This is a genomic window from Brevibacillus humidisoli (assembly GCF_020923435.1).
Taxonomy (GTDB): domain Bacteria; phylum Bacillota; class Bacilli; order Brevibacillales; family Brevibacillaceae; genus Brevibacillus_E; species Brevibacillus_E humidisoli.
In genome coordinates this window covers 919,304-976,974 of record NZ_CP087263.1, presented here as the reverse complement: position 1 = coordinate 976,974, position 57,671 = coordinate 919,304, and the positions used below count along the sequence as shown (strand labels likewise).

The following is a 57,671-nucleotide window of genomic DNA, read 5'->3' as shown; positions in this document are numbered from 1 at the left end:
ACAGAGGTCAATCAAGTCCTGATCAAGTACAGTAAAAAGATTTGAAACGCAAAGGAGATAGCCACTCATGTCGAAGCAAAAACCGAGAGAAGAAATGATCTACACAGTAGAACAGGCACCACCGGCAGGGTCTGTCGACAAGAACAAAGCCCATGCGGGAGAACCGGACGAGCAGTACCCCATCCCAGCCGCACGTCCAGTCCCATGGCGGGAATAGCAGGGATCATTCAGGCCGATTCTTTTCATCCCCTTGGTTGATCCGTTGAGCCGATTTCTCCAACTTTTCCATCCTTTTCAGCAGTTGGGGCAGTATTTGATTGCGCTCTCTGTCATTTCGGCTTTTTTCCCGCATAAAGCGAAGAATACTGATCAGAAAATAGGCCACGAACCCGTAGATCAGCAGCATCAAGGGGACCGTTCGTCCCTACACCGCTACACCAGCCGGTGAAGCTTTTGCTCCAATCGCTCCATTCGCTTCTGATACTGTTCCAGCTCGGCTCTTGACCTCTTCCGCAGCATACTCCCCCTCTTCTTCCATACTTCAAACGCCTTGTTTACATAAGCGAGGGCTTTTTCGTAATCCTTTAGCTGGTGCTCGCAGATCTTGGCCGACTCGATGTACACCTCTTCCGGGAGATAGACCGCTTCACTCATGCACTGCTCCCACATATGGATCGCTTGCTGCCACTTCTTTTGTTTCTTTAACAGGTGGCCCATCGCGATCCTTGCCCGGGCCCTGAGCGGGGAGTGATCCCCAGACGGCGCCCGCTCAATGATGCTTCGGTATCGTGTCATCGCTCTTTCCCACTCGCCCAATCCTTCGTACCAGCGGGCAATCTCATACAGCTCCTCCGGTGAGACCCTCAGCTGCTCTTGTTGCGACTCGTGAGCGAGCAAGAGTCTGGACAGGTGGATGTACAGCGTGATCAGCGAAAGCAGATCTGTTTCATTATGTAGAAGGACGCCGGAGATTGTCCGGGGGTCTCTGTCATTCAGATAATCAAAGTAAAGCAGCGGCGCCATCTGGCCTGGTACATCCTGCGTGCGGCATATATCCAACTTCTGTTGCTCGATCAGCGATAATCGACAGGATGGCAGATGGTTCCGCCACAAGCGTCTCGACCCATGCAGCAGATCAAGATGGCCAAACTGCGGCAGTTGGGGAACCTCGTCCCGGACCAGCGTGTGTCTCGTCTTCACCTGGGGCCAATCAAAAGCCTTGCCGTTAAATGTGACCAACGATTGGGAGTCATTCACTTGCTCGAGAAACGACTGATAGAGGGCAATCTCGGCATCGGGAGAAGGCAACAAGTGCTGACGGACCACCACCCGATCCCCCTCCAGTCGACTGTACCCCAGCAAAAAAATCGTATTGCCCACACCACCGTGCAGTCCAGTTGTTTCTGTATCAAAAAACAGCAGTGCGTCAGGTGTCAACCGTGCGGAAGAGAGTGGATGGTCGGTGTCTGACTGCTGCCACATCTCGATCACCTCATACAGTTCCTCAAACCGGTAGCGTCCATGCCGCTGTGACAGAGGGTAGCTGATCTCCCGGATCATGATGTATTGGCCATCTTGTATATACGGCTTGGCTTGCAGGTGATCCCATTGATCCAGAAACGGAATGTCGAGAGTTGGAATAGAGGGGTCTAATAGTTGCTTCTTTGTAGACACCTCGTTTGCCATCTCCCCTCGGTCCGCTGATGCTGTCCCCTGAGACCCTTCACGCGCCAAGTGACCTTTCATCCGCTGCAGTTTTTGCTTAAGAGACATAGAGGCCTCCTCCCTGGGCTACTCGCAGCAAATCGAGCGCCAATTCCTTGCTTCCCTCCTCGGAAGCACCCGTACAGGAGGGACAACCGGATGCACACGGACAGGAGCAGATCAATGCTTCGGCCTGGGTGAGAATCGCTTCCATCTCTTTGTAGACCTGTTCACTGAGACCGATCCCGCCTGGATACCGGTCATAGAGAAAAATGGATGGTGCTCCGGAATGAACAGCTTTTCCCTGCGGGATTACATGCAGATCGGTTGGGTCGCACATCACGAACAACGGAGCAACATGCTGCAGCACGTGCGCCAAACCTACCAGCCCTCTTTCTACCTCCTCTTTTCCCATTTTCTCCAATAATGTTTCTGAAAAGCTGATCCATGCCGCGTTGGTATGCAACTCTTCCTCAGGCAGGTGGATCGGCCCCGATCCGATATTCTCATGAGTTTCAAACTTGATTTTTTTAAAGATGGTCGCCATCGCGTGGACCGACACTTCCCCGTACGCATATCCGGCCTGTCCCCGGTCTCTGGCCTCATCTTCTTCCAACACCTTTAACTGGACGGCCAGATTGGCATCCGTGTAGTAATCCACCTGTACCTCTCGGACGTATGCCTTCTTCTCTTCATAATCCAGCTTCTCCACCTGATACTGGACACCCTGATGGAGGTAAATGGCTTCATCGTGCAGCAGTGTAAGGGAACTGAAACGATCCATTTCACCAATGACGCGTTCGCCTCCCCGCTCGCTGATGTCGATAATCACCACGTTTTCCTGCGAGGCAGAACGTAGGCTGATCTCGTGAGCGGGAAACGACTCGTTCATCCAATACCATTTTCCTCTGGCGAAATGCAAGATCTGCTCATCGGTCAAAAACTCCAGGATCTCCACGATCTCGGCGCGGCCGAACTGCTCTCCCTCGCGAAAGGGAAGTTCATATGCCGCACATTTGATATGGTCAACCAAAATAATCAGATTGTCGGGATTGATCCGGGCCGACTCCGGGCTTCGTCCAAAGAAGTACTCCGGATGCCGGATGATGTACTGATCCAGCGGCGATGAACTCCCTACCAGCACGACCACCGATTCGTCCTGACGTCTCCCGGCTCGTCCAGCCTGCTGCCATGTACTAGCCACGGAGCCCGGATAGCCGGTGATGACGCAGACCTGAAGCTGGCCGATGTCCACCCCCAACTCTAGCGCATTGGTACTGACCACACCCATAATCTCACCTTGCCGCAGCCCTCGCTCAATCGCCCGCCTCTGACTGGGCAGGTAGCCGCCGCGATATCCCTGTATCGACTTCGGCCCCAGTTTCTTTTTGATCAGCTCCTGCAGATAGCTGAGTAAAATCTCGACGCGTACTCGGCTGCGGGCGAACAAGATCGTCTGAATGCCATTGGCGAGGAACGATGCTGCAAGATCCCGTGCCTCCAAGGTGGCACTGCGGCGAATGTTCAGTTGACGGTTGACGATCGGCGGATTGTAGAACAAAAAGTGCTTCCTGCCCGACGGGGCACCGTTGTTGTCAACCAGTTCCACCGCCTCCTCTGTCAACTGCTCAGCCAGCTCTTGCGGATTGGCGATCGTTGCAGAGGTGCAGATGAATTGCGGGTGGCTGCCATAAAAGGCGCAAATCCGCTTTAGCCGGCGAATCACGTTGGCCACATGACTGCCAAACACGCCGCGATAGGTATGCAGTTCATCGATCACCACGTACTTGAGACGTTCAAAGAAAGAGACCCATTTGGTATGATGAGGAAGGATGGCGGAATGCAGCATATCCGGATTGGTGATCACGATGTTGCCTGCCTTGCGGACCATTTGCCGGATATGGGCAGGAGTATCCCCGTCATAGGTCTCCGACTTGATGGAGAGCCCCCCTTCGTCTATCAAATCGTGCAGTTCGCTTTTCTGATCCTGTGCCAGCGCTTTTGTCGGAAACAGATAGAGGGCGCGAACCTGTGGCTGCTCCGCCAATGCCTGCAGGATCGGCAGATGGTAGCACAGACTTTTTCCCGATGCGGTCGGCGTTACCGCCACGACGTGTCTCCCGGCCCGCACGTGTCGGTAGGAAGTCTCTTGATGTGTGTAGAGACTGGTGATACCTCGCTTGAGAAGTGTCTGTTTGATTCGCTGATCCAAATCGGTCGGAAAAGAAACGGTTTGAGCTGCCCGAGGCGGCAGTGTCTCCCAGTGTATGATCTGTCTGCTGAAACGCTCGTCTTTCTTTAGCTGCTCCAGCAATTCCCCTAACAGTCGTTTTCGGTTCATCGGTTATCACCTTCTTGCTTCTATTGTAAGAATATATGTTCGTGGTGTAAACGTTAAAAAAAAGCACCTTTCGGGTGCTTAGATTCGCACGTTACCAATCAAACCCTTTTGAAAGGATCGGTTCTTATGAAAATCAGCAAAATCAATGCAGAACATTACCAATGGGGCAGCAGTTGTGACGGTTGGCATCTGGTCAACCATTCGTCAGTAAGCGTGATTCATGAACGAATGCCGGCCGGTACCTCGGAAGAAAGACATGTCCATCATCAGGCACGCCAGTTTTTCTTCGTCTTGTCGGGAGTCTTGACGATTCATGTGGGTGATAACATCGTTGTTCTGCATCAGCATGAAGGATTGGAAATCCCGCCGTATACGGTACATCAAGTGATCAATGAGTCAGACACAGACGTGGAGTTTCTGGTAACTTCCCAACCTACTACGAGGGGGGATCGGGTTCGGGCGTAACCCTGCTTTCTTCTCCTGTTTGACCTCTGATTATCTATACTGAGGTTTTGACCGAACCATTTTGGGCTAAGCTTGTATATACCACGATCATGAAGGATAACGAGGAGTAGGCCCATGACAATCGAGTTTATTGTAACGATCACGTTGACTGCGATTAGTACAATCGGTTTGCTATTCATCCTCAGACATAACTGGAAGCGGTATGGTTTGCTGTTTCTCTTGAGCTGTCTCGTTGGGCATACATTGTGCTACATCTTTGTCAGCCTGGGGTTCTACTCTTTCCCTTATCGACTGTTCCCTTCCCTGTCATCGATGCCGATCATTCCGATTCTCACAATATTCCCCTTTTACGTGCTGCTCGGAGTCAGATATAGTCCCACGTCATGGGGATGGAAAATCCCTTTTTACTGGGTTTTGATTCATATTGGCATGTCAATGGAGACTTGGGCACAGAGCAGAACGCAGCTGATCCGTTATGAACAGTTTTGGGACCTCTGGGACTCCTATACCTGGTGGTGGCTTTACTTCTTGCTGTTCGAGTGGATCGGGGGATTGGTTGTTCCGAGCAGGGATCGAAAGCCGCTGTCTGTTGATCGATTGCGGTTTGGCACGATTGGCTGGTTTCTGCTCCATTTTGTCCTGATCACAACCATTTTTCTCGCCGGGTTCTATACAGCGAGAAGTATCGGATCGTAATGTAATCTAAATCATGATACAAAGGTACATACATCAGTTCCTCTATCCCCACGCATCATATCCTGCAAGCCAGGGACAGATCAAAGCCAAGTGATCGCAGGAAGTTGTACGAAATCGAAACAACTCACCTTCCGCTTCGTACACCATCATAACGATGCGAAACGGAGGGATATAGATTGAGCAAATCAGTTTTAACCGGAGTTGCCCTCGTTCTTCTTGCCGCGTTGGCCGCGTTTCTGGCGGGAGATATATCTCAAATGGTTCGATACACGGGGATTGCGGGATTTGCCTGCTGGGGGCTGGCAGCCATTTTCTCTGGTGCACTGGTCTCTGGTGACCGAATGAGAGCCAATTTTGCCACCGAAACCACACAAGACCGAAGGGACAGATTTCGATGGTCCATCAGGTTTTTCCTAATCGGGCTGCCTAATGTCGCTGCTGTACTCATCATACTGGCTATGCGTTAACTTCCTCTGCGCTCTGGTCCGGGATTATCGATCACCAAATGGCTAAAGAATGGTCAAAAAAATTACTTCCCACGACACACGACAAGAGTAAAGTGCGATCCTCCCGCTCATCGCGCAGGGCAACAAATAGCAACAGGCCGTTCTGTACAGAACGGCCTGTCCTCTCATTTGTTCACATCTTCCATGCTTGCGGATGATCGTCGCTTACATATTCAGCTGCCTTCGCATTAGCCACCACTTGCTTCTCGTCTTTACATCCTGGAATGACACAAGTGACCGCATCATGCTTGAGGCACCAAACCAGTGCCCAGGTAGCCATATCCATGCCCTCCGGTACCTCTTCCCGCTTGATCGCTTCCACCTGCTGCAATTTTTGCAAACGCTGTTCAGGATCGTGATTGTTGCGCACGTCATTTTCTGCGAAAACGGCATCCGGCTTGTACTTCCCGCTCAAATAACCGCTGGCCAGCGGTACCCGTGCCAGCACCCCGAGATCCTGTTCGATGCAAGATGGAAAGACGCGTTCTTCCGGTGTCTGGTCGAGGCGGTTGTAGACGACTTGAATCGTTTTGGCGTTCACCTTACTTGCTGCAGCGGTCTGATGCAGGTTGTCGTTTTTAGCGATTGAGATGCCCAGATGACGAACCTTGCCCGCTTCCACCTGTTTTTCCAACATCGTCCACAGATCGTCGTTGTCAAACATCTCGTCTGTTCCGGAGTGGAACTGATACAGGTCGATGTAATCCGTCTGCAGGGCGCGAAGCGAATCTTCCAACTGCTTAAGGACCTCTTGCGGCGACCAAAGCTGTGAGCGTTGGAAGTTCTCATGGAATTTGTGGCCAAACTTGGTAGCGATGATCCAGTCTTCCCGCCGATCTTTCTTGACGAATTCACCGATAAACGCTTCTGATACATGGTCGCCGTAACATTCGGCGGTGTCAATCAGGTTGATCCCAACTTCTTTCGCTTTGCTCAAGATCCGATCTACCTCATCTTGGCTGTAGGTCCTGCCCCACTCTCCCCCATACTGCCAGGTACCCACACCAACAACGGATACTTTCAGGTTGGTCCGGCCTAATCTGCGATACCTCATCATGTTTCCCTCCAGTCTTGGCTTACCTATGCCGCTCCCTTTTCTGTGGGATCGTCTCCCAAATATTCACTATATCCAAAACGGTAGCACAAAGTTTACCAAAGGGCAAACGATGCCCTTCATCAGATGACTTATGGATCGTTCCCTTTCGCCATCCCAGACAAATGGAGTCTGTGGCAGCCACTTTGGGACAAACTACAACAAAAAGGGAGGGATTCCAATGTCGCTCGATCACAACAGCCACACAAAACGAGAAATGGGTTATCATGGGAGCGGTATGCATGGCTATACCATGACCAGGAAAGCAGGAAAAATCGACAAATACGCCGAAGCGGAGTCGACAGAGCAGAACGAAAAAAAGCAGGCGAGACGCTTGAACGATAACAGCTCCCGCACCACCACCACTACTGACCCCGCCTCGCTACTCAAGGCGGGGTCTCTCTGTTACCTGCGCTCACAAGCCAATCCGTCGCGATCCCGGTCCAAGCGATGCGGATCTTTGTCTGGTCCTCCTGACGCTTCATAAAAAGCCTGGGCTTCTTCCTGAGAAGCAAAGTCGTCACAATTGCGGTTGACCGAACCGGCTCCATCCTTTTCCGGCCCGGTTAATTCGTCCTCCTCTTGTTCTGTGATTAACGGTGTATCCATGTTTTGTTGAATGTTTAACTGATTTACCTGTTGCTTTGCTGACCTGTCCATCATGTTCCCTCCTTGTCGGTGTTTATCTGATGCCTACGTATTCTTCAAGCGTACTCCCCCGAGCTGCAATCGTTGTTGCTGCTTCTTTGCCGACATAGCGCAAATGCCATGGTTCATATTGGTATCCTGTTATCGTTTCTTTTCCTTGGGGATAGCGGATGATAAAGCCAAACTCTGCTGCATGCTGCTGCAGCCATTTTCCTTCCTTCGTCTCACCAAAACCGGTCGTCAATCGGTATCCCGCCGCGGCTGAGGTTACGTCCATCGCCAGTCCTGTCTGGTGTTCGCTTTCTCCTGCGCGTGCACTGAATTGATTCGCGCTGTCTGCTCCCACTCGTTGCATATTGGCAGCGAAAATCGCCTCCTGACGCTCATAGGACCGGTATCCGGAAACCGCATAGAGCTGGATGTTTTCTTTTTCGGCCTGAGTGAACAACGCTGCCAGCGCCTCGGCTGCCTCCCGTCGCATCCATTTTTTCGGAGAATCTTCGGCAAACGAGAAACGGACGTCCGCGACGACGAGGTCTCGGGGAACGTAACCCGGCGGTAGGCGATTCTGCTTGTTCACCACCACAAGCTGATCATCCGGGTTGACCACCACACGTTTGCCCATCAGCAGCGTCTCGATCACATATCGAGTATGGGGACCATATATCCCGTCATTGGCCAAAGACAGATGGCCCTGCTGAAACTGCAGGACAGCCGCCCTGGTGCGAGGTCCGTAGATCCCGTCTTGGGCCAGGGAGAATCCGAGGTGATTCAACGACGTCTGAAGCGTTTTGACGCCATCCCCCCGAGCTCCCAAGGTGAGGATGCCGCCCGGTAGGGCTTGAACAAGAGATTGAGGCCCAGTCGCCGCTTCCACTGCAGCCACCGCATGCACCTCATCCTGCTGCCCTGCTCCAGTTAGCGAAAAGGTTGCGACCAGCACGGTTCCCACCATGATCTTCACCGTTTTGACTTTTAGATGAGGAAACCGTCTTCGTACGTACTCCACAGTCTGATCGGCGAGCACTCCGTCCTTCTGCGGCTGTCGCCGACCCTCTTCAGCGAATTCCGTGCTCGCTTTGTCCAACTGTAGGATGACCACATACCCATCTTCTTCCTGTATCAGCCTTTCACCGATGATGCGCACTATGGAAACACCGCCTGCGCTATGGTTTTGTTATATCGTTTCCTCAGCCCCGTATTTTATCAGAGTGAATGAAAAGAGCCAGTCGCCTTGCCTCGCACCTTTGTCTGCAGTCTGATCCGCGTTGACGCAATTACGGGTAAACCGGAAACATACGGGTAAAACTAAGGCAGAAATCAGTGAAAGGGGGCCGATTTATGGCCAGTGATCCACAACCGAAACAGAAAGGCAAGCATATCCCTGTCCCCGTGGAAGCGTTGGAAGAGGCTCAGCCAAGTGAAGCCAGTGGTGACTTCGGTCCTGAGATTGGCGTACCGACCAACTACGAAGCAAACCAAGTCGGCACAAAAAAGAGCTTAACCAGCTTTGAAGCCGAACGGTCGATCGGCCGTTTATAACGTTTGGTTCTCTGAATCGACCTCCTCTTCTGCATCTGCTGTGGTTCCCTACAAGGGAATGTGAGGTCAGAAGAGCACATACCATCTGCAAGGAGGTGACTACCACATGGCAGATCGTCGAGAACGCTCCGGCTATACCGCACGTCAGGCAGTAAAAGCGATTCAACAAACTTCTCCAGATTCGTCAGCCAATCTCGACTCTACAGCGTTCGCCAGCGAGAATGCAGCGGAAGCAAGAGAGCAAAATCAGATGTTCCCCGCTCCCGGCAAACGAGCTGTGCAAAACAACACCAGGAAATAATGGGCTATTGCCAAAAGCAGTTTGCCAGTTTGCCGCCAGTTGTATATTTTCCCGCCATATACGCCACAATACCTTTGGAGGTGGGTACAATGCCAAGTGTTATGGAAGCAGTAACGTCTACCATGCAAGGCTTGATGGAGAAAGACCCCGACCAGCCGCTGCATATCGGGGAGGCGATGGCTTGCTGGACCTATCGAGGTGCCTTAAAAGAAGCGATCGTCATGGAGCAGACCGGCCTCAACACGACAACCGATGACGAGTTGAAGCACATTCTGAATGAAGCGATTGAGATGTGTTCCCGACAAGTAGAGCGGCTGGATGAGTTTATGAAACAAGAAGGTGTTCCAATACCGCCGACGTCACCAAGCCGCCCCCAATCAGATCCAAGCGCCGTACCGTTGGGGGTAAAGGCAAATGATCCGGAAATCGCCAACGGGATTGCCGCAAAAGTGGCGAGCGCCATTACCGCATGTGCAACCGCGGCCGCAGGATCAGTCCGAAACGATGTAGGGTTGATGTGGACGGAGTTTCAAGCGGAGCAGCTAACCTTTGCTGCTACCCTGAAAAATGTCATGCGAAAAAGAGGATGGCTCATGATGCCGCCGCCATTTACCCCACCTGGGGTACCTGGAGAGTAAACAGATGTGCGCGCAACCGACTCGCAGTCACGAGTCGGTTTTATTGATCGAACGGGAGGTGAGAGACGTAATGCCAGATCAAAACCAGGAAAATACGGCCAAATCGATCCATGCCGTCTCCGGCAACTATTATCCCGTCGGTGCCACTGGTGGTTCTATCCCGGACAGACAGGACGAACAAAAACCCGAAGTGACATCAGCAAACTTGGAAATGGACCATCTGTTTTACCGGGATCAACAGAAAAATCGTTTCGGCGGTGATCCCTACCTTTACAACAATACACCGGCAGTAAACATAAACCGGGCTGATGAATCATGAGCTTGTTTGTCTGCCCTAGAGAAGCCTGCACAAAGAAGCCTGTAAACCCGCACCAGATTGGAGCGAGTCTACAGGCTGTTTGTCATACCTCAGTCTTTATTTTTTCGTAACCAGTTCCAATTCGACCGGGATGAATTCATCCACAGTCTCTCCTTTGGCTACCTTGATTGCTGTCTCGACAGCTGTTTCCCCGATTAAGTCCGGTTTTTGGGCGACCGTAGCTGCCATCTTGCCTTCATTGACAGCCTTCACAGCATCTTCGGTCGCGTCGAAACCAACAACCATAACGTCGGTCAATCCTGCAGCCTCAAGGGCCTGTACAGCACCCAGCGCCATCTCATCGTTGTGGGCAAAGACTGCCTGGATATCCTGATTTGCCTGCAGGATATTCTCCATTACACTCAACCCTTTGGCGCGGTCAAAATCTGCCGGTTGCTTGGCCACGACCTTAACGCCTTCATGGCCGTCGACAGCGGAGTGGAATCCTTCTCCACGGTCACGGGCTGCTGACGTCCCCGGGATCCCTTCCAGTTCTACAAGATTCCCCTTCTTGTCGAGACTCTGCAGGATGTACTCTCCTGCCAGCAAACCACCTTTCACATTGTCAGAGGCAATATGCGCCACCACTTTACCGCCTTCTGCGGAACGGTCAACGGTGATGACCGGGATGTTTGCCTGGTTGGCCGACTCGACAGCTGTCACGATTGCCGCCCCATCAGTCGGGTTGATCAAAATAACATCTACTTTTTGCTGAATCAAATCTTCGACGCCGCTCACTTGTTTGGCCGTATCATCCTGGGCATCGACCACAATCAGCTCAACGCCCGCTTCCTGTGCCGCTTTTTGGGCCCCTTCCTTCAAAGTGACGAAAAAGGGATTGTTCAGAGTGGAAATGGCCAAGCCGACCGTTACCTTGTCATCCGGCGCCGCTCCCTCTTGTGGTTGCGGCTCTCCACTATTCTCCAGACTGGACTGAGTGGAGCACCCCGTGAGGACCGCAAACAGCATCATCGAAGCCAAGCCAAGTTTCAACAGCTTATTCATCTTTGTTCCCCCTTGCTTTTGTTATTTGTTTATTTTGGATCGGTCGAGCAATACCGCCAACAGAATGACCCCACCCTTTACCACGAGCTGGTAAAAGGAAGAGACGTTGAGCAGATTGAGACCGTTGTCCAACACACCGATAATCATGGCACCAATCAAGGTTCCGACAATCCAACCCTTGCCTCCGGCCAAGCTAGTTCCCCCGAGTACGACGGCCGCAATCGCGTCCAGTTCATACGAGGTACCCGCCGTTGGCTGCGCCGAGTTGAGCCGGGAGGTGAGAATAATCCCGCTCAGGGCTGCCAGCAGACCACTAATCGCATAGACGACGATTTTCACCTTTACCGTACTCACTCCGGAAAGCCGCGTCGCCTCCTCATTGCTGCCTAAGGCGTACACATGCCGTCCGAAGGTGGAATATTTCAAAATGATATACAAAATCGCAAATGAGAGGAGCATCCAGATCACCGGCATCGGGATTTCCAGGAAGAACCCCTTGCCCAGCATCGCGAAGCCGTCCGGCAGACCGGTAATCGGCCTTCCCTCGGTATAAACCAGAGTCAGTCCCCTAAACAGGGTCATCGTGGCCAGTGTAGCGATAAACGGGGCCACTTTCCATTTGGCAATCACCACGCCGTTTGCCGCACCCATGATCCCACCGGCAGCAAGGCCAACCAGCACGGCCAAGGTAGGGTCCATTCCGCCACTCATCAGCCCGGCCGTCAGCGCTGCGGATAAGGCGAGGATGGAACCGACAGAGAGATCGATCCCGCCAGTCAGAATGACAAATGTCATTCCGAAGGCAATCAACGCATTAATGGAAATCTGCCGAAGAACGTTAAAAATATTGCCAACGGTGAAAAAGTTGTCACTGAGAAAGCTTAGGACGACCACGATCAGGGCAAGTCCCAGCAGGGGTCCCATCCGCTGAAGCAAGTTTCCGCTTCGCCGCACTGTCTTCTGTCGTTCACTGTGCTGTTGCATGCAAACTCCCTCCTCCCGCTGCAGCATGCATGATTTTTTCCTGTGTAGCTTCCTCATGCGCAAACTCTCCCGTCACACGCCCTTCATGCATCACCAGGATACGGTCGCTCATCCCCAGCACCTCTGGCATCTCCGAAGAAATCATGATGATCGCTACACCTGAACGAACCAATTGACCCATCAGTTCGTACAGTTCTTTTTTGGCTCCAATGTCGACACCTCTGGTCGGCTCGTCGAGAATCAGGATTTTTGGATTAACAGCCAGCCATTTGCCAATGACGACCTTCTGCTGATTCCCCCCGCTCAACGAACCAACGGTTTTCTCACCATCCGTTGTTTTGATCGACAACTGCTTGATCGTTTGCTCCGCCAGCTTCGTCTCCGCCTCACCCTTGACGAATCCGTAAGCGGACAGCGTGTTGAGATTGGGCAGGGCCAGGTTTTCTCGGATCGAAAGCGATAAGATCAGTCCTTCTTCCTTCCGATTTTCTGTCACCAAGGCAATCCCTGCTTGAATCGCATCAAACGGCCGCTTAATGGTGACCTGACGGTTGTCGACATAGATGCTTCCTTGTTCCAGCGGATCGATGCCAAACAGCGCTCTCGCCAATTCGGTTCGTCCCGCTCCCATCAGACCGGCGATTCCGAGAATTTCACCGCTGCGTACCGATAGGGAGACGTTGTGCAGTTTCCCTCTCACCGAGAGGTTTTCCACCCGCAGACGTTCCGGGCCAGGCTGCACCTCTACTTTTGGAAACCGCTCCGTAATCTCACGTCCCACCATCATCTGCACAAGCTCCTCCATACTGGTCTCACCCGTCCGCCTTGTCCCGACGTAGTGACCATCCCGCAACACCGTTATTCTATCGCAGACCTGAAAGATTTCCTCCATGCGATGAGAAATGTAAATCATGCCGACACCTTGCTTTTTAAGGGACGCAATCACCTCAAACAAAGCGTCGATCTCACGGTTTGTCAAAGCAGCTGTCGGCTCGTCCAGCACCAAAATATCTGCCTGCATGGAGAGCGCCTTGGCGATCTCCACCATCTGCTGCTGTCCAACTGACAACTCCCCTACCAATGTATCGGGGTGAAGATCGATCCCCAACTGGTTAAGGGCATCTTTCGCCTGCTTTCTCATCTGCTTCCGGTTGATCAGTTTCGTTCCTTTGATCGTCCATTCCCGTCCCAGAAAAATATTCTCAGCAACAGTTAGGTCGGGAACCAGGTTCAACTCTTGATGAATGATCGCGATGCCTAGTTGGGCGGCGAGGTCGGTCGTCATTTTAGACACTGACTCTCCCTTTACCTGAATCGATCCGCTGTCTCGACTGTAGATGCCGCCGAGGATCTTCATCAAGGTGGACTTCCCCGCGCCATTTTCTCCCATCAAGGCGTGCACTTCACCGCTAAGCAGAGAAAATTGCACCTGCTGCAATACGTGTACACCGGAAAACGACTTGCTGATTTCTTTCATTTCCAGAAGAGATTCGGTCATGCTGCATCCCACCTTTAAAAGATGACCCCTGATTCCAGAATAACGTTGGCATAGGGGGAGCACTCACCTGTTCGAATAATCGCTTTCGCGCCATGCGTCAACTTTTTCAATTCTGTATGGCTAAGACAGATCTGCGCTACATCGGGCAACAACGCTTGCGAGCGCTGCCACAGCTCATTGTTTTTTGCTTTGATCTCATCGGCCCAATATGCTTTTTCTACTTGCATCTCCTGCAATACGGCCTCCAGGGTGAGCAAAAAAGAGGGCGTCCCAGGCGTTAGGGCCAGGTCAATCCGCTCGACATGGTCTGGTATCGGCAGTCCTGCGTCACAGATGACGATGCGGTCCGTATGCCCCAACTCGCTAATCACTTTGGAGATTTGACTATTTAATATTCCGATTTTCTTCATTGTTCCCACCTATGTGCCGGTTTGAATTGACTCACTTCATCGCGTGTGGGCATCCCCTGCTGTGCGCCAAGTTTCGTGACAGCAAGGGCAGCCACCTGATTGGCAAAAGATACGGCATCGGCCAGCGATTTCCCCATCGCCAGCGAACAGGCGACGGCGGCGTTGAAGGAGTCTCCGGCCCCAGTAGTGTCGACGACCTGCACCTTGTATCCCGGGACCGTCCCTCTCTGCCCATCGCGTGTCATGTATGCCGCTCCTTTTGCACCGAGTGTTGTGATAACGCTTTCGATTCCCTTGTCCAAAAGAGAACGCATCGCTCGTTCCAGCTGAAGATCGCTATCGGGATCGATTCCGGACAGCAGCGCAAGCTCTGACTCGTTGGGGATGATGACGTCAATGTTGGCCAACAACTGGTCTGATAGCTGACGAGCCGGAGCCGGGTTGAGTATCACTTTCTTTCCGCAGCGCTTCGCCATATCGGCTGCATACTCCACCGTTTCGATTGGGATCTCCAGCTGCAGCAGAACTACGTCAGCCTCCTCGATCAAGGAATGGTGATCCTCGACATCCTCGGGAAGACAGCAGGCGTTAGCTCCCGGAACCACGATGATGCTGTTGTCCCCCTGTGCGAGCAGAATGGAAGCAACACCCGTCGGCGTCCCCTCGATAACCTTCAGTGCGCCGGAATGAACGCCGTTGGCCGTGAGGGACTCTGTCAATTGGCTGCCAAATGCGTCACGTCCGACTGTCCCGATCATGGCGACGTGCGCTCCCAGTCTGGCAGCGGCCACGGCCTGATTGGCCCCCTTGCCGCCAGGAATAAAGTGAATGTTTTGTCCTGACACGGTTTCCCCCATCTTCGGCGGGCGATCCGCCTCCACGACCAGATCCATATTGATGCTGCCCACTACAACAACGTTTGGTTGGTGCTTCATCTCATCACCTTCTTCTGTGTCGAGTCTCTCTGGATTAACTTCACATCCAATTCAAACAGTTCCGAAACAGCTGCAGCCGTCTCAATTTTCTGGATCAGGATGGATGCAGCCAACTCTCCCATCTCGTAGATCGGCTGTGCCACCGTGGTTAGTTCGGGTTCAGCAATTTCGGTCAGCGAAATGCCGTCAAAGCCGCATATTGCGATTTGCTCCGGGACCTTGATCCCTCTTCGCTTTAAGCCTTTTAAGGCTCCCAATGCCATCAAGTCATTGCCGGCGAAGATTCCGTCTACATCAGGATGTCTGCTCAGCAACTCTTCTACAGCCGCCATCCCTCCATCTATGCGAAAGTATCCGGGGATCATCAGGCTGGGAGAAAACCAGCCAAAATGCTTGGCCACATCCTCGTAGCCGCGCAGGCGGTCTTTTGCAGTAATCAGCTCTTGTGGACCGTAGAGGTGGGCCACTTTGCTGCAGCCGATCTCCAGCAGATGCTTCACAGCCATTTTCGCCCCTTCAAAGTTTTTGGAACGCACAACGCTGTATGCCTCATGGGACGAGGCGCGGTCCAGAACAACCAATGGAAGGTTGTCTCGTTTCATCTGCTCGATATCTTCCTGCACCAATGTATTGGATGCAAAGATGATGCCGTCGATGTACTTTTTCTTCAGTACCTCAATGTACAGCTTCTCCTTTGGCCCCTGATCATCGGAGTTGCACAATATTACGGTAAACCCGCTCCGCTGTGCAACGTCCTCAACGCCTCTCGCCAATTCCGGAAAAAACGGGTTGGAGATGTCCGGCAGAATCAAACCGATTGTCCCCGTCCGTTTGCCAGCCAATCCCCTGGCCACTGCATTTGGCTCATACTGCAGCTGCTGCATCGCCTTTCGTACTTTTTGTTCCGTCTCGCTGTTCACATAGCCGTTCTTGTTCAACACTCTGGAAACGGTTGCAACAGAAACTCCGGCCAGTTTGGCCACGTCTCGAATAGTTGCCATAATCCATCATCACATCCATGTGTAACCGGTTACACATTGAGTAAAAAATAAAAGGCAATCATACCTTTTCAATAGATGTAACCGGTTTCTTATCTAGTTTCAGTATACGGGTCGCTTTTGCAGGATGTCAAGAGTTTCTTGGCTGCTGAAATGCTGGGATTGCCTGCAAAAAGCAGATCCCCTCGTTCTCTTGCGCTTCGTTTACGTGGAAGCAGAACTGCTTGCCGCATTCTGTCTTTTTTGAATCGCATGCATCCCCATCACGACACAGATCAACTCATAGCTGTCCAACTGCTCCGATCGGTTCTCCAAACAGAACGCTCCGGAAGAGAACCATCCGCTGACTCTCTCGAAGCGGGCCACCTGATGCCCCGCATCATCAAATACGTCATACTCCTTGGAGAAAGCGGGCGAGGTAATGGTATAGCTTGCACCGCCCGCCGTTTCATACGTGTACTTTTTCGTAAAAAAAGAAAACCGGCTGCGCAGTACGCCCAATCCTCGTCCATCGGCCACGACAATCTCCCATTTATTTGAGAAAAAACGAAACTTGCCGCTGGCAGCCACACTGCCGTCCTCTCGATAGACGTCGACAGAAGATTTGAATGCACTTTTTAGATCCAGTTCGCCTGCCTCTGCTCCCGCTTCATTCAGAATCTCCGTACGCCCTGAACTGAAAAAGTTATCTCGAAAGTAAAGTTTCAATGCGCTCTCCTCCTCTTCTTATTATGTACGAGCGATTACCATAAACGGTTGCACGCTTTCCCATAACAGCGCGACTTAGCTGCAGCAACCTGATGGACATGGACAAAGCCTAATTCTGGTCAGCTAGTGTGCCACAGTCTGATTTAGACTGATGAGCATCTTGCCTGTAGCCTGGCACCCCGGCTATTCGGTCATTCGCTGCAACTATATATGAAACGGATCAACTAGATCTCTTTTTGCTATTTTTTCTTATTAACAGGAAAGGCTTTTTTGTATTAAAATGATCAAGGTGAATCCGCTTTCACAATCCGACCATACCTCGATACCAAAACGAAACAGGTGATGAAACTATGATGAAGCAATCACAGGCACAGAATCAGACCTATCATGCTGCCCATTGTCTAAAATTCCTAATCCCTTCTCTCATCGGTATCTTCTTGTTCATGATCCCGATTCAGTCGGGAGACAGCATGACGATCCCGGTCGCCCTCTTGGCCAACAACTTGCAAGAGATGTTTGCCGGCGTTTTGCCCGCTGTCGCGACGGTAATCATGCTGCTGACTGTTCTGTTTACCCTGCTTGCCAAGTCGATTCGTCCCGCCTTTATCCTCAATCGTCCCTTTTTAAAAAATCTGTTTGACGTGCAGCCCTTATGGGTAGTAACGCGCGTATTGGGCTTGATCTTTGCCATTCTCACCCTGTTTCAATGGGGGCCCGAATGGATCTGGTCCGAGAACACCGGCGGTCTTTTGCTGATGAGCCTCATTCCCTTGCTGGTCACCGTGTTCATCTTTGCCGGCCTGTTCATGCCCTTATTGATGGACTTCGGCCTGTTGGAGATGACAGGGGCTCTGCTGACCCGCTTGATGCGGCCGCTGTTCACCCTACCCGGACGAGCCTCCATCGATTGTCTCGTCTCTTGGCTCGGAGATGGTACAGTGGGCGTCTTGTTGACCAACAAGCAGTATGAGGACGGCTTTTACACCAAAAGGGAAGCGGCCATCATCGGTACGACGTTCTCCGTCGTCTCGATCACATTTACGATCATCGTGCTGGAGCAAATGGAGCTGGGCCATCTGTTTGGTCCCTACTATTTGACCATAGCCCTGGCCGGGTTTGTGGCAGCGATTATTCTCCCGCGTATCCCTCCACTCTCCCGCAAAGCGGACACGTATTATCAGGAATCAGGGAAGCTGGACGAAACGGTTCCGGAAAACACGTCCGTGTGGAAATGGGGTGTCCAAAAGGCGGTGGAGCGAGCCGCAGGAAATCAATTCTCGCGCATCTTCGCCAACGGGCTGAAAAACGTCCTCGATATGTGGATGGGCGTCCTGCCGGTTGTGATGGCCTTGGGGACACTGGCAGTGATCATCGCCGAATACACCCCGGTTTTTCAATGGCTGGGCGCTCCGTTTATTCCGCTGCTGACGCTGCTTAACATCCCTGAGGCTGCAGAGGCGGCCCAAACGATCGTAGTCGGTTTTGCCGATATGTTCTTGCCCGCCGTGATCGGGAGCAGCATCATTGAAAGTGAGATGACGCGGTTTGTGATCGCTTGCGTCTCCGTCACCCAGTTGATCTACATGTCGGAAGTAGGGGGACTATTGTTAGGCTCCAAAGTACCGGTCAACTTTAAAGATTTGCTCATCATCTTCCTGCTGCGCACCTTGATTACCCTGCCGATCATCGCCTTGATGGCACACATTATCTTTTAATGTATACTCCATTCATTCCGATCTTGCTTATTTCTCCCGCTCTCGGGTGTCACCGTGCAGATGGTAACACCCGAGAGCGGCTTTTTCTTCCCAAACAAAAAAGAGAGGCAGCATCTGCCTCCCAGCAACGGTGGATAAAAGCTCGCTAGGTTTTTTACATGATCGTTGTTGTATGTTCCGTTGTATTCGTCGTGGTATGGAACTTCGCACCGGCTCATGCTTCGTTATGCTTTTCCATCTGCCTGAGTTCAATCCGTCGAATCTTGCCAGACGTGGTTTTCGGCAGTTCTGTCACAAACTGAATCTTCCGCGGGTATTTGTATGGCGCGGTCAACTGTTTCACATGCTGTTGCAGTTCTTGTACAAGCGGTTCATCTCCCACGTACCCTTCTTTCAGAACCACAAATGCCTTTACCACATGCCCCCGCTCAGGATCGGGACTGGCCACAGCAGCGCACTCGGCAACAGCCGGATGCTTCACCAGTGCATCTTCTACTTCAAACGGCCCGATCGTATAGCCGCCGGAGATAATGATGTCGTCCGCTCTCCCCTCAAACCAGATATAGCCGTCCTCATCCATCCTGCCCTGGTCCCCGGTCACATACCAATCCCCGCGAAATGCGCGAGCCGTCCGCTCTTCATCGTTCAGATACCCTTTAAACAGAGCGATCATACTCCGCTCAATGGCGATGTCGCCAACTTCTCCGACCGGCAGAGGATTTCCATCCTCATCTATAATAGCCGCGTTGACCACCGGAGACGGGCGTCCCATCGAACCAGGGCGCGGTTCCATGCCGACAAACGTACCGACAAGCAGCGTATTTTCCGTCTGTCCGTAGCCGTCCCGCACCGTCACCTGAAATTGTCGACGGAATGTGTCGATCACTTCCCGATTGAGCGGCTCTCCTGCTGAACAGGCGGATCGAAGCGCTTTCAATTGATAACGCCCCAAATCATGAACCTTGGCCATCAGCCGGTACTCCGTCGGGGTGGCGCATAGGACAGAGATCGGGTACTGATCCAACAGCGTCAGGTACGTCTCTGGCGAAAACCTGCCTTGGTAGACAAAAGCGGTTGCCCCTTTCCCCAAGACCGAAACAAATGGACTCCAGACCCACTTGGCCCATCCCGGCCCGGCGGTTGCCCAAACGAGATCGTCCTCTCTCGCATCCAGCCAGTGAGTACCAGCGACAGCCAGGTGAGCAAGCGGCCACCCATGCACATGCATCACCCCTTTTGGCCCGCCCGTCGTACCGGACGTATAGGAGAGAAAGGCTAACTCATCGGAACGGGTCTGCGCGGACTCAAACGTGTCAGCCGCCTGTTCGACCAACTGGTCCAAGGAGAGCCACCCTTCCCGTTCGCCGCCTCCGATCACAATCGTATGAGAGAGAGTCGAGCAGGCGGAGCGGATGGCATCCACCTCTTCGATCAATCCGGCAAAAGCGATAACAGCTTTGGCACCGGCGTGATTGATGCGGTATTCAATGTCTTTGCTGCGCAACATCTCCGAACCTGGCATGACAACCGCACCAAGCTTCAACAACGCGAGATAGATTCCATAAGCCTCCTTCCCCCTCGGCACCAGTACCAGCACCTTGTCGCCGCGCTCTACCCCCAGTGAAGCGAGCCCATTGGCGATTCGGTTGGAGTAGGCAGCTAGTTGGGCATAGGTGATCGTCTGCGAAACTCCCTCTGGATTGACCACGACAAGAGACGGCTTCTCGGGATGTGCCTGTGCGTACTGATCAACCTGTGCTCCGAAATTATAAAAGTCCGGTATTTCCACTTTTACTTGATCCACTGCCAACTTTTGCTTTTCAGACATTTGCACTCCCCCTTGATGGTTTTCTTATTACTTCTCTATATGTTTAAATATTCCCTTTTTGCCCACTAATCATATTATTGCCAACGTATAGTTGATGCCCGCGAGGTCAGTAAGTATCAGCATGTTCATAGATAGAGAAATGGAAATGGTCGGTTGAAAATGAAACGTTTTGTTTGCTCTCTCGTAAGAAAAATGACGAAACATTTGTGAGCTTCTTCTCATTGGTTTATTATAGGGAGATGGGGGTGTTGATTTGAAAAGTATAAAACCTGGCCGCAGCCGCTCTGCAATGGGCGCAGTCGGCAGTGTTTTTGCCGTATTGTTTGGAATTTTATGGACCGTGTTTGCATATGAGTTGACCCGAGACGCTCCGTTTCCGCTGGTTGGCATCATTTTCCCGGCTTTCGGCATCATCTTTATCGCGACAGGCATTGTTCAGGGCATTTTCCACTACAAAAATGCCACTTCCAAGGAGCGCATGTCGCTGTACGACATCGTCGATGCACGGGAAGAGGCGGATCCGCTCAACCACCGCTTCGGCAGCACTCCCGCCAACGAGCAAGAGCCTAGTGCAAAACCAACCGGATCATATTGTCCGTACTGTGGTTCCGCCGTAAAAGAAGATTTTCACTACTGTCCCAACTGCGGAAAGAGCATCACTGGCTGACCCGGATCAATTGGCTAGTGACTTCTCTCCCGGCTGCGGTTGGAGAGCGTTGTCTTGCACGGACGCAGTCTGATGATTCCTCCTCCCGAAAACCGCGGCTGCCGTTTTTGTGGAGGAGGAATCGTTTTGCTAGATTTAAAACAACATTAGGAGAACAGTAATGAAAATACTACCTTATCTAGTTTGGATAGGCATAACCCTGCTGCTAACGATTGTGTGGGTGTACCAGCCAGCTGACGGGGAAATCAACGAAGGAAGTTGGTGGCTGGCGGTCTATACTGTCATCCTCGGTACCATCCTCGCTCCAACCGTATCTCTGATGATCGCCGGGAAACCACGCTCTTCAAACGGATGGCTGCTATTGGTTTCTTCCACGTTAACGATATCTCTACTGTTGGGTATCGTTGTGGTCCTGACATCCTTTGAACGTTTCACAACCTTCTAAGTCATTCTTTATGATTGTGAATAGGTGAGCATTGTTACTTGTGGCCGTGGTTGGATCAAAGATTGGCCGTCTGCCGTCGTTTTTTCATTTCATCCAACATTCGTTGCCGAGCGATTTGAGGATTCAGTTCAGGGTTTATGATGTGTTGGACGTATTGTTTGGCACTGCTTTCGATCTGTTCGTCTGATGCCTGAACAGCACCGTACAGTTTGAAAGACGGGAGCATCGTCATACCGATTTGGTTGGCAAAGACCTGCAAAGGTCGAGTCAGCTCGCTGATCGTATAACCGATCAAGCCACCTGCTTGGTAAGAGTGTTCGGCACCACCGATCGAGATCGCAAGCAGAAGTTCTTTCCCAGCGAGCATTCTGCCTCCGGGACCGAACAGCCAAGCGGTGGTGAAGACTTCATCCAGCCATTGCTTCAACAACGGCGGTGTACTGTACCATTTGAGCGGGAACTGCAGCACAAGGCGATCGTGTTCGACGACCTGGGCTTGCTCGCGCTCGATGTTAAACGTTTTTTCCAGATACACAGCGTACAACTCGCGCACCGTTAGTTGATCGGAATATCTGCGCAATTCTGCCACCCACCGTTTGTTGACCCGTGATTGGCGCATATTGGGATGGGCAACGATAACCAGTATGTTCAAACGATCACCATCTCCTTTTCGTATCGGAAGGATAAGCACTCTATAAACTCGATTCACAGCAAGAAAGTTTTTTGACTAACACGAATGTCAATCATAAACACAAAAAAAAAATTACTCTGGCCTTACCACCGCTAGAGCCGATTCGATCACCTGCCCTAAGACCTCCTCTAGCTGTTTTTCCCTCTCTGTTTCCGATATTTCCTGCGAGCATAGCGTTTGCTGCAGTTGGTCCATGTAATGCATCCCCTGCGATACCGCGCCCCAGAATTGCATAGCCATCAAGCTGACATCGCCGCGCCGGATGGTTCCTTGATTGATCCCCTTCTCAATTGCTACTGCCATCGGTTGTACGAAGTTCTTCACCCAATCAAATGGCGAGAACGGTTCGTCCGTATACAAGTAAGGTATATCCAGGCTAATTCGCGTGTAAAAACGGGAGACCGCAGGCTCCTCCAATACTTGCTTGCAAACCGTCCGTGCATATTCTCTGAACAGATCAAGCACAGAACCCTCCTGTGCAAAATGCGCCTTCGTGAAGCGCTGACTCCTGTCCATCATGTACTCGTATAGTTTGCGGAACAAGGTTTGCTTGTTTTTAAAATAATGGTAAACAAGGCCACGCGCCAGACCAGCCCTCTCCGCGATTTCCCCAATCTCAGATGCGGCATACCCCTTTTCGGCATAGACGAGGATCGCTGCCTGCAAAATCTCTTGCTCTCGCTGCTTACGGATCTGTTCATTTTGTTCTTTTGAACGTGGCGTCATGTATAACTCCCTCCCTTCCATTGACATTCATGTCAATCAAAATAATATAGAAAACGGAGCGTTCTTGTCAACCCTGTACCGCTTGCAGCAGACACCTCAGGAGAATATCCCTTCTAACGTAGATATAAAAAAAGAGGCCTCTTTAGGAGGCCAATAGGAAGATGAAGGGTAACAAAGTTTGATGTAATAAATACTAACATAAAATGCCGGGATGTCAATAACGTTTTCAAATAACCTTGTTCATGTGTTATATAAATTTACACGTCTGCATCTTGATAGTCGATCTGCTCCCTAGTTTGATCGTGCTGCTGACAAGTGCGGCCCCATGTTGCTTCAACAAAAGAAAAAGGCTGCCTCGCCCAATCCAGGGCTTGCGCCTTTTCTGCAACAGCCATTCCCAACCTGCTCACTTGCCCAAAAACTCATGACTTTCTTTTAAGCCAAACTCTTTTTTACACTCATCGTAGTCCAGGTCCAACAAGTCGCAGCATCTTTTCACTTTTTCAAAGAAGTTGGCCGTGCTTTCGTCAACGGGAAGATCCCGTTTGCAGGCATACTCATTGAGCAGTTCGTACAATTCGGAAACAACTTTTACTCTGTCTACGCTGTTCATCTGGGTCAACACCTTTCGTCCGGGTGCGGCATCCGGCAATGCCACCCTGCCACTTTCTATTATTATACCACGTCTGCAGGGGTAACCAAACGGCCAGTCGGACCAGCGACAATCTTACCGTCTCTCATCACGGTCCGGCCGCGAACGATGGTGGCGACAGGGCTGCCCATTCCGGAAAACCGGTCAAACGCCGTCACTTTGCTTTTGCTGTGCAGTTCCTCCTGTTTAATGGTAAATGGCCGCTCCATATCGACGATTGTGATGTCGGCGTCCGTTCCTACCTGGAGTGAACCTTTTTGCGGATAAATCCCAAACAGCTTGGCTGGGTTTTCCGAGAGAAGCGCCACCACTTGTGAGAGTGTTAGTTTCTGCTCATGCACGGCGTTGAGCAGGAGCGGCGCAAGCGTCTCGACACCGCACATGCCGGCCGGGATCGACCATAGATCGCCTGCTTTTTCCTCTTCGGTGTGTGGGGCATGGTCAGAGCATGCCACGGAAATGACGCCTTCCCTAATTCCTTCCCACAATCTGTCCTGATCGGCCCGATACTTGACAGTGGGATACACCTTCATCGCCGGGCCAATCTTGGGATAATCTTCATTGCTTAAAAAGAGGTAGTGCGGACAGGTCTCCGCCGTGATCGGATACCCTTCGGCTTGGGCTTGTTTGATCAGATCAACCGCTTCTCCTGTGCTCACATGCAAGATGTGCAGCCGCGCTCCTGTCGCCTTTGCAAACGCGATGCCCGTTTGCACGGTTACTACTTCGGCCAGGTTGGGACGTCCTTCTAAAAATGCTTCGTAATCGCGCCGCCCGCTTGCCTCCACCTGTTTGGTCAGATGGTGAATCAGATCGCTGCTCTCGGCGTGAATCGCCAGAATCTGCCCGGTTTTGGCCACTTCCCGGAAGATTTCGTACACCTCGCCATCTGTAAAGGGCGGGATCACATCTTCCATCTCTGGTTTGTAGTTGTAGATCAATTGATACGTTTTGCTATGAACCGCATAGCCCCAGAAAAACTTGAATCCAATCACACCGGCTCGGTGCAGTTCCGCAATATCCTGCATGTTGAGGTGCCCCAGGCAAATCGCCCAGATGCCGAAGTCGACATGCGCCTTAGTCTCTAGATTGCTCACCTGCTTGTGATAGTTCGCCACGTTATTGAGCGGCGGGTTGGTGTTGGGCATCTCAAAGATCGTCGTGATCCCGCCTGCCGCCGCCGCTTGTGTAGAGTGATAGAAATCTTCCTTGTGCGTCGAACCGGGGTCGCGGGAGTGGACATGCACGTCGATCAAACCTGGCAAGATGTAGCGACCGGCGGCATCCGTCTCCTCTACAGCCTCTCCAGGCAGCGGTTGGTCTGATATCGCAGCGATTTTGCCATCCTTCACGTAAATATGACCCTGGTATATCCGATCTGTCGTCACGATGTAACCGTTGCGAATCACATGATCCCACTTCATCTCAGATCCATCCTTTTGCCGTTATTTCCTGTAAGCTGGCTGCGCTCTCGGATGCTCCTGCCCATTTCATCACTTCTTCTTCCAGCACGGCGATGCCCGCCGCGATGTCCGCCATTGCCGTAAACTCGTCCGGATGGTGGCTCAATCCGTCGGCAGAGGGAACAAAGATTAGTCCGGTAGGCCAGACCCGGGCCATGTTCATCGCGTCATGTCCTGCTCCACTGGACATATGCCGATAGGAGATGCCTAGTTTTTTACAGCTATGCTCGATGGATGAAGCGATTTCCTGCTTCAGCAGCACAGGTTGTTCGTCGCTCAGCAGATGCCACTCGATCTCGAGGCCGCGCTCATATCGGACCGTTTCAAAGGCGTGCATCAACTTGCGCAGCACCTCCGCCTTGGACGAGACGGAGGAACCGCGTATATCGATCTTTAGCTCAACCAAATCGGGTATCACGTTCATCGCACCTGGTTTTACTTCACAAACGCCGATGGTTGCGACCGTTCCTTGATCTTGTTCCGCTTTCGCCGCCAGCTCCAGCTGGAGCGCAATCTCGGCGGCCCCCAATAGCGCATCTTGACGCAAATCCATCGGAGTAGTGCCGGAGTGGGAGGCTTTGCCCTGGACGTGGACGTGTAGGCGGGTTGGTGCAGCGATTCCGCTGACAATTCCGATGTGCACCTGCTCCTGTTCCAGGATAGGTCCCTGTTCAATGTGCAGTTCAAAAAAGACGCACAGCTCCTCTTTTTTTCTCTTCGCTTGCTCTACCCGCTCGAAATCGAAGGAGCATTCTGACATTGCGGTCTCAATGGAGATTCCGTGCTTATCCTTCAGATCAGCAATCTGTTCTTTTTTCAACAGACCGGCCATCGCTTTGCTGCCAATGGTGGAAACTCCAAAACGAGCCGATTCTTCGCAGGCAAACGAGATGATCTCTATCGGATGCTCCGTTTCGATTCCTTTTTCGTTTAACCGCTCCACTACTTCCAAGGCAGCCAGAACGCCGAGCGTTCCGTCAAATCTGCCGCCCTGGATCACCGTATCCAGATGGGAACCGCAAGCGACTGCGGGAAGCTGTGGATTCCTTCCTTCCCGGCGGGCGATCACATTGCCGCACGGGTCGATTCTTACCTGCAGACCAGCCCGTTTACAGAGAAACACGAAGTACTCGCGTGCCTGCTGCTCTTCTCTCGTATAGGCCAGCCGTGTAACGCCCTTGTCTAGGGCACCGATCCGGTTCATCTCTTGTAACGTTTGCTCGAATCGTGTTAGGTTCATACTCGTTTCCCCTCCGCTTTTTGGATTCCCATCGGAGACAACGCCTGCAGCTTGCTCACTTTCCCGTGATGACCTGCCCTATGATCTCTGTAATCGCCTCGATCTGATAGTGATCCATGTATTGTTCGATCTCTTCTAGGATGTCAAACATCGCTGTAGGCTGAATAAAACTGGCCGTTCCTACCTGGACAGCGGTAGCGCCGGCCAGCATCATCTCAATCGCATCTTCCCCGTTCATCACTCCGCCGCAGCCGATAATCGGCAGTTTCGTTGCTTGATAGACCTGATAAATCATGCGCACAATAATCGGCTTGATGGCAGGTCCAGAGATGCCGCCCATCACATTTCCGATCTTGGGCTTCCGCGTATGGACGTCGATCGCCATTGCCAGGATGGTGTTCGCCACCGTCAGCCCATCTGCTCCCGCTTCTTCGGCGGCCACTGCGATATCCTGTATCCTGGTCACATTTGGCGTCAGTTTGGCGATGATCGGTTTGTCCGTAACCGTCCGTACCTGTCGGATCAGGTCATATGTGATCTGCGGGTCCATCCCATAGGCCAGGCCGTTCCCTTTCAGATTGGGACAAGAGATGTTTAACTCCAACGCCTTGACCACCTCGTGACCGGCAATGATTTCCGACATTTCCGCGAACTCGTCGATCGAATCGGCAGAGATGCTGGAGATCAGAGGGGTCTCGTACTTGGTGTAGTAGGGAAGCGTCTTGCTCAGGTAGTAGTCGATCCCTTTGCTCTGGATGCCGATCGAATTAATCATGCCGGCGGCTGTTTCGCAGACGCGCGGAGTTGCGTTCCCTCTGCGCGGATACTTGGTAATGCTCTTGGGAACGACCGCCCCCAATCGATTAAAGTCGATGATCTCCTCCATATCCTCACCAAAGGCCCCTGAAGCAGGCATGATCGGATTTTTTAACCGAAGTGAACCGATCATAACCTCCATGTTCTTCTGTGCGATCATGAAATCACCACCTTCTCCAACGGGAATACCGGGCCTTCTCTGCAGACCCGTACGGTTTTCACGCCGTCTTCCTCCTGTAGATCGCATACACACGCAAAGCAAACACCCATCGCACACCCCATATGCTCCTCTAAGGCAATCTCCGCAGGTATCTGTCTCTCCCTGGCGATTTCCTGCAGCAGCAGCGAGAGCCGCTTGGAACCGCACACATAGGCGGCCTTGATCTCGTTTTCCAGCATGATCTGCTCGATCAGCGACCTGACGTGGTCGACATCACTGGTCCCTTCCTCATCCGTCACCTTGTATACGTCGGCACCGAAGCCTTGCAAGGTTTCGGTAGCCAACAAATCGTTTTGCGATCTGGCGCTCAGGATCGCGACACAGCGTATTCCCTTTTCGGCTGCCTCCTGGGCTAAAGCAGCCAGTGTGGCGATGCCTACTCCTCTCGCGAGCAGCAGGATGGGATTCCAGCTTTCGTGTACCGTAAATCCCTTTCCCAAAGGGCCGAACACATCAACCTGCTCCCCTGGCGCAACCTGCGTCAAGCGCCTGGTTCCAAGCCCCTTTACGAGGTACAAAAACTCAAGCGTTTGCGACTGTTTGTTGATGCGATAAATACTGAATGGGCGACGCAAAAACGGATAGTACTCATCGGTGCATCTGATATGGAAAAATTGCCCTGGTTTCACTGTCTCCCGCAGGTTGGAAGCATCTACGACCATGTGCCAGTAGCGCTCACTTACCTGTGTATTGGATAAAACGCGAAGCTTTACAGCTTTCATAACTGCCTCCTATGCGCTCTCTTGCTCGTCATCCGTGCGCTTGCCTGATATAAAAAATTATACCGGTTGGTCCGACTGACTTCTTCGTCGGCACGGACAAATAGCACCTCATCCTTTTGTCTGATCAGATAAGCACGAGAATAACCTCAGGGGGGAGACTGCCTTGCGGTCCTTTGCTTTTGACGAACATAGTGGGGGCGCAACGTTTGCTTGTGTACGAAAACAGTCCGATGCTGCTGTTTTCCGAGCAATACGCCGCACCCTGCTTGTCACTATCGCTCGACCATAGCAGAAAGCGTAAAAAAGACGACCTCTGCCCTCCCGCAGCACGGGGCAAGTAGTCGTCTATCAGATGGCATCTTAGCGAATCGATCCGCCTGTCGTCTATGGTCGGTTGTTCAGCATTGCCTTGATTTTAAAACCGAGGTAGAGATGGAAGCGTCCTTCCGTATCTTGCAGCTGATAACCTGTGATTTGCTCTATCTTTCGCAGCCGATACTTCAGCGTGTTGACGTGAATGTACATGTTTGCGGCGGTCTCCGTTAATCCGCAATCACAAGCGAAGTACTGTTCCAGCGTTTCCATCAGATTGGACTGGTGCTGCTGATCGTATTTCTCCAGTTTGCCAATCGTCTCTTGATAGATGGAGTCCAGTTCCTCGTGATGCTCCAACTGCCGCAAAATCCGATAGATGCCGAGATCGTCGAAATGAATGATGCTGTCTCTTCCCCATGTCTTCCGTCCTGCTTGGATCGACTGAAGGGCTTCGGTATAGCCGAGATGGATTCCACGCAGCCCTCCATAAAATCGACCCATGCCGATGGTAAAGGTGACCTCGGAAAACTGCTTTTTCAGGTGCTGTTTCAACCGGCGGGCAGCAGCCAGGAAATCATCCTTCAGACTCGTCTCTTCTTTCCTTTCCCCCATCGGATACAGCACAACGATTTTGTCGCTCCAAAACACGACAATCGACGATGGGTCCATCCGTTTCACGGTGTTCTCCACTATTGCGGCGACGTTCCGTTTGAACTCCTGAATCCTCACCTCATCGTGGTTGTAGGTCTCAACAACAGTAGAAAATTGATCCACATCCAACACCATCACCTGGTAGTCTTTCGTCAAATCCCAGCTGTACCATTTGGCTTTTTCGATCACCGCTGCCTCTCGCTGAACATTTCCTGCAAGTACTTCAGACAAAAAGTCGTTCTTGTACTCCTGCTCCACATCCACTCTCGTCTTAGCCTTTAAAAATTCCAGGGCGAACAAAGGGATTGCCCTCTCCAACACATCAAAATCAATCTTGCGAAAGACGTTCGTCGTCTCCCAGCACGTGATGTATCCATTGATTTTTTCATTTAGCATGAGAGGGCTGACGATGCACGAGGTAAGTTGACCATTCAGTTTGCGGACCATTCGCAGCGGTCGCTTTGATTTCCGCAGTTCGTTTACCTGGCTGGCCGTGAGCGGCGCAATCTCATGAGGGAGATACAGCCCTTTGATAAAGGGAACGGCTGACTCCAGAGTGACCAGGTTTTTCATCATTTTGGAGAGGGCCTGGACAATCGCATCAAGCCCTTTTCCGCCTAATGCCAATTCCGTGATCCAGTGAAACAGCTCGTCGTAATCTGTCTGTCTGGGCGACGTGTTTTCCAGAATCACGTTCATAATCGGGGTAATGATGTCCAGATAAGAGATATCCCGTTCGATTTCGATGATCGGGAAGCCTAGTCGATTCCCTTCTGCTATAATCATCTCCGGTATTCGATCAACAAAGCGGTGGGTTTTGATCGCCAGGGCCGAACTCCCCTTCTCGTCCAACTGCTGAACCAGCTGTTGCTGTGCCCTGGGATCATCCTTGATCGGATACAAGCTGGTCAAGAGCAAATCTTCACCCTTCAACCATTGGATCGTATCGGGTACTTCCATCACCGTCACATACTGAATCTGACGGCTGTCCCCCTTCTCTCCCGCTATGATTCTGCATCTCGCCAGTCCGCCGATCATCATCGCTTCCTTTACACTTACCCCAAAACGCCTCCCCCCTCAGGTACACATCGTTTCCTACTGTAAGAATCGTACTTGCATCTTGTGCATGACGAGACCGATCACGATCCGTAGACGATGTCAGGTAACAAGGTGCTTATTTGCGGGATGTACGTGATGATCAACAAGGCAACCAACGAGACAACCAAGAACCGGGTGAGTCCGGGCACAGATTCAACCAACTTCATCTTGGTGATGCTGTTGGCCACAAATATATTAAGTCCAAACGGCGGTGTATACATGCCAATCGCCATGTTCGTAATAATCAGGACCCCCAGATGGACCGGATCGATTCCCATCTGTACAGCCGTAGGATAAAGCAGGGGAGCCAAGATGACGATCGCAGACGTCCCTTCCATAAACATGCCAACGATCAGCAGCAGGATGTTTAGGAACAGCAAAAACGTCCACTCCGTCGTAAAGTTCTCAGTCAGAAAATGAGCAAGGGACTGCGGAACCTGGCCTACGGTCAGCAGCCAGCCAAACATGGAAGCAGCCGCTACCAGAATCATCACCTGGGCTGATGTGATCGCAGAAGAGAGACATAGCTGGTACAATTTCTTGAGGTCAATCTCCTTGTAGACGAACATCCCGACAACGATTGCATATACCGCTGATACTCCGGCAGCTTCCGTAGCAGTAAACACGCCGAGATAGATCCCGCCCAAGATAATCAACGGAACCATGAGTGCCCAGCTGGCTGTTTTCGTGCTGGTCCACAGTTCAGCCCTTGTGGCCTTTTCCTGCCGGGGCAGGTTGTTCATTTTCGCATAAATCCAGATATAAAAGAGTCCAATACATCCAAACACAATCCCTGCCGTCAGTCCTGCCATGAACAGGGCACCGACCGAGGTGTTGGTAACCGTTGCATAAATGATCAGGGTCAGACTGGGTGGAATAATCAATGAAATAGAGCCGGTGGAGGTGATCAGGCCACTTGCGAAATGTTTGGCATACCCTTGGCGCAGCAGTTCCGGATACATGATCTTGCCGATCGCAATGACAGTAGCTGGTGAAGATCCGGATAAAGAACCGAAGAACATGGAGGCGACGTGGGTGGTCATCGCAACCCCGCCGCTGATATGTCCGACGAGCGCCCTGGCCCATCTCAAGATCCGGGAAGACAATCCTCCCACGTCCATTGCGTTTGCAGCCAAGATAAAAAACGGCATCGACATCAAGGTAAATCGGTCAATCCCGCCAAACAGGCGCTGCACCATGATCAACGGATTGGTATCGGTGAACAGAAGCATCGCTGCAGCGGTAGCCAAAGAGACGGCAGCAAAAATGGGTACGCTTACCAACAAGAGAACAAATAAAGCAATGATAAGAAAGAACGTCACATCATTCACCTACTTTCCCGTTCAGTTCAGGTTCAGCTTCTGCCGGCTGTTTGTTCCGCCACGCATCAACGATATCGGCCAGATATCTAATCACCATCAGGAGCGATCCGAGCGGCAAACACAAATAGACCCAATACATCGGTATTCCCAGAGCAGGGGCGGTCTGCCCGTTCTTATAAGTAAACATCGTCAGTTCCGTACTGTATTTGATCAACAAGACGAGGAACAAAATGACGATCAGATTGACCAGTACCCGCAACACCCATCTGAATCTGGCCGGCAGAAACTCCGGCAGCAGTTCGATCCCGACATGCTCCCCTTTTCGAACACAGATACTTCCCCCGATAAAGGTAAGCCAGATGATCAGATAACGGATCAGTTCTTCAGACCAGGTGGTTCCGGCGCCAAAGGCCCGCAGAACGACGTTGACAAAGACGAGTACCGTCGCCAGAAAAATCGTCAGCACAACAAATACATTTTCCGCTTTGTCCAGTATTTTCAGCACATTTCATCACCTCGGTAACTTAAAAAAGAGTTAGTCGTTGTGAAGCAACTAACTCTTTTTTTGATCAGCACTGTTTACTTTTGTGCTTCTTCTACTGCCTTATAAATGGCCTCCAGAATTTGCTTTTGCCGGTCTGTCTTGCTGAATTCCTGGTGAACCGGCAGAGACAATTCCTTGAATGCCGCTTTTTGCTCGTCTGTCAGCTTGACGACCTGCATCCCCGCTTCTTCAAGCTTTTTCAGGTAATCCGCTTCCGCATCGATCGCCAATTTGCGCTCCAGTTCCCTCGCTTCTTTTTCCGCCTCGACCACGACCTGCTGCAGTTCGGGAGACAAACCGTCAAAGAAGGCTTTGTTCATGGCAGAAATGTACGCAAGGTAACCTTGATTCGCAACCGACAGGTGACTTTGCACTTCATAGTACTTTTGCAGGTAAATCGTCTCCAGCGGGTTTTCCTGGGCATCCACTACGCCCTGCTGCAGCGAGTTGTACAATTCGGCAAAATCAACCGGTACCGGATTGGCTCCGTAGGCTTCATACTGGGCGATCAGCAGAGGGGAAGGGATCACCCGCATTTTTACCCCTTGCAGATCCTGCGGTGTTTGAATTGGTTTGTTGGCCGTAATCGATTTAAAGCCACCGGCCCAGAATCCGAGCCCCTTAAAGCCAGCCTCACTCATGGAGTCCAGCATCATCTGCCCTGGCTCATCATCAAGCACTTTCCACAGTACTTCATTGTTAGGCCATAAGAACGGGTAGTCCACGATCTGCACATCACTGACAAATGGCGTCATCGTCGAGATCGGCTGGATCGTCATCTCGGCAGAACCGAACTGTACGCTTTCCGTCTGCTCCCTCATCGAGCCAAGTACGGAATTCCCAAACACTTCTACTTTCAGCGCTCCGTTGCTGCGGCTTTCCACCAATTCTTTAAATTTGTTCGCCGCTTGATCAACTGCACTATCTGGCGGCATATTGTGACTCAAGCGAATCACTTTTGCTTCAGCGGCCGGCTGGTCGGATGAATTCCCCGCCTCCTGCCCTTGTCCAGATGTACCTCCAGCGGCACCCTCGGTACCTCCTCCACATGCCGCCGCGATCATGGCAATCGCGATTAATAAAACAGTAAGCGATAAAAACCTTCCCTTTTCTCTTTTCATCCTGATCCTCCTTTTGTTGTTCAACTGCTGACCTTACAAGCAAAACATGTAAGTCACATTTTTTGATATAAATGTAATTACCCTAGTTGGCAGCTGTAAAAACCAATTGTAAGACGTGATGATCGAAAACTTGAAAAGGAAAGATCACGCATACAACAAACACGTTTATTTCCCATGCACGTATGGCTTGACCCAGTCAGATCCTGAAATAAGCCAGCTCGTTAGAAATCAGGCAACACAAGACGTGTTACATAAACTAACATGAATACAGTATAACGGATGGAACATCCTCTGCCTATGTCTAAATCGACAAAAATCAACATTTTTTTTAGTCCTTTTTGCTATTGATCACAAAAAATTCTGTTGACATTTTCATCGCATGGCGAGATCGAGCGATTCCTATGCATCAAGTACGCAACGACGATAAAAAAAGGGCAGACCCGTTCAGATAGGTACTGAACAGATCTGCCCTTTGGTCTTGAACTAGCACCCGCTCAAGCCAACTGCCGGCCCTTCGCGATACTACCGCTCCACCTTAAACATTTTGTAATCATCCAGTATATGTTGATACCCTTCTTTGACAAACGTTTGTGTAACCTGTATCCAATCATTCAAGTCCCTGTTTCTCAACTCATGGTACTGTTGGTTCAATCGATAATTGAGGTGTTTGGCCAGTTTTATGTTCGGTATCACGTCATAGAAATCATAGGCATCGGTAAAGGGATTTGCCGTTACATGACTGATCAGTCCCATTTCGTGCGCCTGGTGTCCGTAGATCAGTCCGCCTGTCAGATTAAGCAGTTTCGCCCTGGCTAATCCTACCTGTGACGCCAAGTAGCTCAAGCCGCCCATTCCTGCGTACAAATTTGATTTAATCTCCGGCACTCCCAGCTTGATCTGGGGCAAAACAAACTGAAAATCGCAGGAAAGCAGATACTCAAATCCTCCTCCCTGAGCCGTACCGGCGCAGACGGCGATTCGCAAGGGATGGTTCTCTGAGAGATGATCCGTAAAGATCGGCTTGCATGCTTCAAACCATTCCAAAAACTTCTCCTGTCCTTTTTCATCAAGGTTGCTTTCTGCAAAAAACAAGCGGTCACCGCCCAACAAAAAATGGGAACCATAGTGGCTAAAATACAAGATCGGCACCTGTTCCAGCTCCACCTTTTGTTGAATAAAGGTATGCAAATGAAGGATGTCTGCTGCCGTCTGTTCTCCGATCACTTTGGTTTTGAAAAATATCCAGATGCAGTTTCGTTCATCAAGCATCACGTCTAAGGTTTGAAACCGGGGAACGGTGGTCCCTTTCCCGATCAAGCCACGCTTGTGCCATGCTGTTTTCGAGAGCTTGGTCATCCGACGCAAAATCTGTTGCCGTTGTTCTTCCATATCCTGCTCAGGCTGCGTCACGGTGGCGGGACTTTCCCTTCGCCCGACAGATAGCATGCTCTTGCTATATCGGGGTTTCTCCCCATCATCTCGTGCAACCATCGCGCGAACCGTCTTTTCATCTGCCTGCTCTTCAATCAGTTGTACAATCTCCTGTAATGTAACACACTGCTTCAATGCTGCAACATCCAACAAGGGAATATGCTTTTTCAAGTTTCGATACAGATCCATCAAAATGACAGAGTCCATTCCATAGTCTGAGAACGGTACATCCATTTGGACCTCTTCCATCTTCAGTTCCAGTATCGAACACAGTATCTCTTTGACGAACATCTTTGCATCAGCTGCTGCTCGCTTTTGCCATTGTTCGTCCGGTATGGTTTGCGTTGTAGGGGCAAGCTGCTGTTGATCTATCATTTTTGCGCGAATCCAGTACTGCTGTTTTTCAAAGGGATAGGTGGGTAAGCGAATCTTGCGAACGCTTTGGCTGTGGTACAGAGATGTCCAAGGGATATTGACACCCTGCACCCACAGTTGCGCCAGTTTTTCCGGTCTGTTCTCTTCCAGCAGGATGTTCACCAACATCTCCCCTGTTTGGCCGGAGAGGAGATGGTTCATCTCTTCATTGCTCTCTTTATCCCCTTGGAAAATAGGGACAGCGTTCTCTTTTTTGTTGTCCACTGTCTCACCCAAGTACTCCCTAAGTTCCTGGATCAGTTCTTCTCTACTGCTTGCGACAATGGCTAGCCGGAACGCCATCGCTTCCCGCCCGACTTGCAGCGTATAGGCGAGATTGGGCAGTGAGATCTTCTCTCTTTGCTCAAGGAACTGGAGTATTTGTCGAACGATCTCCCGCAAGCGATCAGCATTTCTGGCTGATAAGACGATAATCTGCGGTCGGGCTGCAGGACTGGTCGAGGCCTGTTCTTCCTGTACAGGAATATATTCCTCCACAATTAAATGGGCATTTGTTCCCCCCGCCCCAAAGGAGCTAATCGTTGCCCGGCGTGGAATCTCTCGTTCTTCCCCATTGATGGTGAGGATGGGCCGCTTCCACTCCTGTCGTTCTTTTGACAAGTAAAATGGACTGTTCTCAAAACATATATTTGGGTTTAGAGATTCAGCATGGATGGACGGCACCAATTCCCGATTTCGCAGCTGCCAAACCACTTTTGTCAATTGAGACATTCCCGACGCTGCTTCCAGGTGCCCGAGGTTTGCCTTGACGGAACCGATCGCACAAAAATGTTCGTCCTCTGTGTACTGTGCAAATGCCTTCTTGAGCGCATTTATTTCGATCGCATCTCCCAAGTTTGATCCAAATGCAGCCGCTTCCACATAACTGATCGTTCGCGGATCGATTCCCGATTTTTTGAAGTTTTCCAGCAATAAGTCTGTCTGGGCATTCGGATTGGATACCATATACCCGTTGGTCTTGCCATTATGGTTGATCTGGCTTCCTACGATGACCGCATAGATGTGGTCGCCATCTAGCTCCGCTTGGGAAAGCGGTTTGAGCAGCACACACCCCACTCCTTCACCGGGCACAAAACCGTCCCCTCCTTTACCAAAAGCTGCAGATCGATTCGTCGTGGACAGCATGTGCCTCGAACAGAGTCCGATATAGCTGGAAGGATGAAGATACAGATTGACTCCGCCGGCAATGGCCATTTCACATTCTCCACGGTAAATGTGTTCGCAAGCTTGATGAATGGCGGTTAACGACGAAGAACACATCGTATCGATCGGCATACTGGGCGCCTGCAAATCCAATAGATAGGAAATCCGGTTGGCCACTGAGCTAAACGAGGTATGGGGAAACAGTTTCTCACCTTGGCTCCACAATTCAGGGCCATATAAATCAAAACCCGTTTTGGTGATCCCTACGAACACACCAACTCTCCGATTGTACTGCATGGCAAGCTGTTCTCTGGTGTATCCCGCATCCTCCAACACTTCCCAGCAGGATTGGATAAATAATCTTTCCTGGGGATCGATACTGATCGCTTCTCGGGGAGAGATATGGAAAAAGAGGGGATCAAAATCGGCAAAACCTTCTACAAAGCCACCCCATTTGCTGTAGCTTTTCCCCTGTTCCACCGCCTCATCGGGATCCGGGTGGTAGAATCCGTCAAGCGGCCAACGCTCTTCCGGAATCTCGGTAATACAATCTTTGCCTGCTTTCAGGTTTTCCCAGTACTCGTCGAGGTTTTTCGCCTGTGGGTAACGTCCACTCATCCCAATGATCGCAATCGGTTCTCGGGAGCGTGGCGGCTGCGATCCGTTCGTTCTGGGAGTAGGCAATGGATGCATCTGTCCTGCTTTTCTTACGCTGAGGTCGGGGCGCTGTGGAGATCGACGCACAGGGATCGCCTTTTCTCTTACAATCTGCCGATCCAGGTTCCCTTGCGGCAATCCTACCAGTTTGACCAACGCGTCCTGCTTTGTTTGCATCAGGTGCTCTGTCAATGCGTCAATCGTTTGGTATTCAAACAGCAGTGTACTGCTAATGTCATCGAAAACTTCTTGTAAGTGGTTGGTGATCTGAACCGTGATAATCGAGTCAACCCCGTATGTTTCCAAATGCTCAGCAGAATCGATCTTATGACTTGGAATCTTTAGTACTTCACCGACCACTGTTTTGATATACTCGATACTCTTCTCCCGCAGCAGATCCTGTGAGATTGCTTCGGAATCGGTTGATGCTATTTTTTGTGCAGGTGGTTTCGCTTGCTGCACCTCCGGACGGTTCTGTTTTTTTCGATGCACCGTACTGGTCTTCTGCTCTTTTGTTTGCCGGACGATGCCATCGCTTTGGGCAATAATAATCTGCTGTCCCAAATCATGGGCTTGCTGGGCGGGAAATAAGACGGACGGAAACCCTTCGCTTTTTAGTACCTTTTTCCAGGTTTCGGGAGACAATCCAGGACTGCCCGGAATACGTAATCCTGCATCTTCATACAACCACCATCCCTCCAAAAGCCCGAAGGTGAGGTGAGCAAATATGGAAGGCATGCTGATCTCATTTAGCAGAAGCAAGCCGTTGTTCCGCAGAAGCGCTTTGGCGTTGCGCAAGGTATGTCGAATATTTTTGGTCGCATGAAGGACATTGGCTGCAATCACCAGATCGTATCCACCCTCACGGATCCCTTGTCCACTGATGGGCTGCTCTACGTTTAATCGTTTATACGTCAGATAAGGATTTTCTGAGCCGTACTCTTTTTCGGCAAACAGGAGAAACGATTGGGAGAGATCGGTATAGCAATATTCTTCGATTGACTCCCGATAGGAGCGGAGTTTTTGGAAGACCATGGCACTGGTCCCTCCGGTGCCTGCCCCGATTTCGATGATTCGAATCCTGGCAGAAGGGTCACGTTTTAACCGATCTCGAACATAGGAAGCAACCGTATTTGCCAGCACTTCATTAAAATAATCAGATGTCGGGTTGTTTTTGTATACCCCTTCGACCAGTTTCATCGAGGAATGGGGAAACATGATCTCTGTGGCCGATACTTTCCCCGTCAGGATCTCCGGCAGTGCCCGCATCGTTGTCTCAACTAAGACGAGGTGCGCTTTCAAACTGGAATCTCTCAGCCATGCCATCTTCTTTTGATCCCACTCTCTCCACAACTGATCCATATCGACCGTCGTCGTATCCAATACCGTGCATGACTGGCCGTCATAGCTGAGATAACCGTTCCGTGCCAGTACGGTCAAACTTTCTTCCAGCCATCGATCGTATAGTGGCAGCAGCCCGGATTTTGCTTTTTGCTCAGCGATGATGGAAGGTGTTGCTGTGCAGATCCCGATAGACTGCAGTTGTCCCCCTAGCAGCCGACAGAGAAGCTCATCTACCTTCTTCATTTACCACGCACCTCCTGATCCTTCTGTACCGGCATTGTCTTGGTCGTCGACGAGCGAAGCGTCCGAAAAATGAAAACGGTCTGTCTCCAACCCGGGAGGAGACGTTGCCCCTCGAGGAGACGCTGCGGCAACTTCACCAGGCAAGGCGAGGGACGGAAGCATCTGCTTGATGTTTTCCAGACTCGATTCATGCCTTTCCCGGTGAATCGATATCTCTTCCCCCGCTTGGAGTCCCTCCATCTCCAAGGGCTTTGTCGTCTTCATGAACGCCAGTTGATCCACTGGTCCGGTTAGCAAGACTTCCAGTGCCTGCATCCCATCGGATGGCTCAATCGATCCGATGCCGGCTTGTGCCAGCCGATTCTTAAGCGTATCGGGAATCACGCTTGCGATGCCCACACCATCCCAGTATCCCCAGTTCATCACTTTCACTGCGCAAGGCCATTCGTGAGAAAGTTGGTGGGCAAACAGATCGCCAAATGTGCAGCCGGAAGCGTAGCTGCTTTGACCAAGTCCTTTGCCAAAAGCGCCAAAAGAAGAGAAGAACAAGACAAAATCGAGCGGTTCCTTTGCAAATACCTGAGCCATCCGCACACTGACGTCTACTTTTGCTGAGAGCCCGGCCCGGAATCGTTCCTCTTCCATCTTGGCCAAGCTATGATCCAAGACGCCCACTGCAGAATGTACCACCCCGTTTATCTTTCCGTACCGCTGCTTCACTTCTTCATAAGCATGGAGCAGTGCTTCTTGATCGGAGGCATCGGCGGAGATGTAGCAGGGAGCAGGCTCCCATAACAGCCAGCTTGCCCATCTTGTGCTGAATCGTCTCGTCTATCTGGCGTCTGCCCAGCCAAACGATCTGAGCCTGATAGGTACCAATCATATAGGCACTCCAAGCTTCGCCAATGCCGCCCGCACCTCCAATCACTACATATACTCCCCCCTGTCGATACAATGTCAGATCATCAGATGGAGTGTAACGTACGGGGATTAAATGTTGTCGATACCATTCCCGATCTCGATAGACCCAGGCGTTTCCCTGCGGATCGGTGGGCAGATGGAAGAGTTCAGGCACCGGCCAATCACAATACGCCTGCAGATCAACCAGTCGGATCTTCCAGTTTGGATATTCCTTGGTCATCGAACCAACAAACCCGTGCAGACTGGAGTGGGTCGGGTTCACCATCTCGTGCTTATGGATCGGCTGGGTCTGTGTGGTAATCACACTCCACTCCATCTGCTTGCTGCCATATCCGGCAAGGAGCAGCGCTTTTACCACCCGAAACATCAGGAGTACCCCTTGTTTCTGCTCTTCCAGCACAGCTTCCTCTGCAAGCGAATTCAGTGCATGGTAGGGAGCAATCCATACGATCTGATCGATACGGCCAAGACCAGCTATTTTTTTGGCGATCACTTCAACTGTATCCTCGGATTCCATCTCCAGGGTACGTGCGCCGGGATATCGTCGTTTGCACGTGCGCCTATTCTCTTCCGTTCCGCCGACAATCACGACATGTTCGGTGGGAGTGGGAACGGTCTGATCCCACTTAACCGATACCACATCCCATACGGGGGTGAGCATCACATTTCCCACAAGGGGAGCAGCCACGGTCTCGGAAGGGACCTCGTGCGATACTGTGCTGGTTTGAAGCCCCGGATCCAACACCCTCGATGCAAATCGCCTCATCCGCACACAAATATTCCCCTGGTCATAACACAGATCGATATCCAGCTTTTGTACTTGTTCTCCTGCCGCACTGCCGTCGCTGTATCGAATCAGCGCCCACATCGTGGGAGTACAATCGCCGAATATCTCCAGTTCTTGCAAAGAAAAGGCCAGCGCTGGCTTGCCGGTGCCCGCCGTATCTGCGGAGCTTAACAGAAAACCTGCCGATCCTTGCACGGCAGAATCGAGTAAACAAGGATGCAGGACAAACTGATCCTTTGTAGCGACAATCGAAGTCGGCAAAGAGAGCCTCACCAGTAGCTGCCCCTGTCCGACCAATACCCGCTCAATCCCCTGGAATGCTGGGCCGTAATCAACCCCGGCTGCCCGAAAGGTATCGTAGCATTGGCTGGACTGAAGAACACTTTGATTACACTCCGCTTGCAAGGCATTCAGATCCAGGGTTGGTGCTTCTTCGGCTGGGGAACCAAGCACCGCCGTTCCTTGGCTGTGAATAACAGGATCTCCATCCTCCTCGCCGGGCCCGCTGCAGATTTCGTAGGCAATCTCGCCGTTCTCCTCCGCGAAGAGTCTGATCTGTATCTGGACTGGCTTTTCTTCCACGGAAATCGGTCGCACCCAAACCACGTTTTTCAGTTGAATCTCATAATCTTCTTTGCCGGCTTCCACTACTTGTTCTACTGCCGCCCGTACCATCTCCAGATAGGCGACACCGGGTAGGATCCGCTGGCCGTTCACCATATGATCCGCCAGGAAAAACTCTTGGCCCGTAAAAGTTGTTCGAAATCTCAAATGAGAAATGGTCGACGTATTTTGATGCAGCAGCGGATGAATCGAGGCGGTCGGGGCGGAGCCCGCTTCCATGCTGCTTCCTGTAACCTTGCTTGCCTGCTGCGGAAACCAACAGCGTTCTCTGGCAAAGGGATAGGACGGCAAACTGATGCGGCGAGGGCTGAGGTCCCCGTACAGCTTGTGCCATCAATCGGAACGCCCTTCACCCAAAGCTCAAGAATTTTTGCGTACTTTCCTTTGGACACCCAGGCATCCATCATGGTTTCCATATCCTCATCCGCCGCAAATAATGCGGCGATCTCTTTGCCGGCTTTCACCTGTGCCGCGATACAGCTCTTCTATCCCCTCCTGCCCCTCCAGGTGCCGCGTCAGCTTCTCCTCCAGTTCCTTGATCGAACCAACGATCACCGCCAGGCGTTGGTCCATCGCCTCGCGTCCCACCTGGAGTGTGTAGGCGATATCAGCCAGACTGGCATCAGAGAAACGCTCCCTGTCGACGGCGCTTAACAACCGCTCCACCTGCTCGCGGAGCCGCTCTTCATCCTTCGCGGATAATACGATCAGCGCCGGGTTCTGTGCGCTAATCGCAATCTGAGGTCTGTTCCGCTCCGGTGGGATGTACTCCTCGATCACCACATGGGCATTCGACCCTCCTGCACCAAAGGACGATATCCCGGCGATCCGAGGATATTCTCTGGTATCGCCATTGATCCCAAGCAGCGGCCGTTTCCACTCGGCCACCTCCTGCTGGACGAAAAAAGGGGTCGTGCGGAAGTCGATGTTCGGATTCAGTATCCGGGAGTGGAGAGAAGGCACTAACTGGCGATGTTTGAGCTGGAGCAAAACCTTGGTCACCCCGGCGATGCCGGCCGCACTCTCGCCATGCCCGATGTTGGACTTGACCGATCCGATCGCACAAAACTGTTTATCGTTCGTAAACTCCTGAAAAGCTTTGGTCAAGCCTGTTATTTCAATCGGATCCCCGAGAGAAGTCCCGGTGCCGTGTGCTTCTATATAACTGATCGCCCTCGGGTCGATCCCCGCTTCTTTTAAAGCTTTTCCAATCACACTGGCCTGGGCACGGGGGTTCGGAACGGTGTAGCCGTTCGTTTTTCCTCCGTGATTGATTGCGGTGGCCTTGATAACGCCATAAATCTGGTCCCCGTCGGCAATCGCTTGCGACAGGGGTTTCAGCAGCACCGCTCCCACCCCTTCGCCCGGCACATAGCCGTCACCCCCTTTGCCAAAACTTTCACAACGGCCTTTGCTCGATACGAACTGGAACTTTGATAAGTACAGGTATTTGTTTGGATGAAGCGAAAGATTGACACCACCGGCGATCGCCATCCTATTGACCCCGTGCAGCAAGCTTTCGCAGGCTAGATGAATCGCCGTCAGTGAGGATGAACAGGCGGTATCTACAGTTAGACTGGATCCCTTGAAGTTAAAAAAATAGGATACCCGATTGGCGATGTTGTGGGCATTTGTCGATAAAATCGCATCATTGTTTCCGTCAAAAAAACCGGAATAGAGTTGGTATTCTTGCCATGTTGCCCCGACAAAAACTCCCACTCTGTTCATTTCGTCATCCGCCTGACTAGTTTGGAACATATTCCTGGTGTATCCCGCGTCCTCCATCACTTCCCAGGCCACTTCAAGAAACAAACGCTCCTGAGGATCCATTACTTCTGCCTCCCGCGGAGAAACGGAAAAAAAGAGAGGATCAAATCGATCAACATGATCAAGAAAACCGCCCCATTTGCTGTAGCTTTTTCCCTCATCACCAGCCTCATATCGGCCAGGGTGAAAGTATTGCTGCCACTCCCAGCGATCAGGCGGTATTTCCGAGATACAATCCTTCCCTTTTTTTAGGTTTTGCCAGAACTCATCGATATTGGCTGCTTGCGGGTAGCGTCCCGCCAAACCGATAATCGCAATATCTTTGGAAGCGGCTGTTTGTGTTGAGGCTCTTTCGTTCATGTTTTTGATTTCATAACACAGCTCTACACCTGCTTCCTTGGGGATGGAACCCTCTTTTACCTTTCTCAGAACGGATCTGATCACGTCTTGTTTCACGGGTTATCCACCTTTCTGTCTACAGTTTTTTCAGGATCATTTCTGCAGAGATTCGATCGGATAAGATGGCCTGGGTAAGATCTTCAATCATATCTTCGTCATCAGCTTGCTCCCGTTGATCCTGTCCCTCGCTTCGTGCGGACTGCGCAACAGCAGAGCGAAGCGGGTGATTGACTGGATCCCTATCTTTTTCCCGCATGATCATCGGGATCTTATCCCGATATTCCTGGACAAAATAATCGATTACCTCTTGGATCGTCTGACACTCAAAAAAGAGTGTTTTCGGTACCGTACCAAAGTAGTTTTCCAGTTCGTTGGCAACGGAAATAACCATCGTCGAGTCAAAGCCGTATTGGTCCAGTGGCGCAGACAGCTCGATGTGATCGGCTGGAATGTTGATGATCTTCGCAAATACGTCCCGGAACAGCCCGTCCACTGCATGACCTGTTTGGACAACATGATCGGATTGCCGGTTGCCATTGCCTGCCATAGAAGTGGTGCCATGTGCCGTGTCAAGTCCGTCTACGTCTCTAGGCATTTGGGCCAAATCACCGATTACCGTCCTCGTTTTTGTCATCGAGTGGTTGTGATCCAGTATAGGCGATGCCGGTTTGGGGATCGGAAACGATTGTTGTTCAAAACAATAGGTTGGCAAAGGGATTCGCCGGACATGAAATGGGTGAAAGAACGATTCCCAAGAAATATCGATTCCATGAACCCATTGTTTGGCGATATCATGCCATGCCTGTTTTTCGAGACAGCTTTGGATTCGCGCCTGATCCTGATCGCTTGCTGCTGGGAGCGGGCTCGTCGCATCTTTTGCAATAATATCCGGGTGACGTTCGCCCCTTAGATAGCGATGGAAATGTTCCACCAACGTTTCAAGCCGATCCACGATAAAGACTACCCGTTCTGAAAAGGCTGTTCGTCCCGTACAAAGCGTAAACATGATAGGGAAGAGTGTGTGGTCCCCTCCTTTCGCAAAAAACCGCCGTTACTGCGTAAAAAATTGAATGTATGCCTTGATCGTCCGTCGTAGTTGATCGGAGGTTCTGGCAGATAGGGGGATATAGTAAGTGTCAAGGGTTTGCTTTTCAAAATGGTCTGGTACGTGTTCCTCCAGGATCAGGTGACCAAGGCTGCCGCCCGCACCAAAAGACGATACCGTAGCCCGCCGCGGTAGAGGGAACGATTGGTGATTGATTGTGATCGCAGGTGGTTCCCACTTCTGAGTGGTTGTTTGAAAGTAAAAAGGAGAGTTTTCGATCCTGATATGGGGGTTTGTTTCCTCTCCCTCCAGGAGTGGGAGCAGCATTTTTGATTGAAACTGCAGCAATACTTTGGTCAACTGAAGTAGGGTAGAGACCCCCTCCCCATGGTAACCGCAGCACGTCTTTCCACATCCCATTCGGTGGAACGGGGGACATCAGAACAGCCGCTTTGATTTTGTCCGGATGCAGATGAAGGATCTTTTGAACCACGGCCGCTCCCATAGAATGGCCGATCAAAACGGGTTTGTTCTGGATGAGCTGTATCGCTTGCAGTACGTCGTCCACATAGTCACGCAAGGAACATGTTTGAAGCTGTTCCATGCTCTCGCTTTCCCCGTGTCCCCGGAAACTAAGCGCGTAGGAGGGGAAACCTTTTGCAGAAAAATAGGGGAGAAACTGTTCCTTCCAGCACCACGCCCCATGGAACGACCCATGAACGAAAAGCAGGGGAGAGTATGTGAATTGGATTGTGGATGGGTATGCCGCCAATTCCAATCTCATATCGCAGTCACCCCCATCGCAGTCTTCCCGGAAGCTTTATCCTTGTAGACAGACAGGAAACGCTGGTTCATCAATTGCGCAGTCTCATTCATCAGCTTTTCAGCAATCTGATCGACATGCCGGTTTCTCCAATGCTCCAGAGAAGTTCCCTTTACCCATTGATTAAACGCACCTAGCGCGGGACCGCAGTGAATCTGATAATTCACCTGATGCCTGGGACTGCCATCCATCGCCAAACGGGTAGCGTAATTAAAATACCATTTGAACAGCAAGGCCATCTTCTGTTTGGGATTTCGTTCCGCCCTTTCGATTTCCAGCGATGGCAGGGAGGCTTTCAGTTCCTCATAGGCCTCTTCAAAACGCCGATGTAAATATTTTTCCTCTATTGTCTTTTTCGTATTTTCGTCGATTTCGTCCAGCGTGTTGTATTGCCGGTAAAGATCGTACAATTTATTTGCTCGTGCGGGAAAAAATACGCCTTTTCTCAGCACCTGAACCTTGGCTCCCAATTCAAACAACTCAGCGTCTGGCGCATAACAGGTGTCCTGCACTTTGGCCTGCTCCAGCAAGTCTTTGACTGCATCGCTGGTATCCGCCTCAACCGTGCATTGATTGATAGAACCCGTTACTAAGAAATCAGCACCCAGCATCAGAGCGGCAACGGCCGCTTCTGGCGTTCCGATTCCACCTGCTGCTCCGATCCTGATCTTCTTGGAGTACCCATACTTTCTCATCATCTCGTCCCGCAGTTTGATGATCGCCGGTATCAGCGCATAGGGGGAGGCTTGTTCCGTGTGCCAGCCGGAATCCGCCTCTACGATGACATCATCGGCCATAGGAACTGTGCGCAGCCATTCCGCTTCATCCAGCTTGAGCTGATCCTTCCCTACCATTTTTTCGACTATATGCTTAGGTGCCGGGCTTAAAAAGGCTTCAGCTGCCTCAGGTCGTGATATTTTTGCAATGATCCGGTTGCGTAGCGCAGCCATCCCAACACCCCTGCTCAATCCCTGAGCGCGATAGCGGATCAACGCAGGGGTAATCTCCATAAATGCTGACGCCTCGATGATCCTCACATCGTGGGTCAGAAAGAGGTCTATCAGTTCTTCTTCCAGTTGTGGGTGGGTAGGGTTGTGAGTCAGATTCATTCCATATGCTTCTCCGTTTTTCAGTTCCCGTTGGATCGATCGGATCGCTCTCTCAATCCGCTCTGCACTCATGCCGGCCGTGCCGTAAAATCCCAGCATGCCTGCTTTCCCGAGCTTAACCACCATTCTTTCGGAAGCGATTCCCTTGTACATCGCTCCTGCCACATACGCATAGGTCAGGTTATAGTCCTTTTTAAACTGTTCGTCTCCAAGCGAGGCGCCGGTAAGTTCTCGTTCTCCCTCTACTCGCTTTTCGTCTTCTACGTCCACGTTTTCCGCATCGGTAACGACCAGTGGTTCGGCTTCTTTTCGGATGGTATCGACCAACTTGGTCAGCACGTTTCTGGGCCCGATTTCTATAAACTCCATCTCGCCAAGGCCCATCAGATACCTGATGCTATCCGTCCATTTGACAGGGTTGGTGATTTGTTGGATCAAATATTGGGGTATGTCGGCCTGTTTATAGGGTTTGGCCGAAATGTTTGCGATAACGGGGATCGTGAGAGGAGAAAATGTAAAGCTGTCTACATATTCTGCAAAATGTTTTTCTGCATCGCTCATATACCGGGAATGAAAAGCTCCACTCACGTTTAGCGGAATGTACATGGCGGCTCCTGCCGCCTCGAAGAACGGCTTCGCATGAACAATATCGTCTTTTTGCCCGGCAATGACGATCTGCGAGGGGGCATTGTGGTTGGCGATATCGATGCCGCTCAGCCCATTTTCCACTAAAACGCGGTTCACCTGCTCCCCGCTAAGGCCGATCACGGCAGCCATACCTCCGCCCGTCGCATGGCTCATCAGTTCTCCTCTTCTTATCACCAATCGCAACCCCGTCTCGAAATCAAACGCACCTGCAGCAAACAAAGCGTTGTATTCCCCCAAACTATGCCCGGCAACATAGTCTGGTTTTTTTCCTGTTTCCTTGATTGTTTTCAGATAGGTAAGGGCATTGACCACATATAGAGCAGGTTGGGTATATTGGGTTTTGCCTAACTGCTGATTGGGGTCATCCAAACACAATTCCTTGATGGAGTAACCCAAGAGCTCGTCCGCTTTAACCGTCAGTTCCGTAAACTGATCAAAGAGATCCCCTCCCATTCCTTTATGTTGGGAGCCCTGCCCCGGGAACAGATATGTGGTCATCTTTCTACTTGCCTTTCTGCTCGGTTTGAGCCGGTTCTTCGAACATACGTCCTTTACCTGTTGCAAATGCTTTTGATCCTGATGGAACGGAGACAGGATCGCATGTGCTGCGGAATCGGACCCTAGGCTTGTGATTCGTTTTACACCATTGGCAAGCGTTCCCGCCGGACCTAAATCCAGATACGTATGATGCTGGTTTCGCTCCAGTGCCTGGACCGCTTTTGAAAACTGGATCGGCTTTCGGACTACATCCCAGAAGTAATCCCTTGGGAGTTCCTCCAAGATCTCACCGTAGAGGCCAGATACAAAAGGAATGGTCGGCCGCTTGAACTGCTTTCCCTGCAGATACTCCCTGTAATGCTGCTCGGCTGGATCGATTCGTGAGGAATGAAAAGCATAGGAGACCGGTAAAGTTTGAGAGGCGATCCCCTTGCCTTTTAAAAATTGCCCAATGTTTCGTAATGGCTCGCTCTCTCCCGAAATGACAAAGTGTGAATCTCCATTCACTGACACCAAATCACTCGCTTCGTGCAAAAAAGGTTCTTCCTCATATAAAGAAGGATTGTGGAGAACGGCTGCCATCGCTCCTTTTTGACAATGACCTTCTATCAGGATGGCTTGTTGAAGGAGCATTTCTAATAATTCTTCTGCACTCATGATCTCGGCAACCGCCGCCGAAACAAACTCCCCCATACTGGTCCCCAGGACATAATCTGGCCGGATGCCACTAGCCAGCAATAGCTGCGCTAACGCATACTGAACCATAAAGATAGCAGGATGGGTATATAGGAGGCGATCAAACGCCGTCTTTCCGCTAGAAATAGAAAATCCGATTACTCGATGATTTCATGAGCAATCGGACAGATGCTGTATTGTTAGGAAGAATACACACATCCGTTTCTGTACCATCCCTGTCGCGCTTACACAGGCATCATCGCTTTTCTGGCGATGATCCGTTCGATATCGGCGAGCAACCGGCCCACAGCATCCACAGCCAACGATGTTTTTTTCGGGTATGTGATCGAACATACATAATGATCAAAGAGATATGAATCGGTATAATACTGAGGAAACGAAGTGAAATAGCTGCGGGTACTACTGTTCAATACATCCATTGCACTGATTTCAAACAGTGTAAAGGGCGTTGTTAGACCCGTTCTGAGGATTTTAGACAGCGCTTCCTTGGCCGTCCATAAAATAGTAAGTGTTGTTTCGATGGAATAAGGCAGCCGTTTGATCAACTCTTTTTCTCTATCAGTCATTTGTGTTTCCAACACCTCTGTATGATCGGTCCTTATTCTTTCTATATCAATTCCCAGAGGGAGTGCTTCCGGAAAAGAAACGGCGGCTGCGAGATCATCGCAATGGGTGATACTCACTTGAGCATTGAGACGATTGGGGTGGACTACTATTGGCTGTTGCAGAATCCCCTGTTCAATTAAGACCTGATCAAGATGTTCTTCTCGCGTAAAGAACGAAACGGATCGTTTAGCCGCATATCTACCGGCCAGGTAGCTTTTCGCTCGCCGCTCATAAGTAAGCGTGCAATAATACTCCAGCTCTTTTGGATGAAGGAATGTCACGGTCTCAAAATACGAAGCAAGGGAAGGGGCATAACATACGCACATTGATCCCCTATACGTCATATCTGTTCCTGTAAAAACCAATTCAGCAAGCGACGTTTCAGGCAAACGTTTCGTGATCATCGTCATATAGGGCCTCCTCAGAATATGATCTCTTCCGAACCTTACCTTCCAAGTATAAAAAAACCTCGGCTAAACACCGAGGCCATGCAGCGCCTGAACGAAGATTATATAAAATGAAAAACGCCTCCGAACATACCCTTCCCATGTCATCTGCAAGCATACAGACTACCGAACCTGTTTTGTATGATCCGTTAAGCGCTTCCAATGAGCCGAAACATCAATTGGATTTACTTAAGGATTGTACTACTCACACATTTCATTTGAGATGGATTCCTATTCCTACCTCAATTTAGAGGTAATCACAATCTATAACAAGCGTTGGCGAATACAATGATAACTCCATTATTTACAATTTGTCAATAATCGATATTTTTTAAAAAATCAACATATTTCGACACATTTTGCAAACGTCAATATGTACAATGACAACAAAACACCATCATTTAGTAATAACTCTTGCTTCTGGATACGCTTAGGGGTCCTCAACAGGTTGGTTGGAAGTCGGAAACTTGCAAATTTCCTAACTGGGAGGGATACCGTAATCATGGATTGGTATGCACTGTTTGTCCAGACCGGTAAAGAAGAGACGGTTCAAAAACTTCTCCGACTGCACTTCGATGAACCCTCGCTATATTCGATCGTGCCGAAAAGAAGGCTTCCTGAACGAAAAGCAGGCAGGGTTCATCACGTTGCAAGGAAAATGTTCCCAGGTTACGTGCTTATTAAAACCAACATGAATCCTGCTGTTTTCTATAAAATCAGAAAACTTCCAAAAGTCTACTATGTGGTTCATAACCAGGCATATTCTCATACAAGTGAAACATATTATCGAAAAATTGATGAACAAGAAATGGCGACGATCCTGCAACTCCTCGGTGATGGCGAGATCGTCGACTATTCAAGGGTTTATCTTGAAAAATCACAGGTAATCATTACATCCGGCCCCCTACAGGGGTTGGAAGGCATCATCAACAAGGTAGACAAACGGAAAAACAGGGCCAATATCTTGGTGAACTTCATGGGGAAAGAGAAACATATTGACGTAGGGATTGAGATCCTCTCAAAAACGAATTAGTTGCACCTGAGATATGGAGATTCGTAAACTCGAATAAAGAACCGCCTAGAGTGGTTCTTTTTAATGAAAAATACACCTGTTTAGGTGCTGATTTACTCACCTGTCTCATAAAATATTGCTTCAGGCATGATGTAAAAACTGTTATCATAAAGTTGGTAATGTGTGTATTTGAACAAAAAATCTTGTCTATCATTTGGCGGTTCAATCTTAAAACTTGCATCGGCGCTCCTGAAAGAGGCGTACTGAATATAAGAGGAACATGCTGGCTTGATCGAACCCGTAAGGACAGCCAGTAACATAAATAACAGAAGGGGTGTTCAATGTGGGTAATTTCCCTGAAGTAATCAAGACGTTATCTAAACGGGTCCAGAAGATTAAAAACAACATAGCCACAGAAGAAGCTACTAAGACTTCTATTATCATGCCCTTTTTTCAAGCTTTAAACTACGATATTTTCAATCCAGAAGAATTTTTGCCTGAGTATGTAGCTGATGTGGGAATTAAGAAAGGGGAGAAAGTCGATTACGCAATCTTGAGAGACGGTGAACCCGTCATCCTAGTCGAAGCGAAATCAATAAACGAGACAATTAATAAGCATGATTCGCAATTATTTCGGTATTTTGGAACAACCAAGGCAAAGTTTGCCATCCTAACGAACGGAATACATTATCGTTTTTATACAGATTTGGAAGAACAAAATAAAATGGATAAAACGCCGTTTTTCGAGTTTAACTTGTTAGAGATTCGAGAGAATCAGATCAATGAACTATACAAGTTCCGGAAAGAAAACTTTGATATTGAAAACATCTTGACCACCGCATCGGAGCTTAAGTATACCAGCGAAATCAAGCAGTTTCTAGCAAAACAGTGGGAAAACCCAACTGATGATTTCGTTTCTTTTATCCTATCTGATATCTATCCCGGCAAGAAAACAAAGCAGGTGTTAGAGAAGTTTAATGGAGTAGTCAAAAAGTCACTCAAACAGTTTGTTAGCGATATGCTTAACGACAAGCTTAAAGCCGCCCTTGCGAACACAGAACCCGACTCAGTAAGCGAAGAAGATTCATCGAACGACAACGAGGAAATCAAGAACGAACCACAAATTGTTACCACGGAAGAGGAAATCGAGGGTTATGTTACGGTAAAGTTGTTGTTAAAGGACAATGTTGAACCGGAACGGGTGTTTTATAGAGATAATCTTAGTTACTTTAATGTACTGCTGGATAATAACATCCGAAAGTGGATCTGTCGGTTAGGTTTGAGTGGATCCAACAAATATATCCAGTTTAATGATGACAGCAAAAGTACCGTAAGTATTGATCGGGTTTCGGATATACAGAACCATAAAGATAAACTCATCGAAGTAACCAAAAAATTTATTTAGTGGCCCTGTATGGGGCTTTTCTTTTCCATATCTTATCAAACGTACGTTCGGAAATCTCTTTTAGGTTTTAGGTTCACCTACCTTTCTTGAGTTGGATTCTCCCGTATCTTCTAAAAGGTGAATTCAATACTACTTCTAGAAATCGTTGGATGTCTGTATTTCTGCGCAGCATTGTGCCGCTTGCCGAACAATAGTGGTTTGACGTGAGGGTAAGTCCGTTGTCAATCGTCTACATGGGGGCATAAACACACCCCCAAGTAAGAAATGGTAGTGACAAAAAGAACCATCCGATTCACTCCACTCACGCAACTTGCTGTGAGACGAGATCGAAATCCTTTGCATTCTGCTTCTTTGATTCATAGGGCCAGCTCCGGAGTCATCACGGCTGCATCTTCATCTCCGTACTGATTCCGATCCGCTCCTTCATCGTCTCACACCTATGCTTACTGAAAGATCTTTCACGATCATCTGCACGATCTCTTTATACCGTTTATGAAGGAAAAAATGGTCTCCCTCATACATGCGGACAGTGCCCGACCTGGCCACCAACTCTTCCCAGGCCGCCAAGTCTGCCACCGGTATTTCCCCGTCCTGCAAACCGCCAAAGATTGAAATGGGGCAGTCCAAGCGTAATCCCGGACGAAAACAATAGGTGTCGCACACTTCAAAGTCTGCCCGCAAGATTGGTTCGTACAGTTCCATCAATTCCTGATTTTCAAGTACTTCTTTTGGGGTTCCGTTCAGGGTGTAGAGCTTCTGTATAAATGCTTGATGGGGGAGATTGTAGACCGGTGGCTCTGTCTGCGCGATCTGGGGAGCTGCTTTCGCAGAAACGAAAAGATGCACGGGATGCGTGTCGTATCTCTCTGCTAGTTCACGAGCCAGCTCATAGGCGATGAGTGCTCCCATGCTGTGTCCGAAGAAGGCAACGGGTGTGTCGAGATAGGGAATGATCGCTTTTGACAGACCTGCGATCAACTCGTCTAGCGAATGACAAGCTGGTTCGGTGAAGCGTTTTTCACGTCCCGGCAGCTGGGCAGCAAGCAATTGGATCTCGGGTGGCAATTCTTCCTGCCACCCCTGATATACAGCACTTCCACCCCCGGCATAGGGGAAACAGAAGAGCCGAAGCTTGGGCGGCTGTTTCGACTGCTGACTCACAAACCAGGAAAATTCCTTTGACAGGTGCAACACGCAAGCCTCCTCACTTCATGAATATATGCCGATCATATAGCAAGTTGGGACGAGAAGTCTTTGCATACAACATAGATAGCGCATCCCTCTTCATTATTATGTATTTACTGTATAAAATTTTCAATGCGTTCTTTCGATTCCCGCTACTAAACTGGTTCTGCCTCCCAACAGCCTGCGCCTATCTCCTCTAGCAAAAAGAAAAAGCATGGCTCTCCCTGCTTGGTGTGTACTACGACACATCATCCGCTGTAAACGACCTGTTGATAGATTGCAACAGAAGAGCAACCATCCGGTAAATCCAAATCAATGCAAAACGAGCCCTTGAATCGCTTCAAAGGCTCGTTAGTTTGAGTGATCGTAACCAGTTGTTGGTAACACCAGGGTCTAATGCCCCTACCTGTTTTTCAGCGTCTCACGGTAAGCCTCCCGCACCAGAGCAGACATCTCCTCCACAAAATACTGGAGCATTTTCTCTCCTTTTTCTCTCGTGGCCAAGGTCGCATCGCCGTAGACACCGCTTTTGCTCATGCTGCCCAGCGAGATCGTCGATTTTCCGTAGAGCGCAGGTTTCTCCGGATATTCGCGAACCGCCTTCTCCATCTGCACCCATTCCGGTTTTAACGCCAGCATCAGCGAGGTCTCAAATTCACAGGCATGGATCATTCCATGCCAGGTGGGGGACTGGCAAACCTCGTCCAACATTCGCTCCATCCCCGGATAAAACAGGTACACAACGGGCATCTCCAGCTCGTCCATCAATTCGCGCGCCGCGTACTTCATGGACGAGTTGTTGGCATCATGTCCATTGACTAAAACCAACAGCTTGATTCCGTAGCGAGAGACGCTGTGGGCTACGTCTTTGATCACCATCTCCACATGCTCTTGTCGAAGTGATACGGTACCGGGAATATCCCGCCATACCCAGGAGTAGCCGAACGGCATCGTTGGAAGCAGCAAAGCGCCGGTTTGCTCGCACACTTTGCGGGAAATCCCCTCCGCCAAAAAGATATCGACACCTAAAGGGAGATGATGACCGTGCTGTTCTGTTGCGCCGAGCGGCAATACGGCAACAGGGAATTCCTGAACGGCTGCCGCAACCTCATCCCGCGTCATATGCATGAGTTCTTTTACTCCCATCAGAAGTCACCTCACTTTTTTAGCGTTTGCACCAACTTCATATACTCAGCCGCATTTTTTTGAATCTGCTCCAGCTGCTCGCCGGTTGCCCCCCTCGGCACCAGATCGCTGCCAATCCCGAAAGAACGGCAGCCCGCGGCATAAAAATCCTGTAGGTTTGACCGGTTGATCCCGCCAACTGCCATCAATTGCAAACGAGGAAACGGTCCAAACAACTGCTTCACAAAATCGGTCCCGAGGGAACCGGCCGGAAACAGCTTGACGACGTCTACCCCGTCTGCCAATGCCTGCATCACCTCTCCAGGCGTAAACACGCCAGGAAAGATATCGACACCTTTTGCCAGCACATACCGGGTCAGCTCTCTATCCCACCCTGGCGTAATGATATAGCGAGCACCTGCTTCGATGGCCTTGTCTGCTTGCGCCGCCGTCGTCACCGTGCCGACTCCCAACTGCAAGCTGTCGCCAAATGCGGCGGCCAGCGTACGGATGCAGGCAAGCCCCATCTCCTCTTCACTCAGCGAAACCTCCATCCAAGAGATCCCTTCATCCAGCAACACACGGGCGATGGCAGAGACATCCTCTGCCGCGACGCCGCGAATGATCGCAACAATTTCACCTTGTGCCAGTCTCATTGGATCCCCCTTTAAAACGCCAGCCAGCGGGCTGGATTTTTCACGAAGATCGTATCAATCTGCTCTTGCGTGATGCCCTCGTCAAGCAGCCGGGGGATAAACTTGGTCTTGATATATTTGAATCCAGGACCGCCGCCATATGCATGCAGGTAGCTTTGCCGTCCCATGTCGCCAGAGATCAGCAGCTGCTCCAAAAATCCGTTGTCGATCATGTTTTTAATCAGAGCGACACGGGTACTGTCCGGATAATATTTCACCTTGCTCACCCCGTCGAATTGGACATAGGCCCCTCGCTTCGCCAACTGCAGGTGGTAGTACGGATCAGCATTGCGGTCACTATGTCCAACCGCAACCACCCTCAAGTCGACTCCTTCTTCTTCCAGGATGTCTAGCATCTCCATCCCCATCGTACCCGCTTCCGTATGCAGCCAGATCGGCGCATTTGTTTCCAACTGGGCGCGGGCAACGGCACGAGTCACTTTCTCTTCCAGCGGGTGAATCAACTGCAGCCAGGAGCCCGCTTTGAGAAAGCCAGCCTTGGCATCACTGCCATCCATTCCAATCGTTACATCGTGCACCAGTCGATCTTTGATTTGTTCAATGCTCTCTTTTTCCACCCAATCCGGGAAATAGATATGTTTGTTAAACCCGGTGGTGCCAACGACGTGGACACCGGCCGCTTCCGACATGCTTTTCAATTTGCCGCCATCGCGGCCGTAATCGAGCGTAGAGGCATCAACCAGAGCCTGACCGCCAACTGATTTGAAATGAAGCAGTTCCTGCAGAGAAGCATCATAGTTGGTCAGCTCCAGATCACGATCCTTTTGCGACGGAGGCGGGCAGCACCACAAATGTTCATGCGAATAGGTAAAGCCCAATTCTTCAGGTGCAATGTCACCCAGTACGGTTCGAATCTTTTTCATCTCTTCCACTCCTTTTATTTATCTGAAAGTGATGGCCTCAACCGCTCGCGATAACAGCGCAGCCGGCAGAGGCCAGGAAATCACAGGTGCCGCTTCAGGCGAAAACGCATCGCGTTCCACCGATTACATGATTTGAAATCGCAAGCCCCTCGCTCTTAGACCCCAAACAGCATGCCAGCCAAACGCATGATAATCACCACGATGACAGCATCGGGGGAAGCGAACCACAAGCCTTGGATGCCGTATTTGCCAACGTCAACCAGAGGATAAGCCAAAGCGATCAAAAGCGAGAAGGTGAAGCCGAGGAAAAATCCGCCGACCACCGCTCCCCGTCGTCCGCCAACAGCGTTCCCGAAGACACCGGCCGCACCTCCCATAAAGAAGAGGCCGATCACGGATGGCAAGACCACTACCGGCAGCCATTTGGAGATAAACGTGACCAAGAGACCACCCACCATCGCTGACAAAAAGCCGATGGTCACAGCGACAGGTGCAAACGAGTAGAAAATCGGCACATCCAGCGCGGGCTTCGCCCCTGGGACGATTTTCTCACCCACCCCTTTAAACGCCGGAATGATTTCTCCCAGGAACATCCTTACCCCTTGCAGCAAAACGAGCACGCCGGCAACAAATGTTAAGGCGGTGATGATCGCAAACAAGAAGGTATTTTGACCATTGGTAATCTCAGCCATCGTCGCCGGGTCAACAAACAGTGCGGTAATCACGTACACCAACACCATCACGATCCCCATCAACACAGACATATCTTTCAAAAAATCCAATTGTTTCGGCACTTTGATATCTTCCGAACTTTTTGTTTTATCGCCTACTAATCCACCTACCCAGCCAGAGAGACTGATCCATGAACTGCCCCAGAAACCGAAGGCGACATTGTCATTGCCGGCCACTTTACGTACGAATGGCTGGGAAATCGCGGGGAAGAGAACCATGGAAACCCCTTGTACGAGTGAGCCGATGACGATCGCCTGCACACCGGTAATTCCCATCTGGTCCAGGGTAATCGCCATCGTCCCGGCAAAGGAAAACATCATGTGCCCAGTCAGAAAGATGTATTTCCATGGCGTGATCCGGGCCAGTATCAGGTTAATCAGGAAGGAAAAGACCATGATTAGTGCAGTCTCTTTGCCCAATACGGTTTGGACCGCGGCAACCAGCGAATTGTCCTCTGCTACAATCCCGTTTAGGCCAAACGCGCTGGTAAACATGGTGCTGAAGGGAACCAGCGCGTTGACGATGATTCCCGCACCCGCCTGCAAAATCAGAAAACCAAACAGCGTCTTCAACGTCCCCTTAATGATGTCGGAGGTTGACTTGCGCAACGCGATCAAACCGATGGCGGAGATAATCCCCAGGATAAATGCGGGGTTACTTAAAATCGCGGTAACAAAATCCAGCATGTTTATGCCCCCTTGGTCTCTGCGATTCGTCTGATGACAGGCATCACTTTCTCTTCAATCTCTTGTTTGTCCAGCAAGTTGTCGATCGCTACGACTTCAACCGATTCGCCGTCCAACTCGGAGGCAATCTCTCCGGAAGCGACCATAAAATCGCAGTCCTTCCCTTTTGCCGAGCCCAGGTCAACCGCCTCGCCATCAACAGCGAAGCCGTGTTTCTTCGCGATCGCCTGTACCTCCATCAGCAACATCAAGCTCGTGCCAAAGCCCATACCGCAAACCGTTACCACTCTCATGTGAACCCCTTCCTTTCGCTTGTAATGTCAACCTGCTCTGGATTTACTGCATGACTTGCTGCAATTCCTCATAACTGGCAGCAGCCAAGATCCCCTCCAGCTTGCCGGAATCCCCCAGCACGCCAGCCAATTCCTGCAGCATCCCGATATGACCGGTATCGTCTACCCCGCCGATCGCGCATACCAACCGAACCGGATCGTTGGTGGGATGACCAAACGCTACAGGTTGGTTCAGACGGATCAGCGAGACACACTGTTCCTTCACCCCGTGCTCTGGACGAGCATGCGGGATAGCAATCCCCGGCGCCAAGACAATGTAAGGCCCAATATCCTGATAGCCTTTCACCATCGCCTCTACGTATTCCGGAGCCACTTTCCCCGCCTTTACCAGCAAATCACCGGCAAGGCGAATCGCTTCTTCGGCACTGTTCGCTTCAGCATCAAGCAGTACAACATCTTGGCACAACGGCAGCATACACATCTGTCCTCTCTAGTTGAAATCGATAACCCTTTGTTTTCTGCGACCATATAAAGAGATGCGGTATTGATAACGGTCGGCGCGGCAAATCATCTCCACTCGTTCGATCGGGGTCCCATCGGACAGCATCGAATGGCGGGTGATATGCAGAACCGCCGAATCAGGCGGGATTTCCAGCTCAAACGCTTCCAATTCAGAAGCTTCCCTGGCGCGGATCAATTCATCGGCCCGTTCGATTTTTACACCGTAAGTCGTCTCCAATTCACTGTATAACGATTCATTGGAGAGACCTCGCTCCAAAAATCCAGGTAAAAATTTGGCCCGCAGGTAGTTGATCATGATCGCGATCGGCTCTCCGTCTGCGCAGCGAATCCGCTTGATGCAAATAATCGATTCGTCGGGATCAAGCCCCATCTCGGCAATCATTTTTTTGGACGGGCGCACCTCGCTAATTTCCAATCCCCTCGTACCAGGTGTTTTTCCCTTCT

Annotated in this window: 53 protein-coding genes and 1 pseudogene (1 of these 54 cut by a window edge); 13 read left to right on the top strand and 41 right to left on the bottom strand. The window is 50.7% G+C overall.

Going from position 1 to position 57,671, the window contains the following annotated elements:
* The first annotated feature begins 67 nt into the window (after window positions 1-67).
* Window positions 68-217, top strand: a complete 150-nt coding sequence (locus tag LOK74_RS04780; RefSeq protein WP_230045447.1) for a hypothetical protein — start codon at window positions 68-70, stop codon at window positions 215-217.
* 6 nt (window positions 218-223) lie between these two features.
* Here the strand turns inward: LOK74_RS04780 and LOK74_RS04775 are convergent, their stop codons facing one another.
* Genes LOK74_RS04775 through LOK74_RS04765 form a run of 3 tightly spaced genes read right to left on the bottom strand, consistent with a single transcriptional unit; the run spans window position 224 to window position 4,045 of the window.
* Entirely contained in the window at window positions 224-409 is a 186-nt protein-coding gene (locus tag LOK74_RS04775) for a hypothetical protein (protein WP_230045446.1), read from the bottom strand.
* 23 nt (window positions 410-432) lie between these two features.
* Entirely contained in the window at window positions 433-1,773 is a 1,341-nt protein-coding gene (locus LOK74_RS04770) for a ribonuclease H-like domain-containing protein (protein ID WP_230045445.1), read from the bottom strand.
* Window positions 1,763-4,045 (bottom strand): DEAD/DEAH box helicase, encoded by a 2,283-nt coding sequence (locus LOK74_RS04765; RefSeq protein ID WP_230045444.1) that lies wholly within the window; start codon window positions 4,043-4,045, stop codon window positions 1,763-1,765. The genes LOK74_RS04770 and LOK74_RS04765 overlap by 11 nt, the downstream gene beginning before the upstream one ends.
* A 126-nt stretch (window positions 4,046-4,171) precedes the next feature.
* Between LOK74_RS04765 and LOK74_RS04760 the strand changes: the two genes are divergently transcribed.
* From LOK74_RS04760 to LOK74_RS04750, 3 genes are all read left to right on the top strand, one after another.
* Window positions 4,172-4,510 (top strand): cupin domain-containing protein, encoded by a 339-nt coding sequence (locus LOK74_RS04760; protein WP_230045443.1) that lies wholly within the window; start codon window positions 4,172-4,174, stop codon window positions 4,508-4,510.
* A gap of 114 nt (window positions 4,511-4,624) precedes the next feature.
* Entirely contained in the window at window positions 4,625-5,206 is a 582-nt protein-coding gene (locus LOK74_RS04755) for a CBO0543 family protein (RefSeq protein ID WP_230045442.1), read from the top strand.
* A gap of 176 nt (window positions 5,207-5,382) precedes the next feature.
* Window positions 5,383-5,673, top strand: coding sequence for a DUF5316 domain-containing protein (locus LOK74_RS04750; protein WP_230045441.1), 291 nt, complete (start codon window positions 5,383-5,385; stop codon window positions 5,671-5,673).
* Window positions 5,674-5,845: 172 nt separating this feature from the next.
* On the opposite strand, the gene LOK74_RS04745 is transcribed toward LOK74_RS04750, so the two are convergent.
* From LOK74_RS04745 to LOK74_RS04735, 3 genes are all read right to left on the bottom strand, one after another.
* Window positions 5,846-6,766, bottom strand: coding sequence for an aldo/keto reductase (locus LOK74_RS04745; RefSeq protein ID WP_230045440.1), 921 nt, complete (start codon window positions 6,764-6,766; stop codon window positions 5,846-5,848).
* Between the two features lie 444 nt (window positions 6,767-7,210).
* On the bottom strand, window positions 7,211-7,465 hold the full coding sequence (locus tag LOK74_RS04740; RefSeq protein WP_230045439.1) for an excalibur calcium-binding domain-containing protein: 255 nt from the start codon (window positions 7,463-7,465) through the stop codon (window positions 7,211-7,213).
* Between the two features lie 22 nt (window positions 7,466-7,487).
* Window positions 7,488-8,600, bottom strand: coding sequence for a D-alanyl-D-alanine carboxypeptidase family protein (locus LOK74_RS04735; RefSeq protein ID WP_230045438.1), 1,113 nt, complete (start codon window positions 8,598-8,600; stop codon window positions 7,488-7,490).
* A 194-nt stretch (window positions 8,601-8,794) separates the two neighbouring features.
* Here LOK74_RS04735 and LOK74_RS04730 point away from each other — a divergent pair, with 194 nt between their 5' ends.
* From LOK74_RS04730 to LOK74_RS04715, 4 genes are all read left to right on the top strand, one after another.
* On the top strand, window positions 8,795-8,995 hold the full coding sequence (locus tag LOK74_RS04730; RefSeq protein WP_230045437.1) for a hypothetical protein: 201 nt from the start codon (window positions 8,795-8,797) through the stop codon (window positions 8,993-8,995).
* Between the two features lie 106 nt (window positions 8,996-9,101).
* Window positions 9,102-9,296, top strand: coding sequence for a hypothetical protein (locus tag LOK74_RS04725; protein ID WP_230045436.1), 195 nt, complete (start codon window positions 9,102-9,104; stop codon window positions 9,294-9,296).
* An 89-nt stretch (window positions 9,297-9,385) separates the two neighbouring features.
* Window positions 9,386-9,934, top strand: coding sequence for a DUF3231 family protein (locus tag LOK74_RS04720; protein WP_230045435.1), 549 nt, complete (start codon window positions 9,386-9,388; stop codon window positions 9,932-9,934).
* A 4-nt stretch (window positions 9,935-9,938) separates the two neighbouring features.
* On the top strand, window positions 9,939-10,253 hold the full coding sequence (locus LOK74_RS04715) for a hypothetical protein (protein ID WP_230045434.1): 315 nt from the start codon (window positions 9,939-9,941) through the stop codon (window positions 10,251-10,253).
* Window positions 10,254-10,349: 96 nt separating this feature from the next.
* Here LOK74_RS04715 and rbsB read toward each other — a convergent pair whose 3' ends face one another.
* From rbsB to LOK74_RS04680, 7 genes are all read right to left on the bottom strand, one after another.
* On the bottom strand, window positions 10,350-11,297 hold the full coding sequence (rbsB, locus tag LOK74_RS04710) for a ribose ABC transporter substrate-binding protein RbsB (RefSeq protein WP_230045433.1): 948 nt from the start codon (window positions 11,295-11,297) through the stop codon (window positions 10,350-10,352).
* A gap of 21 nt (window positions 11,298-11,318) precedes the next feature.
* Window positions 11,319-12,281, bottom strand: a complete 963-nt coding sequence (locus tag LOK74_RS04705) for an ABC transporter permease subunit (protein WP_230045432.1) — start codon at window positions 12,279-12,281, stop codon at window positions 11,319-11,321.
* Window positions 12,265-13,779: a sugar ABC transporter ATP-binding protein gene (locus LOK74_RS04700; RefSeq protein ID WP_230045431.1), complete on the bottom strand. Its 1,515-nt coding sequence runs from the start codon at window positions 13,777-13,779 to the stop codon at window positions 12,265-12,267. The genes LOK74_RS04705 and LOK74_RS04700 overlap by 17 nt, the downstream gene beginning before the upstream one ends.
* A 14-nt stretch (window positions 13,780-13,793) precedes the next feature.
* Window positions 13,794-14,189, bottom strand: a complete 396-nt coding sequence (rbsD, locus tag LOK74_RS04695; protein WP_230045430.1) for a D-ribose pyranase — start codon at window positions 14,187-14,189, stop codon at window positions 13,794-13,796.
* A complete protein-coding gene (gene rbsK / locus LOK74_RS04690; RefSeq protein ID WP_230045429.1) occupies window positions 14,186-15,124 on the bottom strand; it encodes a ribokinase in 939 nt (312 codons plus the stop codon). The genes rbsD and rbsK overlap by 4 nt, the downstream gene beginning before the upstream one ends.
* Window positions 15,121-16,125, bottom strand: a complete 1,005-nt coding sequence (locus LOK74_RS04685; protein WP_230045428.1) for a LacI family DNA-binding transcriptional regulator — start codon at window positions 16,123-16,125, stop codon at window positions 15,121-15,123. Before LOK74_RS04685 ends, rbsK begins: the two co-directional genes overlap by 4 nt.
* A gap of 201 nt (window positions 16,126-16,326) precedes the next feature.
* Window positions 16,327-16,830 carry an LURP-one-related family protein gene (locus LOK74_RS04680; protein WP_230045427.1) on the bottom strand — a complete coding sequence of 168 codons (504 nt, stop codon included), beginning with the start codon at window positions 16,828-16,830 and terminating at the stop codon, window positions 16,327-16,329.
* Between the two features lie 350 nt (window positions 16,831-17,180).
* On the opposite strand from LOK74_RS04680, the gene LOK74_RS04675 reads away from it, so the two are divergent.
* On the top strand, window positions 17,181-18,545 hold the full coding sequence (locus LOK74_RS04675) for a YjiH family protein (RefSeq protein ID WP_230045426.1): 1,365 nt from the start codon (window positions 17,181-17,183) through the stop codon (window positions 18,543-18,545).
* 214 nt (window positions 18,546-18,759) lie between these two features.
* On the opposite strand, the gene LOK74_RS04670 is transcribed toward LOK74_RS04675, so the two are convergent.
* Complete coding sequence (locus LOK74_RS04670; RefSeq protein ID WP_230045425.1) at window positions 18,760-20,373, bottom strand: acetate--CoA ligase; 1,614 nt, start codon at window positions 20,371-20,373, stop codon at window positions 18,760-18,762.
* Window positions 20,374-20,626: 253 nt separating this feature from the next.
* Here LOK74_RS04670 and LOK74_RS04665 point away from each other — a divergent pair, with 253 nt between their 5' ends.
* Window positions 20,627-21,040 (top strand): zinc ribbon domain-containing protein, encoded by a 414-nt coding sequence (locus LOK74_RS04665; protein WP_230045424.1) that lies wholly within the window; start codon window positions 20,627-20,629, stop codon window positions 21,038-21,040.
* 160 nt (window positions 21,041-21,200) lie between these two features.
* Entirely contained in the window at window positions 21,201-21,485 is a 285-nt protein-coding gene (locus tag LOK74_RS04660) for a hypothetical protein (RefSeq protein WP_230045423.1), read from the top strand.
* Between the two features lie 55 nt (window positions 21,486-21,540).
* Here LOK74_RS04660 and LOK74_RS04655 read toward each other — a convergent pair whose 3' ends face one another.
* From LOK74_RS04655 to LOK74_RS04565, 19 genes and pseudogenes are all read right to left on the bottom strand, one after another.
* Window positions 21,541-22,137 carry an NAD(P)H-dependent oxidoreductase gene (locus LOK74_RS04655; protein ID WP_230045422.1) on the bottom strand — a complete coding sequence of 199 codons (597 nt, stop codon included), beginning with the start codon at window positions 22,135-22,137 and terminating at the stop codon, window positions 21,541-21,543.
* Between the two features lie 111 nt (window positions 22,138-22,248).
* Window positions 22,249-22,902, bottom strand: a complete 654-nt coding sequence (locus LOK74_RS04650; RefSeq protein ID WP_230045421.1) for a TetR/AcrR family transcriptional regulator — start codon at window positions 22,900-22,902, stop codon at window positions 22,249-22,251.
* A 257-nt stretch (window positions 22,903-23,159) separates the two neighbouring features.
* The gene (locus tag LOK74_RS04645; RefSeq protein WP_230045420.1) at window positions 23,160-23,297 is read right to left on the bottom strand and encodes a hypothetical protein; all 138 of its coding nucleotides are present in this window, start codon (window positions 23,295-23,297) and stop codon (window positions 23,160-23,162) included.
* An 11-nt stretch (window positions 23,298-23,308) separates the two neighbouring features.
* Window positions 23,309-23,515, bottom strand: coding sequence for a hypothetical protein (locus LOK74_RS04640; RefSeq protein WP_230045419.1), 207 nt, complete (start codon window positions 23,513-23,515; stop codon window positions 23,309-23,311).
* A gap of 62 nt (window positions 23,516-23,577) precedes the next feature.
* Window positions 23,578-24,978 (bottom strand): allantoinase AllB, encoded by a 1,401-nt coding sequence (allB, locus tag LOK74_RS04635; RefSeq protein ID WP_230045418.1) that lies wholly within the window; start codon window positions 24,976-24,978, stop codon window positions 23,578-23,580.
* Window position 24,979: 1 nt separating this feature from the next.
* A complete protein-coding gene (locus LOK74_RS04630) occupies window positions 24,980-26,257 on the bottom strand; it encodes a Zn-dependent hydrolase (RefSeq protein ID WP_230045417.1) in 1,278 nt (425 codons plus the stop codon).
* Window positions 26,258-26,312: 55 nt separating this feature from the next.
* Window positions 26,313-27,233 (bottom strand): dihydroorotate dehydrogenase, encoded by a 921-nt coding sequence (locus tag LOK74_RS04625; protein ID WP_230045416.1) that lies wholly within the window; start codon window positions 27,231-27,233, stop codon window positions 26,313-26,315.
* A complete protein-coding gene (locus tag LOK74_RS04620; protein WP_230045415.1) occupies window positions 27,230-28,015 on the bottom strand; it encodes a dihydroorotate dehydrogenase electron transfer subunit in 786 nt (261 codons plus the stop codon). The genes LOK74_RS04625 and LOK74_RS04620 overlap by 4 nt, the downstream gene beginning before the upstream one ends.
* A 384-nt stretch (window positions 28,016-28,399) precedes the next feature.
* Window positions 28,400-30,019 carry a PucR family transcriptional regulator gene (locus LOK74_RS04615; protein ID WP_230045414.1) on the bottom strand — a complete coding sequence of 540 codons (1,620 nt, stop codon included), beginning with the start codon at window positions 30,017-30,019 and terminating at the stop codon, window positions 28,400-28,402.
* A gap of 101 nt (window positions 30,020-30,120) precedes the next feature.
* Complete coding sequence (locus tag LOK74_RS04610; protein ID WP_230045413.1) at window positions 30,121-31,401, bottom strand: TRAP transporter large permease; 1,281 nt, start codon at window positions 31,399-31,401, stop codon at window positions 30,121-30,123.
* A 1-nt stretch (window position 31,402) separates the two neighbouring features.
* Window positions 31,403-31,906 carry a TRAP transporter small permease gene (locus tag LOK74_RS04605; protein WP_230045412.1) on the bottom strand — a complete coding sequence of 168 codons (504 nt, stop codon included), beginning with the start codon at window positions 31,904-31,906 and terminating at the stop codon, window positions 31,403-31,405.
* Window positions 31,907-31,980: 74 nt separating this feature from the next.
* The gene (locus LOK74_RS04600; RefSeq protein ID WP_230045411.1) at window positions 31,981-33,066 is read right to left on the bottom strand and encodes a TRAP transporter substrate-binding protein; all 1,086 of its coding nucleotides are present in this window, start codon (window positions 33,064-33,066) and stop codon (window positions 31,981-31,983) included.
* A 522-nt stretch (window positions 33,067-33,588) separates the two neighbouring features.
* Window positions 33,589-38,319 (bottom strand): beta-ketoacyl synthase N-terminal-like domain-containing protein, encoded by a 4,731-nt coding sequence (locus tag LOK74_RS04595; protein ID WP_230045410.1) that lies wholly within the window; start codon window positions 38,317-38,319, stop codon window positions 33,589-33,591.
* On the bottom strand, window positions 38,320-39,039 hold the full coding sequence (locus tag LOK74_RS04590; protein ID WP_230045409.1) for a KR domain-containing protein: 720 nt from the start codon (window positions 39,037-39,039) through the stop codon (window positions 38,320-38,322). It abuts the gene before it with no gap.
* 937 nt (window positions 39,040-39,976) lie between these two features.
* A pseudogene (locus LOK74_RS24350) lies at window positions 39,977-42,763 on the bottom strand (type I polyketide synthase); the annotation flags it as partial.
* A 130-nt stretch (window positions 42,764-42,893) separates the two neighbouring features.
* Window positions 42,894-43,769, bottom strand: a complete 876-nt coding sequence (locus tag LOK74_RS04580; protein ID WP_230045408.1) for an acyl carrier protein — start codon at window positions 43,767-43,769, stop codon at window positions 42,894-42,896.
* Between the two features lie 199 nt (window positions 43,770-43,968).
* Entirely contained in the window at window positions 43,969-44,646 is a 678-nt protein-coding gene (locus tag LOK74_RS04575; RefSeq protein WP_230045407.1) for an alpha/beta hydrolase, read from the bottom strand.
* Window positions 44,643-47,705 (bottom strand): ACP S-malonyltransferase, encoded by a 3,063-nt coding sequence (gene fabD, locus LOK74_RS04570; RefSeq protein ID WP_230045406.1) that lies wholly within the window; start codon window positions 47,703-47,705, stop codon window positions 44,643-44,645. The genes LOK74_RS04575 and fabD overlap by 4 nt, the downstream gene beginning before the upstream one ends.
* Window positions 47,706-47,860: 155 nt before the next feature.
* Window positions 47,861-48,652, bottom strand: a complete 792-nt coding sequence (locus LOK74_RS04565) for a 4'-phosphopantetheinyl transferase superfamily protein (protein WP_230045405.1) — start codon at window positions 48,650-48,652, stop codon at window positions 47,861-47,863.
* A gap of 538 nt (window positions 48,653-49,190) precedes the next feature.
* Here LOK74_RS04565 and loaP point away from each other — a divergent pair.
* Both loaP and LOK74_RS04555 read left to right on the top strand, forming a co-directional pair.
* Window positions 49,191-49,721, top strand: coding sequence for an antiterminator LoaP (gene loaP, locus LOK74_RS04560; protein WP_230045404.1), 531 nt, complete (start codon window positions 49,191-49,193; stop codon window positions 49,719-49,721).
* Between the two features lie 322 nt (window positions 49,722-50,043).
* Entirely contained in the window at window positions 50,044-51,105 is a 1,062-nt protein-coding gene (locus LOK74_RS04555; RefSeq protein WP_230045403.1) for a type I restriction endonuclease, read from the top strand.
* A 423-nt stretch (window positions 51,106-51,528) separates the two neighbouring features.
* Here the strand turns inward: LOK74_RS04555 and LOK74_RS04550 are convergent, their stop codons facing one another.
* From LOK74_RS04550 to LOK74_RS04515, 8 genes are all read right to left on the bottom strand, one after another.
* Window positions 51,529-52,296 carry a thioesterase II family protein gene (locus LOK74_RS04550; RefSeq protein WP_230045402.1) on the bottom strand — a complete coding sequence of 256 codons (768 nt, stop codon included), beginning with the start codon at window positions 52,294-52,296 and terminating at the stop codon, window positions 51,529-51,531.
* A gap of 396 nt (window positions 52,297-52,692) precedes the next feature.
* A complete protein-coding gene (locus LOK74_RS04545) occupies window positions 52,693-53,436 on the bottom strand; it encodes a creatininase family protein (RefSeq protein WP_230045401.1) in 744 nt (247 codons plus the stop codon).
* A gap of 11 nt (window positions 53,437-53,447) precedes the next feature.
* On the bottom strand, window positions 53,448-54,071 hold the full coding sequence (locus tag LOK74_RS04540; RefSeq protein ID WP_230045400.1) for a bifunctional 4-hydroxy-2-oxoglutarate aldolase/2-dehydro-3-deoxy-phosphogluconate aldolase: 624 nt from the start codon (window positions 54,069-54,071) through the stop codon (window positions 53,448-53,450).
* Window positions 54,072-54,082: 11 nt separating this feature from the next.
* Entirely contained in the window at window positions 54,083-54,994 is a 912-nt protein-coding gene (locus tag LOK74_RS04535) for a phosphotriesterase family protein (RefSeq protein ID WP_230045399.1), read from the bottom strand.
* Between the two features lie 155 nt (window positions 54,995-55,149).
* Window positions 55,150-56,412 (bottom strand): PTS ascorbate transporter subunit IIC, encoded by a 1,263-nt coding sequence (locus LOK74_RS04530; RefSeq protein ID WP_230045398.1) that lies wholly within the window; start codon window positions 56,410-56,412, stop codon window positions 55,150-55,152.
* Between the two features lie 2 nt (window positions 56,413-56,414).
* Window positions 56,415-56,705: a PTS sugar transporter subunit IIB gene (locus LOK74_RS04525; RefSeq protein WP_230045397.1), complete on the bottom strand. Its 291-nt coding sequence runs from the start codon at window positions 56,703-56,705 to the stop codon at window positions 56,415-56,417.
* A gap of 43 nt (window positions 56,706-56,748) precedes the next feature.
* On the bottom strand, window positions 56,749-57,180 hold the full coding sequence (locus LOK74_RS04520) for a PTS sugar transporter subunit IIA (RefSeq protein WP_230045396.1): 432 nt from the start codon (window positions 57,178-57,180) through the stop codon (window positions 56,749-56,751).
* A gap of 15 nt (window positions 57,181-57,195) precedes the next feature.
* Window positions 57,196-57,671, bottom strand: the 3' portion of a protein-coding gene (locus tag LOK74_RS04515) for a GntR family transcriptional regulator (RefSeq protein ID WP_230045395.1). 277 nt of this gene lie beyond the right edge of the window; 476 of the gene's 753 nt are visible here — the last part of the coding sequence; its start codon lies off the right edge, out of view; the stop codon is at window positions 57,196-57,198.

Excerpts from the sequence above, each read along its gene's own strand:
- LOK74_RS04780 (WP_230045447.1), top strand. The coding sequence starts at position 68 with ATGTCGAAGCAAAAACCGAGAGAAGAAATGATCTACACAGTAGAACAG.
- LOK74_RS04770 (WP_230045445.1), bottom strand. The coding sequence starts at position 1,773 with ATGTCTCTTAAGCAAAAACTGCAGCGGATGAAAGGTCACTTGGCGCGT.
- LOK74_RS04765 (WP_230045444.1), bottom strand. The coding sequence starts at position 4,045 with ATGAACCGAAAACGACTGTTAGGGGAATTGCTGGAGCAGCTAAAGAAA.
- LOK74_RS04760 (WP_230045443.1), top strand. The coding sequence starts at position 4,172 with ATGAAAATCAGCAAAATCAATGCAGAACATTACCAATGGGGCAGCAGT.
- LOK74_RS04755 (WP_230045442.1), top strand. The coding sequence starts at position 4,625 with ATGACAATCGAGTTTATTGTAACGATCACGTTGACTGCGATTAGTACA.
- LOK74_RS04745 (WP_230045440.1), bottom strand. The coding sequence starts at position 6,766 with ATGAGGTATCGCAGATTAGGCCGGACCAACCTGAAAGTATCCGTTGTT.
- LOK74_RS04740 (WP_230045439.1), bottom strand. The coding sequence starts at position 7,465 with ATGGACAGGTCAGCAAAGCAACAGGTAAATCAGTTAAACATTCAACAA.
- LOK74_RS04730 (WP_230045437.1), top strand. The coding sequence starts at position 8,795 with ATGGCCAGTGATCCACAACCGAAACAGAAAGGCAAGCATATCCCTGTC.
- LOK74_RS04725 (WP_230045436.1), top strand. The coding sequence starts at position 9,102 with ATGGCAGATCGTCGAGAACGCTCCGGCTATACCGCACGTCAGGCAGTA.
- LOK74_RS04720 (WP_230045435.1), top strand. The coding sequence starts at position 9,386 with ATGCCAAGTGTTATGGAAGCAGTAACGTCTACCATGCAAGGCTTGATG.
- LOK74_RS04715 (WP_230045434.1), top strand. The coding sequence starts at position 9,939 with ATGTGCGCGCAACCGACTCGCAGTCACGAGTCGGTTTTATTGATCGAA.
- rbsB (WP_230045433.1), bottom strand. The coding sequence starts at position 11,297 with ATGAATAAGCTGTTGAAACTTGGCTTGGCTTCGATGATGCTGTTTGCG.
- LOK74_RS04705 (WP_230045432.1), bottom strand. The coding sequence starts at position 12,281 with ATGCAACAGCACAGTGAACGACAGAAGACAGTGCGGCGAAGCGGAAAC.
- LOK74_RS04700 (WP_230045431.1), bottom strand. The coding sequence starts at position 13,779 with ATGACCGAATCTCTTCTGGAAATGAAAGAAATCAGCAAGTCGTTTTCC.
- rbsD (WP_230045430.1), bottom strand. The coding sequence starts at position 14,189 with ATGAAGAAAATCGGAATATTAAATAGTCAAATCTCCAAAGTGATTAGC.
- rbsK (WP_230045429.1), bottom strand. The coding sequence starts at position 15,124 with ATGAAGCACCAACCAAACGTTGTTGTAGTGGGCAGCATCAATATGGAT.
- LOK74_RS04685 (WP_230045428.1), bottom strand. The coding sequence starts at position 16,125 with ATGGCAACTATTCGAGACGTGGCCAAACTGGCCGGAGTTTCTGTTGCA.
- LOK74_RS04675 (WP_230045426.1), top strand. The coding sequence starts at position 17,181 with ATGATGAAGCAATCACAGGCACAGAATCAGACCTATCATGCTGCCCAT.
- LOK74_RS04670 (WP_230045425.1), bottom strand. The coding sequence starts at position 20,373 with ATGTCTGAAAAGCAAAAGTTGGCAGTGGATCAAGTAAAAGTGGAAATA.
- LOK74_RS04660 (WP_230045423.1), top strand. The coding sequence starts at position 21,201 with ATGAAAATACTACCTTATCTAGTTTGGATAGGCATAACCCTGCTGCTA.
- LOK74_RS04650 (WP_230045421.1), bottom strand. The coding sequence starts at position 22,902 with ATGACGCCACGTTCAAAAGAACAAAATGAACAGATCCGTAAGCAGCGA.
- LOK74_RS04645 (WP_230045420.1), bottom strand. The coding sequence starts at position 23,297 with ATGGCTGTTGCAGAAAAGGCGCAAGCCCTGGATTGGGCGAGGCAGCCT.
- LOK74_RS04640 (WP_230045419.1), bottom strand. The coding sequence starts at position 23,515 with ATGAACAGCGTAGACAGAGTAAAAGTTGTTTCCGAATTGTACGAACTG.
- allB (WP_230045418.1), bottom strand. The coding sequence starts at position 24,978 with ATGAAGTGGGATCATGTGATTCGCAACGGTTACATCGTGACGACAGAT.
- LOK74_RS04630 (WP_230045417.1), bottom strand. The coding sequence starts at position 26,257 with ATGAACCTAACACGATTCGAGCAAACGTTACAAGAGATGAACCGGATC.
- LOK74_RS04625 (WP_230045416.1), bottom strand. The coding sequence starts at position 27,233 with ATGATCGCACAGAAGAACATGGAGGTTATGATCGGTTCACTTCGGTTA.
- LOK74_RS04620 (WP_230045415.1), bottom strand. The coding sequence starts at position 28,015 with ATGAAAGCTGTAAAGCTTCGCGTTTTATCCAATACACAGGTAAGTGAG.
- LOK74_RS04615 (WP_230045414.1), bottom strand. The coding sequence starts at position 30,019 with ATGATCGGCGGACTGGCGAGATGCAGAATCATAGCGGGAGAGAAGGGG.
- LOK74_RS04600 (WP_230045411.1), bottom strand. The coding sequence starts at position 33,066 with ATGAAAAGAGAAAAGGGAAGGTTTTTATCGCTTACTGTTTTATTAATC.
- LOK74_RS04595 (WP_230045410.1), bottom strand. The coding sequence starts at position 38,319 with ATGAAGAAGGTAGATGAGCTTCTCTGTCGGCTGCTAGGGGGACAACTG.
- LOK74_RS04575 (WP_230045407.1), bottom strand. The coding sequence starts at position 44,646 with ATGAGATTGGAATTGGCGGCATACCCATCCACAATCCAATTCACATAC.
- fabD (WP_230045406.1), bottom strand. The coding sequence starts at position 47,705 with ATGGTTCAGTATGCGTTAGCGCAGCTATTGCTGGCTAGTGGCATCCGG.
- LOK74_RS04565 (WP_230045405.1), bottom strand. The coding sequence starts at position 48,652 with ATGACGATGATCACGAAACGTTTGCCTGAAACGTCGCTTGCTGAATTG.
- loaP (WP_230045404.1), top strand. The coding sequence starts at position 49,191 with ATGGATTGGTATGCACTGTTTGTCCAGACCGGTAAAGAAGAGACGGTT.
- LOK74_RS04545 (WP_230045401.1), bottom strand. The coding sequence starts at position 53,436 with ATGGGAGTAAAAGAACTCATGCATATGACGCGGGATGAGGTTGCGGCA.
- LOK74_RS04540 (WP_230045400.1), bottom strand. The coding sequence starts at position 54,071 with ATGAGACTGGCACAAGGTGAAATTGTTGCGATCATTCGCGGCGTCGCG.
- LOK74_RS04535 (WP_230045399.1), bottom strand. The coding sequence starts at position 54,994 with ATGAAAAAGATTCGAACCGTACTGGGTGACATTGCACCTGAAGAATTG.
- LOK74_RS04530 (WP_230045398.1), bottom strand. The coding sequence starts at position 56,412 with ATGCTGGATTTTGTTACCGCGATTTTAAGTAACCCCGCATTTATCCTG.
- LOK74_RS04525 (WP_230045397.1), bottom strand. The coding sequence starts at position 56,705 with ATGAGAGTGGTAACGGTTTGCGGTATGGGCTTTGGCACGAGCTTGATG.
- LOK74_RS04520 (WP_230045396.1), bottom strand. The coding sequence starts at position 57,180 with ATGCTGCCGTTGTGCCAAGATGTTGTACTGCTTGATGCTGAAGCGAAC.